This window comes from Cryocola sp. 340MFSha3.1, assembly GCF_000383315.1.
Lineage (GTDB): Bacteria > Actinomycetota > Actinomycetes > Actinomycetales > Microbacteriaceae > Leifsonia.
In genome coordinates, this window is the sequence record NZ_KB911087.1 from 1,718,040 (window position 1) to 1,772,487 (window position 54,448).

Genomic DNA, 54,448 nt, shown 5'->3' on the forward strand with positions numbered 1-54,448 from the left:
CGCCGAGGACGACGATCCGGCGGGGGAGGCTGCGGGGGAGCAGCCCGATAGTGCGATCGCAGCGATGGCTGTCGCGGCTGCTGCCGCGATCACCCGCTTCCTGAAGTTGAACATCGTTGTCTCTTCCGGTGCCGTGCGGTCCACCATGGACCGACCTTCCGGCGAAGCTAACAGGTTTCGAGAAAGGATTCAACAAGTTGAGTAGAAAAGGGTGATTTGTGGAATACTTTTCTTCGGGACGCCGCGTCAGCTCCGCGTTCCGCCCGCACGACCCGAAGGAACCACGATGAAGTTGGAACACCTCCTCCTCGGCGTCCTCCTGGTGCGCCCGCGCACGGGCTACGAGCTCTCCCGGTACATGGAGATGGAGGGCGTCTTCATGCGCCCGCGCACGCAGATGAGCCAGGTCTACCGATCGCTCTCGCAGATGGCCGAACGCGGATGGGTCACGTATACGGTGAGCACCCGTCCCGGTGCGCACGACGCGAAGATCTACGCGGCGACGCCGCTCGGACGCACCGTGTTCATGGACTGGCTGACGACGCCGTTCCGGCCGAACGTCGAGGCCGTCAACTACGAGTTCCGCGCTCGGCTCTTCTTCTCCGGATTCCTCGACGAGGATGCGGTCATCGACCTCCTGACGATCGAGATCGAGTCGCGCAGACGCCAGATCGCGAAGTATCGCTTCCGTGACCGCACGATCGACGCGGACCCCGACTCCGGTTTCGACGTCGACCTGGCGACCACCGTCGAGGACTTCCAGCACGAGTCCGGAGCGGCCGCCATGGATACGATGGTCGCCCGCCTCATCGAGATGCGGGAGATGATCCGCGAGCGCAAGCGCGCGATGCAGCCGGTCGGCAGCGCGGTAGGAGACTGACATGGACCACGACGCTCACCGCATCCCCCAGGCCTCGCTCCCCGGAGACGTCTTCACCATGGGCGACCGGACGGGCGACGGGCGGACCGCGGACGGCGAGCGGCCCCTCCACGAGGTGTCGCTCCCCGGGTTCTTGATCGACATCCACACGGTGACGAACGACGACTTCGCCCGATTCGTCGACGACACCGGGTACCGCACCGAGTCTGAGGTGTTCGGATACTCCGCGGTGTTCCACCTCGCCTTCGCGGGCGACGACGCCGATGTCCTCGGCCGTCCTCCGCAGACGCCGTGGTGGCTCGGCGTCGCCGCGGCCGACTGGCGCCATCCGGGCGGCCGGCACTCCGACCTCGACGGGATCGGCGACCATCCGGTCGTGCAGGTGACCTGGAACGACGCCCAGGCCTACTGCGCGTGGGCCGGACGCCGGCTCCCGACCGAGGCCGAGTGGGAGTACGCCTCCCGCGGCGGACTGGACGGTGCACGCTATCCGTGGGGCGACGAGCTGATGGTCGACGGAACCTGGAACTGCAACATCTGGCAGGGCGACTTCCCGACCGTCAACACGCTGGAGGACGGCTTCCTGACGACGGCCCCCGCCCGGCACTACGAGCCGAATGCCTACGGGCTCTACCAGACGGTCGGAAACGTGTGGGAGTGGTGCCAGGACTGGCACGACCCGGGCTACTACGACCGCTCCCCCGGATCCTCTCCTGCCGGACCCGAGGCCGGGAATCAACGCGTGCTGCGCGGCGGTTCCTTCCTCTGCCACGATTCGTACTGCAACCGCTACCGCAACTCGGCCCGGTCGCAGAACACCCCCGATTCGGCGATGTCCAACGCCGGGTTCCGCACCGTCGCCCTTCGCGACGCCGAGTGACGAGGAGAATCCCATGACCTCAGACAGCGAACAGCAGACCTCAGCCGACTCCGTTCCGGACTGCTGCGCTCCGGGCCGGGGCGCCTTCCTCGTCCCGTCCCCTGCCGTTGCCGGAAGCGACGTCCCCGCGGACGACGACCGCGGATGACGGACGACACACGCTTCCCGCGGTCCGTCTTCTCCAGTGGCGACGAGCCGGATGCGCGCTTCTCCCTCGCCAACGAACGGACATTCCTCGCCTGGCTCCGCACCGGCCTCGCCCTCCTCGCCGGCGGTGTCGCGCTCGAGGCCCTCGGTTTGGGCATCCACCCCGGGTTCCGCCTCGCCGCGTCCCTCCTGCTGCTGATCTCCGGCGCAGCCGTGCCCGTCCAGGCCTGGTACGGCTGGAAGCGCACCGAGTCCGCCCTGCGACACGGGACCCCGCTGCCGTCGGCACCATTGACCGTCGTCCTGAGCGTCGTCGTCACCGCGGTCGGTGTGCTGGTCCTGGTGGGCGTCCTGCTGCGATGAACGCCCCGTTCGACCCGGGCCTGCAACCCGAACGCACAGCTCTCGCGTGGCGGCGGACGGGGCTCGCCCTTCTCGTCGGATCGTTCGTCGCCGCGCGCATCCTGCCCGAGCTGCTCGGCGCCTGGTCGGCGCTCCTCGGGCTGACCGGCGTGGTGATCGCCGGCATCCTGCTCGCCATGATCCATCGCCGCTATCGCGGGCACCACGGGCAGCTCACCACCGACGGCGATCGTGCGCCGATCGCCGAGGGTCGCCTCATCGCGGCCACGGCGGCTTTCGTCTTCGGCGGCGCCCTCGTCAGCATCATCGTCGTGATCGTGCTCGCAGTGAGCGGTGCCCTCGGCGCCTCGCTCCCGCGATGAGGTCGGACGCACCCGCGGAATAGGGTGGTCGGCATGAGCGCAGTCCATCCGCGAGGCGGCACCTCGTCGGCGCCGGAGACGATCGCCCTGATCGGCCCCGGCGCGATCGGCACCACCGTTGCCGCGGCGCTGCAGGAGGCGGGCACCCCCGTTCAGCTCTACGGACGCACGGCTCGAGACCAGCTCGTCCTTCATCGCGGAGATCACGACATCGTGGTCCCTGGACCCGTCATCACTGATGTGTCGCAGGTCGCCGATCCGGCAGATCTCGTCTTCCTCGCGGTGAAGACCCCCCAGCTCGAGGCCGCGTCACCGTGGCTGGCGGCACTGGTCGGGCCGGAGACCGTCGTCTGCGTGCTGCAGAACGGCGTCGAACAGGAGGCGGCGCTGGCGCCGCTCCTCCCGGAAGGACGTGTCGTCCCCGCCGTCGTGTGGTTCCCCGCCGAGACGCAGCCCGACGGCTCCGTACTGCTGCGCGGCGACGCGCGCCTCACCCTGCCGCACTCCCCGGCAGCGTCGGCCGCGGCCCAGGCGCTGAGCACCACGTGGTGCGAGGTCGAGCTGTCCACGGATTTCGCGTCGGTCGCATGGCGCAAGCTGCTCCAGAACGCCGTCGCCGGTCTCATGGTGCTGACGGGCCGCAGGGCGGGGATGTTCCGGCGAGACGACATCGCCGGACTGGCGCTGGACTACCTCCACGAGTGTCTCGCCGTCGCGCGGGCCGAAGGGGCTGCGCTGGACGACGATGTCCCGGCCCAGCTGCTCGCGCGGTTCCAGTCGTTCCCCGCCGACCTGGGCACCTCCATCCTCGCCGACCGCGAAGCGGGTCGCCCTCTGGAGTGGGACGCACGGAACGGTGTCGTGCAGCGCCTCGGCCGCGCTCATGGCATCCCGACGCCGATCAGCGATGTGGTCGTGCCCCTTCTCGCCGCAGCGAGCGATGGAACGGGAAGCGTCTCCGGGCCGGCGGCGGTCACGCCCGGCTGATCGAGGTGAGCCCCGAGAGCATGACGTCGATCGCGAAGTCGCGCCGTCGGCGCTCGTCCGCTCCGGTCAGCGCCGGGGCCAGCCGCCGGACGCGCGGGAACAGCTCGGGGTCCGCGGTCGAGTAGACGGCGAGAGCATCCGAATCGGGGATGCCGGCGACGGCCGAGCGATCACGCACGGTGCGTTCGACGGCGGTCGACGCCGCGAACTGCGCGATGAGATCGACGGCGAGCGCGGCATCCGCATCGGGGATGCCGCCGGCCTCCATGAGCGCGAGCTCGTGCTCTGCGAGACGCAGTGCCCCCGGAAGCGTCGGGATGGTGCCGAGCGCGACCGCGCCGAGGCCCGGGAACGACTCGAGCGCGTCGACCGTGTTGACGACCGTGGCCGCCAACGCCGCCCGCCAGTCCCCGTCGACCGGAGCGACGAGCTCGATGCCCGCGTAGACGTCGTCGAGCGCGTGCTCGAGCAGCACATCCCGACCCCCGAAGTACGCGTACAACGACGCCGGGCCCGTGTTCACCGCCGCGGCGACGTCGCGGAGCGTCACGGCCTCGACTCCGCGTTCGCGGATCAGCCCGAGGGTGGCGTCGAGGATCGAGCGCCGCGACAACGGCGGCTTCGCCGGGCGGTCACGGCGCGAAACGGGCTCAGCGGGCAGCGGCATCCCCCCAGTGTAGCTAATTGACACGATCGTCATTCTCTACGAACATTGTTCGCGAACGCTGTTCGTCAAGCTCTATGAGAAGGAGAACCCATGTCGGTGCTGGTAGTCGGCGCAAGCGGTGCGGTCGGCGGCCTGGTGGTCGCCGGGCTGCTGGAGCGCGGAGAGCGGGTGCGGGCGACGAGCCGGCGACCGGAGAACCTGACGCTGCCGGAGCGGGTCCAGGTGCTGGCCGCGGACCTGAACGACCCACCGACGCTCGGTCCGGCGCTGGCGGGCGTTGATCGCGTGTTCCTGTACGCGGATCTCGACGACCCGGAAGCCGTGGTCGCGCAGCTGGCGGGCTCGGAAGTTCGGCACGTGGTGCTGTTGTCGTCCTCCGCCGTGACGTTCCCCGGGGCCGAAGAGGACTTCAACGGTGCGAGGTTCCTGCGCGTCGAGCGGGCGATCGAATCATCCGGCCTGAGCTACACGTTCCTGCGGCCGGGCGGCTTCGCCAGCAACGCGGCGCGCTGGAGCTGGAGTGTGAAAGGCGAGAGCGCGGTGTCGCTGCCCTACCCGGACGCCGTGCAGGTCCCCATCCACGAGGCAGACATCGCGGAGGTGGCCGTGATCGCCCTCACCGGGAACGCCCTGCTGAACGCGACACCCGTGCTCACCGGTCCGGAGCGGCTGACCCTGCGCCAGCAGGTCGAGACGATCGGCTCCGTGATCGGCCGACCCGTCGCCGTGGTCGAGCAGACGGAGGCGGAGTCGGTCGCGATGTTGTCGCAGTACGTGCCGGAGGTCTGGGTGACGCAGATCGTCACGGACTGGCGGGAGGCCGTCGGAACCCGCCCGGACGTGTCACGCGAGTACACCCGCATCACCGGACGCCCATCCCGCACGTTCCGCACCTGGGTCAGCGACCACGTCGAGCTGTTCCGCTAGAGCCCGCCCCACGGAGGCGGCGCGCTCCCTACTCGAAGACCGGCGTGAGGAAGCGGCGCTCGTACCGTCGGATGCACCCGGTGTCGCGGGCGAACTGGAAGGCCTCCTGGCACTCGGGGTCCGATGCGGACGCCTCGCGGTAGCGTTCGTAATCCGCCAGAGACGGGAAGGTGAATAGGGCGAAGGCTTCGTCGCTGTCGCCTTCGCTGGGCATGAAGTACCCGTGGTGGGTCCCGCCGAGCTTATTGACGAGGCGGATCCAGCGCTGCCCGTACTCGGTGAAGTCCGCCAGCTTGCTGTCGTCGATCTGGTACCGCAGGTGAACGGTGATCACGGATGCTCTCTCTCGTCGGTCAAAGGGGCGAGCCCATCCTGGCAGAGGGTGCGGCCGGCGCGGGTCGGCGGAGCTAAGGTGGCTCGCGTGAGCGCCCACGCCCTCCCCGCTCGTGTTCCGGCGGTGGTGATCGGAGCCGGCCCCGCCGGTCTCGCCGCTGCCGCCGAACTGAAGCGCGCGGGCGTCGACGCTGTCGTCATCGACCGGGCCGACCGGGTCGGTGCGAGCTGGGCCGGACATTACGACCGCCTCCATCTGCACACCGCGCGCAGGCTCTCCGGACTGCCCGGCCTCCGCATCCCGCGCCGCTACGGTCGCTGGGTCGCGCGCGACGACGTGCTGCGCTACCTCGCCCAGTACGCCGCTGTGCACGATCTCGACCTCCGACTGGGAGTCGCCGCTCTGTCTGTCGAGCGGCCGGAGGACCAATGGCGGGTGGCGTGGAGTAGAGGGGACGAACGCGGCGTGATCGCGGCCGACACCGTCGTCGTTGCGACCGGCTACAACCACAGCCCGAAGATGTCCGACTGGCCCGGGCTGGGCGATTACTCCGGCACGGTCCTGCATTCGAGCGCGTACCGGAATCCCGCATCGCTCGGAGCTCGCGACGTGCTCGTCGTCGGGCCGGGAAACAGTGGAGCGGAGATCGCCGCCGACCTCGCAGAGGCAGCTGTCACGGTCTCCCTGGCGGTTCGTACGCCGCCCAACATCGTGCGACGCGCCGTGCTGGGCATCCCCAGCCAGGCACTCATCCTGTCGATGGCGCCGCTCCCCCTGAAGGCGCAGGATGCGCTCGCCGGCGCGCTTCAACGAGTGGCGGTCGGCGACCTGCGCGCGTACGGCATCCCGAGGGCGCCACGCGGGATCGCCACCCAGCAGGCCCGCGACGATGTCACGCCGACGCTCGATGTGGGTCTCCTGCGGGCCCTCAAGGCCGGTCGCGTCACAGTAGTGGCGGCCGTCTCGAGGTTCACCCCGGATGCCGTGGTTCTCGCCGACGGCACCGAACTGCATCCCGACGCCGTCGTCCTCGCGACCGGGTTCCGCCGCGGCCTCGAGTCGCTGGTCGGCGGTCTCGGCGTCCTCTCCCCCAACGGTCGTCCGCTGATCAACGCGGACGCTCAACTGCCCGCCCACCCGGGCCTGTTCTTCCTCGGGTACTCGAATCCGCTGACGGGCAACCTCCGCCAGCTCGGGATCGACGCCAGAAAGATCGCCGCTGCGACGGCGAGCACCATCGAGTCGGACCGGTGAGCAGCCTCGGGATACTGTACCGTTCTGGTCATTGCACGTCGCCTCGGGGGGAGCGCTGTTTCATGTCATCGTCACGTCATGGTCCGACGTCTGTGAGTCCACGCAGCCGAGCCGAGTCACTCGTCATGGGAGGGGCGCTGGGCTTCGCATCCGGAGTCGTCGGCCTCCTGCCCTGGCTCGTGACGGGCGGCCGCCTTCCGCTGCAGAACCTCTGGCAGACCGACACGCCGCCGGACGAGATGCCGTTCGCACTGCTGCCGGTGAGCCAGTACTCCGCCACGACGCTCCTGGTCCTGCTCCTGGTGGGCGGGGTGCTCGCGGGCGTCGCGACCCGGCTGCTGCATCGGACCGGACAGGTGGAGGCGTGGAGCGTCTCCATCGGACTGCTGCTCCTCCAGCTCGCCGCCCTCCTGCAGGCGTTCGTGGTGATCGCCGACGGGTTGGGCATCGGGCGGCCCGGCGTCGATAGCCGTGCCTCGCTCTACTTCGCCGGGATGCTCGGGGGCGCGATCGTCTCCGTGCTGTTGGCTCAGGGACTGTTCTGGCTGGTCTCCCGGCGCGCCGTCGGTCCCGCGTCGCTGGGCCTGGTGCTGGCGGCGGTCCCTGTCACCTCCTGGATCGTCGGCGCCGTCACGGCGTTGGTCGACCCGTACAGCGTCGCGCTCGCACTCGGGTCGATCTTCCGCTGGCTGCCCGCCGTCATCGTCGGTGCCGTGCTCGGGTGGTGCGGCGTGGTCCCGCTGCGCCGCCTCGGCGTGTGGGTGGTGGGGCTGATCGCGCTCTGGGTGACGCCCGCCGTCTTCACGGCCGTCTCGAACGCGCTCGGCATGCGGGTGCTCGACGGCGACCTCCGAGAGATGGCGCAGATCGCCGTCAAGATCTTCCCCGCCGCCCTCGACATCGGCGTCGGCCCGGTCATTCTGGCGGCGCTTCTGGGGGCGGCTATCGTCGTCGTCCGCTGGGCCATCGCCCGCGGTGGACGCAGACGCGAGACGCTCGCCGAGCCCGAGGCGTGAGAACGCCGGTCACGAATCGAACGAGTAGCCCAAAGCGTCCGCCACCTTCAGGATGAGGCCGTCGCGGCCGCCGTTCCGGTCGGAACGGACGATCTCCCGCTTGATCACCGCGACTGCCGCCGACGCGATCGGCTCCGGCGGGATGGGGAGCGGCTTGGTCCGGACCAGCCGCGTCCGGGTGATCTCCGTGTCCGCGCCGTCGAGCAGTTCGAGCATGACCTTCGCCGCAAAGCGGGTGGCCGCGACGCCGAGGCCGGTGAAGCCGCTGCTGTAGGCGACTTTGTCTCCCATCGCCGTGCCGTGGAATGCCACCAGCCGACTGGACATGTCGATCATGCCGCCCCACGCGTGCGTGAACGTAACGTCGCCGAGCTGCGGGAACGTCCGCAGGAAGTGGTCGGCGAGGCGCCGGAACGTCTCGTCCCGCACGTCGTACGACGGCTTGATCCGGCCGCCGGGATGGTACACGGCGTCGTAGCCGCCCCAGAGGATCCGGTTGTCGGCCGACTTCCGGTAGTAGTGGAACTGGCGGGACGAATCGGTCATCCCGAAGCGCTCCGTCCAGCCGATCGCCTCCAGCTGCTGCTCGCTCAGCGGCTCCGTCATCAGCGCATAGTCGTAGACGGGGATGGTGCGGAACCGGTTCCGGCGCAGAAGCGACGGGAAGCCGTTGGTGGCCAGCACGACGCGTCGCGCCGACACGACACCCCCGGTGGCCGTCGCACGCACGCGATCGCGCTCGTCCGACAGCCCGCGCACCGGAGTGCGCTCGTAGATCTTCACGCCAAGGCTCAGGCACGCCTGCTTGAGACCCCACGCCAGGAGCGCGGGATTGACGAGGGCGCCGCCCTCGCGCTCGAACAGTCCCGCGCGGAATAGCGGCGACTTCACGTATCCACGGAGGGCTTCCTCGTCGAGGAACCCGCCGTGCTCTCCGGCCGCCTGCCGGAGCGCGGGGACCTGATGCGGCTCGGTCGCGACGGTGAGGACCCCGGTCGCTTCGTACTCCGCCTGGATGCCGTGCCGCTCAAGGTCGGCGGCGAATTCGACCCAGTTCTCCATCCCGAGTCGATCGAGCGTCTCGAGCTCGGCCGGGAAGTACCGCTCGCCGTTCTCGGAGCCGTGTGTCAGGCTCGCCTCGACGAAACCACCGTTGCGTCCGCTCGCGGCCCAGCCCACCTCCTTGCCCTCCACGAGGACCACCTCGAGGCCCGGATCGCGCTCCTTCGCCAGGAGAGCGGTCCACAGGCCGCAATAGCCGCCGCCCACGACCAGGAGGTCGGCGCTGATGTCACCCGACAGGGCCGGTTGCGGGGCCGGCCGGCGCGGGTCGTCGAGCCAGAACGAGACGTTCTCGGCACCGCGGAGCGCGCGGTCGATGACGGCGGGGTCGCTGCGGAGGTCGAGGTCGTAGGCGGGGATCGGTGCGGACACGGGGTCTCCTGTGGGAAGCGGTGGCGGGGCTCGGGCGGTCGTGGCGGGAAGGCATCGTCCCGGGACCGTCGCGCTGGACGCACGCCCACCTTTCACACTACGAGAAGGAGCCCCGCGGAGGCTCAGACAGTGCGTCGGCATTCTGCCTCGGCCGCGACAGGTTGTCGCAACCGACGCAGGGGCGGCTCCTCAGCTCAGCGAGAGCTGCATCGCCCAGCCGACCTCGCCGCCCGGGCGGATGCGCCACCACTGGTCATCGGGCACGGCGTCGGCCGAACGCGCCGACGTGGAGCGCGGTTCGATCGCCAGCACCTCCGATCCCCTTCTCCACGTCAGCACGGCAGGCAGGACCGCGGAGTCCCACTCCAGGGTCACCGTCTTTCCGATGGCGCGGGCTTCGAAAGAGGCGCGACCGTCGGCCTCGTACATACGATGCTCGATCGCCTGATCCGGCGGCACCGGCACGGTCTCCTGACCCAGCGTGACCGCGGAGATGCCGAGCGCCCCCTGGTCGAAGCAGGGATGCTCCCCCGCGGTCACCGCTACGACCTCATCTCCATCGTTGCGTGCGAGCGTCCGAATTCGGACGCTGGCGCCCTCGAGGGTGACCGTCCGGCCGACCGACAGCGGGACGGTGCGCAGCTCCACCCGGGCCGTGACGCTCCCCTGCCCGGAAGCGGTAAGCGACCACCGGCGACGCGGGGCCTCTCCATGCAGCCAGACGTCGTCGCGGGAGCCAGGATCACCGACCGTCGGGAACATCGCGAACCAGCCGCCCACGAAGACCGTGTCCTCGAACACGGCCCGCGAGGCGGGGCCGGGGGCGCCCAGGTGATCAGGCAGCGCGCGCACGCGATTGCGAGGATGCTGCCACAGCAGGTCCGCCCCGGAGTCTCTGTCGACGATCGAGACGACGGTCATCCCGTGCTCGGGAGCCACAGCGACGTCCAGCCGGTCGTCGCGCAAACGGATCATCGGATCATCGCGCGGGCGCGTCCGTCACCGAGTCGCCGCGCGGAGCTCGGACTGCACCCACGATGGCTCGTCGACCGGGGGAAGCGGATCACTCGTCCGCGAACGGGGTGGCGCGGGCGCGAGCGGTGTCGTCTCGATGGGGTCGTGGATCTCGGACAGGAACTCGTGGAGAAGGTCGGCGTAGGTGGCCTTGATCTCCTCGTACTCGGGCCGGTCCGCCACATTGTCGAGCTCATCCGGGTCCGTGCGGCGGTCGTAGAACTCCTCCGCCGGGCGCGGAGCGAGATGGTCGTCTCCCATCCCGCGGCGCGTGCTGCTCTTCTCGAGGTCGATGGCGAGCTTCAGCTTGGGTCCCTCCGCATAGTTGCGGATGTACGCATAGTCAACGGAACGCGCCGCCCGCTTGGGGTCGTAGGTGTCGTGGTAGCTCTTCGCCGTGAAGATCACCCTGTCGTCGTCGCCCGAGGCGGGTGCAGACAGGAGCGAGCGGAACGACTGACCCTCCAGTTCGGCAACAGCGTCTCCTCCCGCGACGTCGATCAGCGTCGGGAGGATGTCCATGTGGGTGGCGATGCTCCGCACCCGCGCGGGCTCGAGGCCCCACGATGCCGGCGGGCGCACGATGAGCGTGACCCCGGTGCCCGCGTCGTACAGCGTGCTCTTCGCCCGCGGGAAGGCACTGCCGTGGTCGGTGGTCAGGATGACCATCGTGTTGTCCGGGTCCAGATGGGCGTCGATCTGGGCCATCAGCGCGCCGAACCCTGCGTCGAACTGCGCGATCGATCCGTAGAAGTCGGCGATGTCGGCACGCGTGTCGTCGTTGTCCGGGAGGAAGCCGGGGACCTCGACCGTCGCCGGATCGGCGGCGACGTAATCCTCGTGCGGCCAGGGGCGGTGCACCTCCCAGGTGCCGACGGTGAGGAAGATCGGCTGTCGTTCGCCGGCCGGAGCGACGGCCTGCAGCCAATCCGCTGTCGCCTCGACGACCTGGTTCACACGCGGAAGGAACCCGAGACCGGCGCACTCGTCGAACCCGAGGACGGTCGGGTCGACGTTCTCATGTTGGAGGCCGATCAGGGTCGAGCGGTACCCGAGGGGGCGCAACCGTTCGGGGGCGGTCAGCACCTGGTCGCGGTATCGCCAGGCGTCGTGGGTGAGTCCCTGCACGCCGTTGCGGTGGGGAGAGATGCCGGTGAACAGAGCCGCCCTCGCGGGCGAGCACAGCGGCGCGGCGGAGTGCGCGTTCTCGAAGACGACTGCATCGGCAGCGAACCGGTCGATGTTCTCGCTCGGGACCGAAGCCATGCCGTACGTCCCCAGCCAGCGGCCGAGATCGTGGCAATGGATGAGAACGATGTCTGGTTGCGTGTTACCCACCGGTGAACCCTTCGTAGAACGGCCGACACTCGATGGACGTCGGCGGCCTTCGCTAGATCGATCTAGCACCCTTGCAAATTAGCGCCTTCTCGTCACGACTGCAACTGGCGCTAACCTATGCCAATGGCTCGTGTCACTCTTCAAGACGTCGCGCAGCATGCGGGCGTCTCGCGCGCCACCGCCTCCATGGTCGTTCGAGGGACCGGGCGATTGAGCCCCGAGACCCGGCTGCGCGTACGGCAGTCCATGGACTCGCTGGGGTACGTCTACCACCGAGGAGCGGCATCGCTGAGAACGCGCCGCAGCGGCGTGATCGGGCTCCTGACCACGGATGTCTCCAACCCGTTCTTCGCGGCGATGACCCGCGGCTTCGAGGAGGAGGCCGCGCTCGGCGGCTTCCTCACGATGATGACCAATACGCTCGACGACCCCGAGCGCCAGGCGCGCCTCGCGCAGTCGATGCTCGAGTACCCCGTGGACGCCCTGGCCTACACGCCCGCCGTTCGCGACGGGGAGCCGCACGCCATCACGGACACGTCGGTGCCGATGCTCGCCGTCACGCGCGGGTCCCTCTCCGACGAACCGTACCTCGGCCCCGACGACGTGGCCGGAGGCCTCCTGGCGGCGGAACACCTCATCGAGTTCCACGGCTACCGGCGGATCGTCTACCTGGGCGGCCCGCGCGGCGCCGGCCCCCGCGAAGACAGGCTGAGCAGTGTCCGGGCGGTCGCCGCTCGCCATCCCGATGTCGAAGTGGTGGCGGACTTCCCCGGAGTGACGAACGTCGCCGGCGGCGTGGAGCTGGCCGAGCGCCTGCTCGCCTCCGGGCTCGAGTTCGACGCAGTGGTGTGTCATAGCGATGTCGTCGCCTTCGCCCTCTTCGCCGCGCTCCGGCAGGTGGGACGTGAGCACGATGTGGCCGCCGTCGGTTTCGACGGCCTGCCCGAGTCCGCCCTGTTCTGGCCTCCGATCACCTCGGTCGGGGTCGGTCCGGAGACGCTGGGCTCCGCGGCCGCCCGGTGGCTGATGAACGCGCTCGACGGCGCGCCAGGGCCGATGCGCACCCTGCTGGAGCCGCGGCTGGAGATCCGCTCGTCCTGCGGATGCCATCCCGACGCTTGAACTTCCTGCGCCTCGACGCTATTCTCGTCAGCACGTGGTAGATCGATCTACTAGTCGAGTGTTTCTGAGGCTAGATCGATCTACCACATCGCCAGCGTGGTCGAAAGGAAATCATGCAAGTCACACAATCGGTCGAGCCGGTGGTGCAGGCCACCCGCGCACCGGTGGTGCGCCCTCGCCCCCGCCGTCGCGGGGCGCCGCGCAAGGCGGGTTTCGCCATCCTCGCCCTCACACCCTTCCTGTTGTTCTGCATCGTCCTCGCCGCAGTTCCCTTCGCACAGGTGGTGCGGATGAGCTTCTCGGCGATCGATCTCAAGGCCAGCGGCTTCATCTACAGCTGGAACGGCATCCAGAACTTCGTGGAGGTCCTCTCCACGCCGGACACCTGGGAAGCCATCCTCAATACCCTCGTCTTCGTCGTCGCCACCGTGGTCGGCAGCATCGTGACAGGTCTGATCGCCGCCCTCCTCGTCAACCGGGCGGTCTGGATGCTGCCGATCGCCCGCAACGTGCTGATCTGGCCCGCGGTGATCGCACCCGTGGTCATCAGCCTCATGTGGCTGCTCATCCTCAGCCCGACAGCGGGTGGTCTCAACAAGCTCCTGGAGACCTTCGGCCTGCCGGCCCAGCAGTGGCTCAACAGCGGGCCCGGCGCCATGCTGAGCCTGATCGTCGTCGACATCTGGCACTGGACGCCGGTGGTCTTCCTGTTCCTCTACACCGCCCTCCAATCCATCTCCGACGAGGTGCTGGAAGCAGGCCGGATGGACGGCGCGAGCGAGGGGAAGCTGCTGCGGCACATCACTCTGCCGATGATCGCGCCGGCGATCGGAGCCGTCGCGGTGGTCCGCATCATCATGGGCGTCAAGGTATTCGATGAGATGTACCTGCTGACCGCCGGCGGACCCGATGGCGCCACCACGCTGGTCTCCCAGCGGGTCCAGCTGTGGTTCTTCCAGGACCTCAAGTTCGGCGAGGCATCCGCGTTCAGCCTCGTGGTCGTCCTCCTGACCGGGCTGGTGCTCGGCGCCTTCCTCTTCATCCGTTCACGACTCGGGAGACGAGCATGAGAACCGACACCCGACGCCGCTCGATCCTCGTCGAGGTCCTGCTCATCCTGGGCGTGCTCATCGTCATCCTCCCCATCGCCTGGACGATGCTTCTCGCCTTCCTCCCCAACCGGGCGATCGTCAGCTCGAAGTGGGAGTTCCCGTTCTGGATCGGCAACTACACCCAGGTGTTCGAGGGCGGCACGTTCTTCATCCAGATCCTCAACAGCGTCGGCATCGTGATCGGCACCGTGGTCCTGTGCTTGGCGATCGGGTCGATCAGCGGATACGCGCTCGCCAAGCTCAACCCCCCGCGCTGGCTCACGATCCCCGCCCTCGCCCTCGCCGCCATCATCCCGCTGATCCCGCCGGCGACGCTCGTCCCGGGCCTCTACGTGCTCCTCAACGGCTTCGGCCTCCTCGGGACGGTCTGGGGGCTGATCCTGGTCAACACCGTGTTCAACCTCCCGTTCGCGACTCTGCTGATGAGTTCGTACTTCGGCGGCATTCCCGACGAGCTCCGCGAGGCGGCTCTCATGGACGGGGCGAAGGAATCGCGCGTCTTCTTCACCGTGTTCCTGCCCCTCGTCCGGCCGGGACTCGCCGCGACCGGCGTGTTCGTCGGGATCATGGCCTGGAACGAATTCCTCATGGGCCTCACCATGACCTCCGGCGGCACCACAGCACCGGTCACCGTCGGCATCGCCGGCTTCCTTCAGCAGTACTCCGTCACGTGGGGACAGCTGGCGGCCGCCGGCACGGTCGCCGCGATCCCGATGGTCGTCCTGGCCATCTTCGCCAACCGCCACATCGTCGCGGGGCTCACCTCCGGATCCGTCAAGGGGTAGCCCGGTACGGGGTCGGTGAACCCGCACCGGCTCATGCAATCACATCGCAATCAAAGGAGATCAGGATGCGAAAGCGCATTCACAAGCCCAGCACCACCAGGTGGCTGGCCGTCGCCGCAGCCACCGTCGCCGGCGCCGTCGCCCTCAGCGGCTGCACCGGCGGCGGAGGCGGCAGCCTCAGCGGGGGCGGCTCCGGCTCCGGGGACGGCAAGAAGGTGACCTTGGTGGTCCCGACCAGCCAGGCCCCGTGGAACCCAGCCTACGCCAAGCTCGTCCAGGAGTACCAGAAGGAGACCGGCAACACGGTCGACCTCCGGGCGTTCCCGAACCCCGACGTCAAGACCCAGGAGGTCAACGACGTCCAGAGCCAGCGCCACTCTTTCGACGTCTACCAGATCAACGAGAGCGACCTGGTGCAGTTCAACGAGAACGGCTGGATCCAGGATCTGTCGAAGATCGACTCGGGCTACAAGCCGGACTCCGAGATCTTCAGCTACTCGAACATCGCCAACTGGAACGCCGACACGAAGGTGTTCGACGGCGAAGGAACCACCACCAGCCAGCCGCTGCTCGGAAACCTTGACATCTTCATCTACCGCAAGGACATCTACAAGCAGCTCGGTCTGAAGGTGCCCACCACCTGGGACCAGGTGATCGAGAACGGCAAGAAGATCCAGGAGGCGAAGGCGGCCAAGTACGGCGGCGTCTTCCGCACTCAGGGCGTTGCCGGCACGTACGCAGCGACCTTCGAGTTCCAGTCGCTCATGAACAGCGCAGGTGCTTCCTGGTTCACGCAGCCCGGAACGGATTACACCCCTACGGCCGACAGCTCTGCCGCTGTCAAGGCCGCCAGCTGGTACCACGAGCTCGCTCAGCTCGGCCCATCGGCCACGGGCACCATCGGCCAGGCCCAGGTGATCGCCGCCATGCAGTCCGGTGACGCCGCGCAGACCTACGCGGTCGCGGCGGCCGCTGCGCCATTGGAGGACGAGTCGAACTCCGCTGTCGCCGGCAAGCTCGGGTATGCACCGCTGCCCAAGGCAGCCGACGGTTCCTCGTCGACAGCGACCGGACTGTGGGTGCTCGGGGTCCCGCAGGGCCTGTCCAAGGAGCGCTCGAAGGCCGCGCTCGAGTACATCAAGTGGATGACCTCGAAGAAGGCCATGACGCTGTTCGCGCAGTACGGCGGCATCCCGGTGCGCTCTGACGCCTACAACCCCTCGGGCGTCTCCGCCGCCGCCAAGGCCACGCTCACCGCTGTCAAGGAGTCCGCCGACAAGCTGCCCAAGAACCCGACCTCCCTGCGGTTCGGATTCTCAACCGACATCCTGAACGTCACCGAGCCCGAGCTGCAGAACATCGCCGCAGGGTCGACGTCTCCGGAGGCCGGGATGAAGGCCATCCAGTCCGGGCTGGAAGGCGTCGTTCAGAAGCAGAAGCTCCCCACCAAGTAGCACCGGAACACAAGGGGCCCGAGCTGCCGGTCGATCGGCGGCTCGGGCCCTTTCGTCGTGCGAAGGAGGGGTCACACCGCCACGACGTTCACCCCGTCCGGCACCGGCTGGCTCGGGTGGGGTTCGTCGCGCAGTCGCTGCTGCTCCCGCCACATGCTTCGCTTCAGGTCTTCCCGGACCTCGGCGTATTCGGGATCGTCGTACACGTTGCGCAGCTCGTGCGGGTCGTTGTGGAGGTCGTAGAGCTCCCACTCGGGCGGGTAGGTGAACGGTCCGGTGCCGGGCAGCCCGAGTCCGTCGTTGTAGTAGTAGATCAGCTTGTACCGATCGCTGCGGTAGCCGTAGTGCGCCGGCGCCTTATGGAACTTGTCGTCGTGCTCCCAGTAGCGGTAGTACATCCCCTCGGCGGGCGGGGTGCTGGGCGCTCCGGTCAGGTCTCCCCAGAAGCTCCTCCCCTGCATGCGCGGGTGGGTTGCGACATCGGCCGCGTCGAGGATGGTCTGGGCCCAGTCGACGTTGGTCACGATGCCGTCGTGCACCTGGCCGGCGGGGACGCGGGCGGGGTAGCTGAGCAGGAACGGCATGCGGAGCGACTCCTCGTACATGAGGCGCTTGTCGAACCAGCCGTGGTCGCCGAGGAAGAAGCCCTGGTCGGACGCGTACATGAGCATGGTGTCATCGAGGTCGCCGCGCTCCTCCAGCCAGTCGATGACGCGGCCGACGTTCTCGTCGACGCTGTCCACGCAGGCGAGGTAGTCCTCCATGAAGCGCTGGTACTTCCAGATCGCTGCTTCCTCGTAGTCGAGCCCGGCGGGCGGATCTGCCTTGAGATCCTCCCTGTTCAGGTTCTCGGCCAGCCGGATCGCCGCCCGGCGAGCGGACGACGACCGCGTGGCGTAGTCGTCGTCGAAGGTCTCCGGCAGCGGGATGGGCTCGGTGTAGCGGTGGGCGTGCTCAGGCTTGGGGTGCCACGGGCGGTGCGGCGCCTTGTGGTAGATCAGCACGCACCAGGGGTCGTCGCCCTCGAGGCCTTCGACCCAGTCGAGCGCCAGGTCCGTGATGATGTCGGTCGCGTAGCCCTCCACGATGCGCTCCCCCTCCGCCGACAGGAAGAGAGGGTTCCAGTACTCGCCCTGGCCGTCCGACCCGTTGAGCACGTCCCAGTAGTCGAATCCTTCGGGGTCGTGGCCAGCACCGTGTCCCATGTGCCACTTCCCGATCATCGCCGTGCGGTACCCGGCGGCCTTGAGTTGAGAGACGAAGGTGGGCTGCGACGCGTCGATCGGTGTGACCAGCGTTGTGACGCCGTTCACGTGGCTGTAGGTGCCGGTGAGGATGCTGGCGCGGCTCGGCGAGCAGAGCGCATTGGTGGCGAAGCAGTTCTCGAACAGGACTCCCCGCTGGGCGATCTCATCGATCCGGGGCGTCGTATTGACCGCCGAGCCGTAGGCTCCGATCGAATGGGAGGCGTGGTCGTCGGTCAGGATCATGACGATGTTGGGGCGTCGTGCTCCGGTCATCTGGGTGTTCTCTTTCTGTGTCACGATTACGGCTTCACCGGCCGCGGAAGGACGCCGACGGAATCGGCCCACTGCTGCCAGAGCTCCTGGAGTTCGTCGACGAGGTCGGGGAAGAGCTCGGCCCGGTCGTGGAGTTCGGAGCGGTCCGCGTCGATGTCGTACAGCTCCCACGGCCGGCCCGCCTCGCGGACGAGCTTCCACCGGCCGCGCCGGACGGCGGCATTCCCGATGTGCTCCCAGAAGAGGGGATGCTCGTCGGACGGCGATTCGCCTCGCGCGGTCGGGAGCATGCTGATTCCGGGACCGTCGGACGGTTCCAGACCGCACGCGTCGAGCAGTGTCGGAGTGATGTCGGTCAGCTGGTAGGGGTCGCGAACGATCCGGGGTTCGGCCAGCCCCTCGGGCCAGCGGGCGAGCAGAGGTGTTGCGATGCCGCCTTCGTGCACCCAGCGCTTGTACAACCGGAACGGCGTGTTGCTCAGGTTCGCCCACGCCCGTCCGTAGCTGGCGAACGTGTCGTCGGCTCCTGGGCGGATCGCCGGCTCGTTTCCGATGCGCAGCGGGACCCCGCCGGGAGTGTGCGAGGGCTGGCGCTCCCGGAAGTGCGTCGCATCCTCCGGAGGCATCTGCTCCGCACACGCGCCGTTGTCCGAAAGGAACAGCACGATCGTGTTCTCCGCCTCGCCGGTCGCGGCGAGCGCGTCCAGCACCCGGCCGACGCCTCGGTCCATTGCCGCGACCTGGGCGGCGTACACGGCCATCCGGCGTGCCTCCCATTCGGGGTCGGACACCTCCGCGAACGCCGGCTGCGAGGGATCGCGCTCGGACAGCTCGGAATCCGGCGGGAGGATTCCCTCCTCGACCAGTCGCGCGAGACGTCGCGGACGCAACGCATCCCAGCCGTCTTCGAACGTGTGCGCATACTCCCGGATGTCCTCCTCGGGCGCGTGCAGGGGCCAGTGCGGCGCCGTGTAGGCGAGGTAGAGGAAGAAGGGCGTCTCGCCCGCGCGATCGGTCACGAACTGCGCAGCATGCTCGGAGATGGCGTCGGTGAAGTAGTACCCGGGTTCGGTCGGAACCGGCTGCCGCTCCTCGTTGTGCCAGAGCGCGCGCGGGTGGAAGTAGTCGTCCGCTCCCGGCATGATGCCGTAGAACTCGCCGAAGCCGCGTCGTGTCGGCCAGCTGCCGTCAGGCTCCCTGACGTTGCTCGACAGGTGCCACTTGCCCGAGAGGCAGGTGGCGTAGCCTGCGTCGCCCAGCCGCTCGGCCAGCGTCGGGAACCGCGGATCCAGCGAGCCCGGATAGCCGTGCGGGCGTTCGTCGTCGGTCAGGACTCCGATGCCGACCTCGTGAGGGTGCCGCCCGGTCAGGAGGCTGGCCCGGGAGGGGCTGCAGCGTGCCGTGTTGTAGAACTGCGTGAAGCGGATCCCCTCCCGCCCGATCCTGTCGATGTTCGGGGTGGAGATCTCGCCGCCGAAGCAGCCGAGGTCGGAGTACCCCATGTCGTCGGCGAGGATCACGATGACATTCGGCCGACGCTCGTCCGCGCCCTCTCCCGTGCTCATGCGAATGCCTTTCCGAGGTCGGGCGTCGCGCTCAGCAATGTCTTGGTGTATGCGTGCCGGGGTCGGTCGAAGATCTCCTCGGTCGTCCCCTGTTCGACGATCTCGCCCTTGTACATGACCGCGACGCGATGGCTGATCTCGCGGACGACGGCCAGGTCGTGCGAGATGAAGAGGTAGGCGACCCCGAAATCCTCCTGGAGCTGGGTGAGCAGCTCCAGGATCTCGGCCTGGATCGACACGTCGAGTGCCGAGACGGGTTCGTCGAGGATGATCAGCCTCGGGTCCGTCGCCAGCGCTCGGGCGATTCCGATGCGCTGCCGCTGGCCGCCGGAGAAGGCGTAGGGGTACCGGTCGAGGTACTCGGGCCCGAGGCGGACACGGCCGAGGAGCTCGAGGCTGCGTGCGCGCGCATCCTTCTTCGGGACGCCCGCGACGGAGAGCGCCTCTTCCAGAGACTGGCCGGCCGTCCGGCGCGGGTTCAGAGAGGAGTACGGGTCCTGGAAGACGTACTGCACCATCCGCGTGAGCCGCTTGGGGCGGCCGCTCGCCGGCCCGGAGACCGGCTCGCCGTCGAGCAGGATCTCCCCGGCCGCCGGATCGTTGATGCCGACGATGGTGCGCGAGAGAGTGGACTTGCCGCAGCCGGACTCGCCGACGAGCGCGAGGGTCTCGCCGGGCTCGACCCGGAGCGAGACGCCGTTGACCGCGAAGAAGGGGACGGGTCGCCCGATCAGCCCGCGGCGGCGGGTGTTCACATTCGTCTTGAGGTCGCGCACTTCGAGCACCGGCCGGGTCCGGTCGTCCGGGGCATCGTCGCGCAGCGCCGAGTCCATCTTCGGGATGGCGTTCATGAGGGCGATCGTGTAGGGGTGCTGCGGTCTCGCCAGGATGGAGCGGACGTCACCGCGCTCGACGATCTCACCGTGGCGCATCACGATCACGTCGTCGCACAGCTCGGCGACCACCGCCATGTCGTGCGTGATGAAGAGCACTGCGATGCCGAGTTGCTCCTGCAGGTCCTTCAGCAGCGCGAGGATCTGCGCCTGGATGGTGACGTCGAGCGCCGTGGTCGGCTCGTCGGCGATGAGCAGCTTGGGTCGGTTGGCGAGCGCGATCGCGATGACCACGCGCTGACGCATCCCGCCGGAGAACTCGTGCGGGTACAGGGCGATCGTCCTGTCGACGTCGGGGATGCCGACCTGCCGGAACAGCTCCCTCGCCCGTTCCCGCGCCTCGGCCTTGCCCACGCCGTGCGTCTCGAGCGCTTCGGCGACCTGCTCGCCCACCCGCATCGAGGGGTTCAGCGCCGCCTGCGGGTCCTGGAACACCATCGCGATGTCCCGCCCCCGCACGGAGCGCATCTCGCGCTCGGGGAGCGAGAGGATGTCCCGCCCGTCGAACTCGACGCTGCCGTTGGTGACCTTGCCGGGCTCCCGGAGCATCCGCATCACCGCACGCGATGTGACGGACTTCCCGGACCCGGACTCGCCGACGATTCCGAGGATCCGGCCGGGCTGGACCTGGAAGGAGACGTTCTTGACGGCCTCGACGCGGCCGGTGGGGAGGTCGAACGCGACGGCGAGCTCGCGGACGTCGAGCAGCGGCCCGGCCGCGGAGCGCGACGATGGGGTGCTTTCTGGCACTGTGGCGGTCACTTTCGGTTCACCGTTTCGTTGAGCGCGTCGGTCAGCAACGTGAACGCGAACGCGATGAGCAGGAGGATGATGATCGGCCCGAGAATGTAGGTCGGCGACTGGTTGATGTAACGCATCCCGGTGTCGAGCAGAGCGCCGAGGGAGGGCTCCGGGGGCTGGATGCCCAGCCCGACGATGCTGAGGGCGGCCTCGAGGAAGACAGCGTGCACCAGGAACACCACGCCCTGCACGATGACAGGGTCGACGGTGTTCGGCACGATGTGGCGGCCCATGATGCGCCAGCGGCCGATGCCGAGCGTGCTCGCCGCGGTCACGTATTCGCGCTGCTGCTGGGCCAGCATCGTCTGACGCGCGAGGCGCCCGAACTGCGGAAGCCCGATGATGATGATGGAGACGAGGAGCCCGACGAAGCCGGAGCCGAGGACGAGCACGACGGAGATTCCGAGGATCAGGCTGGGGAAGCCCAGGATGATGTCCAGCACCCGCTGCGTCGCCGTGCCCAGCCACTTCCAGACGAAGCCCAGCAGGCCGATGAATGTGCCGAGCACCATCGTGATGGGAACGGCGATGTATACGAGGGCCAGATCGGTGCGGAGGCCGTAGATGCTGCGGACGAAGATGTCGCGGCCCAGCTCATCTGTGCCGAACGGGTGCTGGAGCGAGATGCCCTGGAGGGTCTGGTCGCTCTGTGCGTCATACCCTCCGGGGAACAGAACCGGAGCGAGGAACGCGATCACCGTCATGACGACGATCAGGACGAGGGCGATGAGTCCTCGGGCGGTCTTGAAGGCGCTCAGGTAGCGACGGGCCGTTGGGCCGAGCCGTCGAGCCCTTTCCGGGCGCGCCACGGCGGCGGCCGGAGTGGTGGTTGCGGTACTCATGTCAGTCTCCCAGTCGGACGCGGGGGTCGAGGGCAGCCAGGACGACCTCGGACAGCAGCTGGATGATCACCGCGATCATCACGGCGCCGAGGACGAGGGCCTGGACCACCAGGTAGTCGCGGCTCTGCACGGACGAGACCGCCAGGCTGCCGAGACCGTTCCGGGCGAAGATCGACTCCACCACGATCGCTCCGGCGAGGAGTTCGCCGATGCGCAGGCCGATGACGACCACGACCGAGCCGAAGCTGTTGCGCAGGACGTGCCGGCGGGTGATGAGGGTGGGCGGAACGCCCTTCGCCTTCGCCAGGTCGACGAAGTCTTCTCCGCGCGTGGTCAGCATCGATGTCTGCAGCATGCGGGCGATCACGGCGGCCTGCGGCAGCGCCAGCGCGATCGCGGGCAGGATCAGGAATTGGATGCCGATCCCCGGGTCGGTCAGCAGCGAGGTCTCTCCGCTGATCGGCAGGATCGGGATCGCGAATCCGAGGAGCAGGATCAGCAGGAGGCCCGTAAGGAACGGCGGGGTCGCGAGGAAGATGGTGCTGAAGGTGTCCACCAGGCCGCGGATGGCCGGCGAGCGCTTCGCGCCGCCGAGGACCCCGAGCCCCACCCCGACGGCGATCATGATGATCGCCGCCAGGATGGCGAGCTCGAGGGTGCTGTCGATCCGGCTGGAGATGAGCTCGCCTACCGGACGCTTCAGCACGTACGACTGGCCGAGGTCCCCGTGCAGCACGCCGCCGATCCACTTGATGTACTGGGTCCAGATCGGCTGATCCAGTCCCAGGTCGTCGCGGATCTTGGAGATCACCTCCGGGGATGCGTCCGGTCCGGCGAGAACCACGGCCGGGTCGCCCGGGGCGAGTCGCGGCAGAAGGAACGCGATCACCGAGCTGACGACCACGACCAGGATGAACGACGGGAGTTTGCTGAGCAGGAACCTGGCCATCACTTGCTCACATATGCGCTCTTGAACAGCAACAGCCCACGGATCGAGACGTCGATGTTCTTGACGGACGAGGATGCGACAACCGCACCGGGCGACTGGATCATCGTGTTCAGGAACGCCTGGTCGAGGAGGTAGTCGGAAAGCTCGCCGAGCGCCTTCTCGCTCTCCTTGGCGCTCGTGGCATTGGCCAGCGCCGCGCTCAGCTGCAGGTACTCGGGCGTGTCCATGTGCGAGGTGTTGCCCTTGCGCAGGGTCGGGAGGGCCTGGGCGATGGTCGAAGCGGAGAGTCCGACCTGACCGTGGAGGGTGAGGAAGGCGCCAGGGATGGTGCCCTGGCTCTGCGCCGCCTGGTAGTTCGGCTGGTCGCGGCCGTCGGCTACGGGCTTCAGGCCGATCGCGGTGAGGTTGTTGGCGATGATCTGGTATTCGGCGTTGACCGTGGCGTTGGAGCGGTTGTACGTGATCGTGACCTCCGCCCCTTCTGCGCCTGCCTCCTTCACCAGCTTCTTGGCCTTGTCCGGGTCGTACGTGTAGTGCTGCTCACGCGACTTCCCGACGCCGGCGGCCCCGGGCGCCCACGGGAGGTCCGTGACGGTGCCGAGACCGGCGAAGACCTGGGAGTTCAGACGCTTGCGGTCGATGGCGTAGGCGATCGCCTGCCGAACCTCCTTGGTGTTCAGCGGCGCGTTCTGGACGTTGAGGCCGATCGGGTAGATCGAGCCGCCGCCCTTGACGAAGTTGTACTGCTTGTTGTTCTGGAAAGTGGCCGCGTTCACGGGTGCCATTCCGTAGGCGACCTGGGCGCGTCCACTCTTGACGGCGTTGATCTCAGCGGTCGGGTCGGTGGTGACGACGTACTCGATCTTGTCGAGATGGACCTGCTTGGCATCCCAGTAGTCCTTGTACTTGCTGAGGGTGAACCCGGCGCCCGGGCGCCAGTCGCCGAAGCTGAACGGGCCGGTTCCCACGACCGCCGACCCGTCGGCCAGTCCCGCGAAAGAGGACGGGTCGACGATCTCGGTCTGGTTCAGGTAGTCGAGGAACGAGTCCCCCAGAACCTTGCCGAAGGTGATCGTCAGGCTGGTGGGGCTGTCGACCGCGACGTTCGTGAACTGCTTGGCGACGAAGGCCAGGTTGTCTCCACTGGCCGGGTCGATCGACTTCTCGATCGTGAACTTGACGGCGTCGGCGGTGAACGGCTGACCGTTCTGGAAGGTCACGCCTTTGCGCAGGCTGACCTTCGCGCTCTTGCCGTCGGACGCAACGTCCACGCTGGTGGCCAGCACCGGTTCGATCTTGCGCGTGCCGGGCTCGAGGCGGATGAGGGGCTCGAAGACGTTGTCCGCCCACGGCCAGTTGCGGTCGAGGGTTCCGAACAGGCCGCTGGGCAGTGCATCCAGGGCCATGGCGACGGTGAGCGTCCCACCGTCGACGGGTTTGCCGTCGCCGGTGCTCTGTCCGACGCTGCGCGCCGAGGTGCAGCCGGTGAGTGCGAGCGCGATGACCACGCCTGCTACGAGGGCCTTGCGTGGCGTGAGCCACTTTCGTCGGGTTGATGGATCCTTGCTGGGCATCGTTGCTCCTCTTCATTGAGTGGGACGTCCTGGTGCGGCACGTCGCGAAAGGATCAGGGAGACGGGGCGAGCCGAAGCTACATTTTTTCTCCAATGGAGAAAGTAATGCGATAGGCTGCGGGTGTCAACCCGAGGAATGGAAATGTGTACGCGATGACGCTGCTCGAGCCCACCCGGCACCGGGGCCCTTACGAAGGGATGGTGCTGAAGATCCTGCGCGACGAGGGACCGACGTCGCGCACGCGGCTGTCCGCGATCACCGGACTGTCGCCGACCACCATCACGAAGACGGTCGCTCCGCTGATCGAGCTCGGCCTGCTCACCGAGAGGGCGGACGAGTACGGCGGATTGGGCCGGCCGGCGATCTCTCTGGTCCCCGTCCCCGAGGCGCTGACGGTCTGCGGTGTCCAGCTCGGCGTCGGCAAGTACCGGGTCGGCCTGACCGATGCCCGATCGCACGTGCGGAGCCGCACCGTCTCGACCTTCGATCCGACGTTGCCGCCCGAGGACGTGATGAGCCTCATCGCCGCTGACGTCCGTTCCCTGCTCGCCGCCGACGCGGGACCGACCTGCACCGGCGTGGGTGTCGGCGCACCGGGTCCTGTCGATCTCGCCAGGCGCACCAACATCCGTTCCGTCAACCTGGGGTGGAGCGACGTCCCGATCTCAGATCTCCTGGAGGACCGCCTCGGGATCCCTGTCGTCGTCGACCACAATGTCCGGTCGCTGGCGCTCGGCGAGGCCCGATACGGCGGTCACGGCGCAGACAGCCTCGCGTACCTCTACGTCCGCAACGGCGTCGGCCTCGGCGTCGCCGTCAAGGGCGAGCCGTTCTACGGCGGCCACGGAACCGGCGGCGAAAGCTACATCGGTCACACCCGGGTCGTCGAGGACGGCCTGCCGTGCTCGTGCGGAGGGCGCGGCTGCCTGGACACCGTCGTCGCCGAACCCTACGTCGCCGCACGCCTGGCAGAACTGGGCGGCCCCGTCCTGCCCGACACGAACGTCATGTCGGAACTGCATCGTCGGGCGCGCCAGGATCCCGCCGTCGCCGCACTCGAGGACCAGGTCATCGACCACCTCGTCCGCTCGATGGCCATCATCGTGAATCTCTTCACTCCCGAACTGCTTCTCGTGGGCGGCTCGCTGTCATCCGCCCCACCCGAGGTGATCGCCCGTCTGCGCGAGGGCACCCGCGACCGGATCTTCCCCCTGCTCCGCGACTCTCTCCGCGTCGAGCCCGCGGACGGCGACGACGACGCTCTCATCCGCGGCGCGGCCGCGATCGCCCTGGAGGTTCTGCACTACTCATGACCGACGCCGCTCGACCGAACATCCTGCTTATCACCGCCGACGATATGGACGCCGGTTCGCCCTCGTCATTCGGCGGCCCCTCCGGGATCACTCCGAACCTCGATCGCCTCGCCGGGGAAGGCATCCGGTTCACCCGCGCGCACGTGATCGCAGCCGTCTGCCAGCCCAGCCGTTCCGCGATCATGACCGGCCTCGTCCCGCACCGCAACGGGGCCGAGGGCTTCGAGCCCATCAACGACGGCGTCACGCTTCTCACCGAGCTGCTGTCCGGCGAGGGATACGAACTCGGCATCCTCGGCAAGGTGGGTCACATCGCTCCCGTCGAGCGCTTCGGCTGGGACTTCATCCGCCAGATGGAGCAGCTCGGGCTCGGGCGGGACCCCGCCAGGTACGGGTCCGCCACCACGGACTTCCTCGCGCAGGCCGACGGCAAGCCGTGGTTCCTCATGGCGAACGCGCACGATCCGCACCGGCCGTTCCACGGGAGTGCGGATGAAGCGGCCAAGTGGTCGGAGGAGGAGCGGAGTCGCATTCCCGCTCCATCGCAGACCTACGATGCGAGCCAGGCCGAACCGCCCGGGTTCCTCCCCGACCTGGAGGGCGTGCGCACCGAATACGCCCAGTACCTGGCGTCGGTTCGACGCTGCGACGATGTCGTCGGCGCCGTCCTCGGCGCGTTGGACGCCTCGGGGCAACGCGAGCGGACGCTCGTCATCTTCCTCTCGGACAACGGGATGGCGTTCCCGTTCGCCAAGGCGAACTGCTACCTGCGCAGCACGCTCACACCTCTGATCATGCGCTGGCCCGGCCACATCGCCGCCGGAGGGGTCGATGACCGGTCGCTCGTGTCATCGCTGGATTTCTTCCCCACGATCACCGGCATCCTCGGTCTCCCGAACGACGACGACCTCGACGGTCTCCCGCTGCAGGCGCTCCTCGAAGAAGGCGCGGACCTCGGACGCGACACGATGTTCACCGTGTTCCACGAGACATCGGGCAAGCGGCGCTTCGAGATGCGCTGCGCACAGGATCGCCGCTTCGGCTACATCTGGAACCAATGGGCCGGCTCCGGCCGAACGTACAAGGCCGAGAACATGGACGGGCTCACCTGGGGGGCGATGACCACGGCGGCGGAGACCTCGGCCGAGGTGGCCGAGCGATCCGAGTTCTACCTCCACCGCGCTCCGGAGGAACTCTACGATCTCACCGTCGACCCGTACGGTCTGCACAATCTCGCGGCTGATCCGGCTCACGCAGACGTGCTCGACGACTTCCGGCAGCGCATCGCCGAGTGGATGAGCGAGCACGGCGACCCGCAGACGAAGACCTTCGCCACCCGCGTGCTCACACAGCGCCAACTGTCCTTGCCTCATGTAAACAACATGTGACTTTTCCGCCCGCGAAGAAGCTCGCCGGATCGGATCTTCCTATGCTGCCTCCATGATCACTTCCCCCACGGCAGGGATAGCGCCCGCCGACGCGCAGCACGTCAGCGTCACCAGCGTCGAGTCGGGCGGCATCGAAGCCATTCCGCCGGAGCGCCGGCACGGTTCTCCATGGCAGCTTTTCGCCACCTGGACCGCCCCGAATCTCGAGTTCGCGACGATCTTCGTCGGCGTGATAGGGGTGGCGTTCTTCGGGCTGGGCTTCTGGCAGTCGATGACCGCGCTCGTCTTCGGCACGGCGCTCGGCGCCCTCACGCAGGGCATCCTGTCCACCTGGGGTCCCCGCGAGGGGCTCGCCCAGATGGTGATCGGCCGCACGGCATTCGGCAGCCGCGGCAACATCCTGCCGTCGGCCCTGAACACGGTGATGGCCGGGCTCGGTTGGTTCGCGGTCAACTCCGTCAGCGGCGCGTTTGCGCTCACCACGCTGACCGGGATGCCCGCCGTGCTGTCGCTGCTGATCGTCGTCGTCGTCGAGGTGGTCGTCGCCTTCATCGGCCACGACCTGGTGCAGCTCTTCGAGCGGTACGCGACCTACATCCTGGGAGCGATCTTCCTGGTCGCGACGATCACCGTGTTCGCGCATGCGAACCTCGGCGCTCCGGTCAAGGGCGGCGGCTTCAGCTTCGCCGGCTGGACTCTGACCGCCGCTGCCGCGTTCGGCTACGCCGCGGGGTGGAACCCCTACGCGTCCGACTACAGCCGGTACCTTCCCGCGAACTCCAGCCGCCGGGCGATCGGCTGGGCGGCCGGTCTCGGCAACTTCATCAGCTGCGTCGTGCTCATGGCCGCGGGCGCGGCGGCGGCGACGATCGCGGGATTCAACCCCGACGACCCGACGGCCTCATTCACCGCCCACATGCCGGTCGTCATCCGCGACCTCACCCTGCTGGCCATCGCCGTCGGAGCGATCGCGGCGAACGCGCTCAACATCTACTCCGGGGCGATGTCGTTCCTTGCCGCCGGCATCAAGATACCGTTCGCCTGGCGCCGTGCGATCGTCGCGCTCGGCTTCGGCGTCATCGGGTTCTTCATCGCGTGGAGCGCTCTGCCGGACGCGGGAGCGAAGTACGAGAACTTCCTCCTCGTCATCGCCTACTGGATCGCGCCGTGGCTCGGCGTCGTCCTCACCGACCGACTCCTGCGCCGTGGCACCGAGATAGCGAGCCTGGTCACGAGCCACGCGAATTACCGCAACCCGGCGGGTTGGATCTCGCTCCTGGTCGCGGGCGCGGTGTCGATCTGGCTGTTCTCGGCTCAGACGTTCTACACGGGCCCGATCGCAGCGGCAGCGCCGATCGGCGACCTGACGCCGCTCGTCGGGTTCGTGCTCGCGGCCGCGCTCTACTGGATCCTGTTCCGCGCCTTCAAGGTCCAGCTTGGCGCCTCTCTCGCGACGGAACCGTCGGTGATCGTCGGGGTGGACGCCGCGGACACGGTCGCGTGAGCGCCGCCGACGCGGATGACCGCGTCTACGCGACGGACGCTGAGAAGCTCGCCGTCGCAGCGGAGGAGGCACGTCGCGGTGCGGAGGCCGGCGGCATCCCGATCGGCGCCGCGCTGTTCGACGGCGAAGGCAGACTGCTCGGCAGCGGTCACAACCGCCGGGTGCAGGACGGCGACGCCTCCATGCACGCCGAGACGAACGCCTTCCGCAACGCCGGACGCCAGCGCAGCTACCGCGACACGGTCATGGTCACCACCCTGTCGCCGTGCTGGTACTGCTCCGGCCTGGTCAGACAGTTCGGCATCGGCCGTGTGATCGTGGGCGACGACCGGAACTTCCTCGGCGGCCAGGACTGGCTGGCAGAGCACGGCGTGGAGGTCACGGTCGTCAACGACCCGGAGCTGATCGCCATGATGGGGACATTCATCGAGTCCAACCCCGAGCTCTGGAACGAGGACATCGGGGAGGAGTGACTGAGGCGGGTCGCACCTCCTCCCCCGAGAACGAAGAAACGGCGGCTGATGATCAGCCGCCGTCTCCGGTGTTTCGAGCCTCTTGACATTCGTATGGTACCGAACGACAATCGTTCGGTACCGAATCGATAGGAGTAGAACATGACCGGAGAACGCATCGCCCTGATCACCGGGGCGAATCAGGGAGTCGGGTTCCAGGTCGCGAAGGAACTCGTGGCGAACGGCGTCACGGTGCTGCTCGGCTCTCGCGACCCTGCGCGCGGACAGGCCGCAGCTGAGCAGATCGGGGAGGGAGCCCACCCGATCCAGATCGACGTGACGGACGCCGCCTCGATCGCCACCGCCGCCCAGCGCATCACGGACGAGTTCGGGCGGCTGGACCTTCTCGTCAACAACGCCGGCATCTCCCGCGCCCGAAGCAGCGATGGGGACTTCCTCGGCGACTACGCCGCGGCGAACAAGGCCAGCACCGCGTCCCTGGACGAGATCCGAACAGTGTGGGAGACCAACGTCTTCGGCACTCTCGCGGTGTACCAGGCGATGCTGCCGCTCCTGCGGAAGTCGGCCGATGCCCGGATCGTCAACGTGTCGAGCGGGGTCGGGTCGCTGACAGCCAACGCGGACCCCGACTACCCGTACCATTCGATGTTCGGACCGGTTTATCCGGCGTCCAAAGCGGCCCAGAACGCGATCACCCTGGCCATGATGGTCGAGTTGGAGGCGACGGACATCAAAGTCAACCTGGTCTCGCCTGCCTTCACCGCCACGAACCTGAACAACTTCGCGGGGACCGAGTCTGTCGAGGACGGCTCCCGCGAGGTGGTGCGGGTGTGCCTGTTGGGACCGGAGGGTCCGAGCGGAACGTTCACGCGTTGGGAGAACACACCTATCCCCTGGTGAATACTGAACGCATGACCGAGCCCGTTTCCGAGCCAGAGACCGTCGGCACCTGGGCCAAACGGTATTACTACGCCAACCGCGGCGCCGTCGATCGCGTTCTTCGACCGAGAGGCATCGGCTCGACACAGTGGGCGGTGCTCTACCAGCTCGCCACCTCCGGACCGACCTCACAGCGCGACCTCGGCCGCGCACTGCACATCGAACGGGCGAGTCTCAGCGGCATCATCGCGACGCTCGTACGCAAAGGCCTTGTCGAGCAGGCGCCCTCTGCGACGGATCAGCGGCAGCGGCTCGTCACCCTGACCACCGACGGTCGCGCCCTGTGGAGCACCCTCCCCGACCCGTTCGATGAAGTACGCTCCGTCGCGCTCGTCGGCATCGACCCCGACGACCTCGCAACGGCCATTCGCGTGCTGCGCACAGCGACCGAACAGGTCGAGGCCCACACCTTCGGAGGCTCATGAGCCAGCACGACGTTGGAGTGCGTCCACGTTGCGCGCGAAACCCTCCGCAAACCACGAAACGGCGGCTGTCTGACAGCCGCCGTTTCCGTGTTTCAAGAACCTGTAGCGAGGGCGGGACTCGAACCCGCGACACCACGATTATGAGCCGTGTGCTCTAACCACCTGAGCTACCCCGCCGTGGCATCCCCACGTCGAGCGAGCCAGTCGCAGGACGGGAGACGGAGCCCCCTGTGGGAATCGGACCCACTACCTCTTCCTTACCAAGGAAGTGCTCTACCAATGAGCTAAGGGGGCGGAGCCGTGACGGCCGGAGGCACGTCGTTTTCGGCAACCGTTCGAGGATACCACCCACGACAGGGTGCTCCGTACCATTGCGGACGCCCGGCAGCGGCGGCCCCGCCCCCTGCCAGGCTCAGGCCGCCTTGGCCGCCTCCGAGGCTCCGGCGAGCGCCTCCAGCTCGTCGCCCGTGAGTTCGAGGTCGACGGATGCGAGGAGGTCAGGCAGCTGCTCCGTGGTGCGGGCGCTGGCGATCGGGGCGGTGATGGTCGGCTGCGCGGCCAGCCAGGCGAGGGCGACCGATGCGACGGAGGCGCCGTGGGCGGCGGCCACCTCGTCCAGGGCCGAGAGGACGGTGCGGCCGGTGTCGTCGAGGTACTTCGCGGCACCGCCGGCGCGAGCGCTGTCGACCGTGACGCCGTCGCGGTACTTGCCCGTCAGGAAGCCGGCGGCGAGAGCGAAGTACGGCATCACACCGAGGCCCTCGCGCTCGGCGATCGGGCGGTACGTCGTCTCGTACCCGCGCTCGACGAGGTTGTAGTGCGGCTGGAGGGCGACGGCGCGGTGGAGCCCCTCGCGCTCGGTGATCCGGAACCACTCCTCGATGCGCTCGGGCGAGTAGTTCGAGATGCCGATGTAGCGGACCTTGCCCGCATCCACCAGGCCGGAGAGCGCCGCCACGGTCTCCTCCAACGGCACCGTCTCGTCGTCGAAGTGGGCGTAGTAGAGGTCGATGTAGTCCGACTTCAGCCGCTCCAGCGAGGCGTCGGCCGCCCGACGGATGTTGTCGGCGGCGAGTCCCTTGAAGTCGGGGTGCTGGCTCACCTTCGTGGCGAGCACCACCTGGTCGCGGTTGCCGCGTGCTTCGAACCACTCGCCGAGGATGCGCTCGGAGTCGCCGCCCGTGTTGCCAGGGACCCACGCCGAGTAGCCGTCGGCGGTGTCGACGAAGTTGCCGCCCGCCGCGGTGTACCCGTCGAGGACGTCGAACGATGTCTCGCGGTCGGCCGTCCAGCCGAAGACGTTACCCCCCAGAGAGAGCGGGAAGACCTCGAGGTCGGACGAACCGATCGTGCGGCGCGGTGCAGTCATGCTGTTCTCCTTCGTTGTGTCGTTCTTCCACGCTAACGCGGTCGGCCCAGGGCTATTCCGGCTCTTCCTGAGGGTGTGGAAAGGTTGCAGCGGACCCGTACTGTGGACGGGTGCGCACCGCTGAAGACCCCCGCCGCGAGCTAAGAGCCGACTGCTCCCGGTGCGTCGGACTCTGCTGCGTCGCCCTCGCCTTCGCACGCTCCGCCGACTTCGCGTTCGACAAGCCCGCCGGCGACCCCTGCGTCAACCTCGACCACGACGACCTCTGCACCATCCACCCGAGGCTCCGCGAGAGCGGCTTCCGGGGCTGCACGGTCTTCGACTGCTTCGGAGCCGGCCAGCAGGTGACGCAGCACACCTTCGACGGGATGGGGTGGCGCGACGACGCCGACCGCCGTCGCGAGATGTTCGCCGTCTTCCCGCTCATGCGCCAGCTGCACGAGCTTCTCTGGTACCTCGAGGAGGCGCTCGCACTGCCCGCGGCAGCCGGGATCCATCCCGCGCTCCGCCGTGCGCGTGCGGAGGTGCTGGAGCTGACAGACGCGCCGAGCGCGGTCATCGTCGACTCCGACATCGACGACCTGCGCGCACCGGCCGCCGAGCTCCTCCGCGAGGCCGCTCGGCTCACCCGCGAGGCCGGACCCGTCGGCACCGGGCCCCTCGGTGCCGGCAGGAAGCGGACCGCGCGTTCGCGCATCCAACCGGGCGCAGACCTCCTGGGCGCCGACCTCCGCGGGGCCGACCTCCGGGGGGCCGAACTCCGCGGCGCTCTCCTGATCGCCGCCGACCTCCGCGACGCCGACCTGTCCCGTGCCGAACTGATCGGAGCCGACCTCCGCGACGCGCGCCTCGACGGCGCCGACCTCCGCGAGGCGATCTATCTGACGCAGGTGCAGGTCAACGCGGCGACGGGCGACAGCCGCACCCTCCTGCCGCCGACGCTCGACCGCCCCGGCCACTGGGCGTGACCGCATCGCGTCACAGAGTGCAAACGCTTCCACCCCACTCGCTATACTGCCGCTGTGCGCGGCCGACCGCGGGACACCGGCGGACGCAAACGCTTCCACCGCATCAGACACGACGCGAGACGCAGGAGGTGGGATGCCCGGGATCGACGATGTCGCGCGTCTCGCCGGCGTCTCCACGGCCACCGTCTCCCGCGCCCTGAGCGGCAACGGCCCGGTCTCCGACCGCACACGGGCACGCGTCGTCCAGGCGGCGTCGGAGCTCGGGTACGTCGTCTCCTCCGACGCGTCGAGCCTCGCCTCCGGCCGCACGCGCAACATCGGCGCCGTCGTGCCGCACCTCAACCGCTGGTTCTTCACCTCCGTCATCGAGGGCGCCGAGCGCGTCCTGCTCGGGCAGGGCTACGACCTCACGCTCTACAACCTCAGCGGGGACGGCGGCGAGCGCCGTCGCGTCTTCGACCACCACCTCCTGCGCAACCGGGTGGATGCGGTCTTCACCGTCTCGCTGGAGCTCGCGGAGGAGGAGGTCGGCCGGCTCCTCGCACTCGGAAAGCCCGTCGTCGGCGTGGGCGGCCCCCTCCCCGGCGTCAGCACCCTGACCATCGACGACCTGGCCGTCGCCCGCCTCGCGACCGATCACCTGATCTCGCTTGGGCACACCCGCATCGCCCACATCGGCGGCTCGCAGGAGTTCGACCTCGACTTCCACATCCCGACCAGCCGGCGCCTCGGCTACGAGCAGGCGCTGCGGGATGCGGGCCTCCCCGTCGACGAGCAGCTGCACCGCGCCTCCGACTTCACGCTCCCCGGCGGATACGACGCGGCGAAGCAGCTGCTCGGGTCGCCGCACGAGCGCCCGACGGCGATCTTCGCGGCCTCGGACGAGATGGCCATCGGCGCCATCCTCGCCGCACGCGACCTCGGGCTCTCCGTCCCCCGCGACGTCTCCATCATCGGCATCGACGACCATCCGCTCGCCGACTTCTTCGGACTGAGCACGGTCGCGCAGCATCCCGACCGGCAGGGCGAACAGGCCGCCGCCCTGCTGCTCGACGCCCTCCAGGCCGCGCGGGCCGCTCCGACCCGGGCACGCCCCGAACCCCTCAGCCACACCGCTCCGGCGGATCTGATCGTGCGGTCCAGCACCGCCGTCCACCCCTGACCATCACAACCGACACGAACACGAGGTGACCACCATCGCCGCTCCGACCCCCCTCCCCCACACCGAGCTCACGCCGTCGGCCCCCGGCCGCGAATGGTGGCGCTCCGCCGTCATCTACCAGGTGTATCCGCGCTCCTTCGCCGACTCGGACGGCGACGGGATGGGCGACCTGCCCGGCATCACCCACCGCCTCCCCGCTCTCCGCGAGCTGGGTGTGGATGCCGTCTGGCTGTCTCCGTTCCAGAGCTCGCCGCAGCGCGACGCCGGGTACGACGTCTCCGACTACTGCGACGTCGACGTCCGCTTCGGCACCCTCGCCGACTTCGACACGATGCTGGCGACCGCGCACGACCTCGGTCTGCGCGTGATCATCGACATCGTCCCGAACCACTCGTCGAGCGATCACCGCTGGTTCCAGGAGGCGCTCGCGGCCGGTCCGGGAAGCCCCGAGCGGGCGCGGTACATCTTCCGTGACGGGAAGGGCGAGAACGGCGAACTGCCGCCGAACAACTGGGAGTCCATCTTCGGCGGCGCTGCGTGGACGCGCATCACCGAGGCCGACGGTCGTCTCGGCCAGTGGTACCTGCACCTGTTCGACAAGTCGCAGCCGGACTTCGACTGGGAGAACCCGTGGGTCTGGGAGCAGTTCCGTGACATCCTGCGCTTCTGGCTGGACCGCGGTGTCGACGGCTTCCGTGTGGATGTCGCCCACGGCATGGTCAAGGAGGCCGGCCTTCCCGACTACACCCCGCCCGCGCACATGGGCAGCATGGGCGGCACTGCGTCGACGCAGGAGACCGGCGGCATCCCGCTGGAGCCGGAGATCGCGGCGCACGCCGACGGCGAGCCGCCGACGCCTCCCTACTTCGCTCAGGACGGCGTGCACGCCATCTACCGCGACTGGCACAAGGTCCTGGATGAGTACACCGGCGACCGCGTGCTGTGCGGCGAGGCCTGGGTGGAGCCGCTCGACAAGCTGGCCCGCTGGGTCCGGCCGGACGAGATGCAGCAGACCTTCAACTTCGCGTACCTGGAGACCCCGTGGAACGCGTCCGCCCTCCGAAGCGTGATCGACCGCTCGATCGCCGCGTTCAGCAGCGTCGGCGCCCCGAGCACCTGGGTGCTGTCGAACCACGACGTCGTCCGCCACGCGACGCGCCTCGCGCTGCACGGCGAGAACCTGCAGGGGCACGGCATCGGCCCGAAGACCACAGGACTGCCCGATCCGGTCTTCGCGCTGCACCGCGCACGGGCGGCGACGGCGCTCATGCTGGCCCTGCCCGGTTCCGCCTACCTCTACCAGGGCGAGGAGCTCGGGCTGCCCGAGGCGATCGACCTGCCGGACGACGCGCGCCAGGACCCGACGTGGTTCCGCACCAACGGCGAGCGGTACGGCCGGGACGGCTGCCGCGTCCCCATCCCGTGGGAGGGCGCCGAGGCGTCATACGGTTTCGGGCCGACCGCCGCGAGCTGGCTGCCCCAGCCTGCGACCTGGGCGGCATACACCCGGTCGTCGCAGGCGGGCGTTCCGGGTTCGACGCTGACGATGTACCAGGACGCCCTGGAGGCCCGCCGTCGCTACGACCTGGCGTTCGGCTCCCCCGAATGGATGGACCTGGGCGGCGACACGCTCGCCTTCCGCTCCGGCGAGGTCACCGTGGTGGTCAACTTCGGGGAGGAGCCGGTGGAGCTGCCCGAGGGCGAGGTCGTCCTGGCGAGCGGGGCGCTCGACGGAGGCACGCTTCCCCGCGACACGACCGCCTGGCTGGTCTGAGCCGCGCTCGGCGTCACTCCCAGTCGGCGTAGAAGCGCTCGACGCGGGGGTGCAGCTGCTCGAAGAGGTCCGGCGCGGCCGCCACCGTGAGGCGGCGGTCGGCCGGGCCTCCGCCGATTCCGGCGACGCGCGCTCCGGCCTCCTGGGCGATCAGGGCGCCGGCGGCGTGATCCCACGGGTTCAGTCCCCGCTCGTAGTACCCGTCGAGCCGGCCGGCGGCGACGGAGCACAGGTCGAGCGACGCGGCGCCGATGCGGCGGATGTCGCGCACGTCGCCGATCAGCTCGGCGACGAATCCCGCCTGCCGGCGCCGCACCTCGGCGTCGTAGCCGAAGCCGGTGCCGATGAGGGCGAGCGGCAGCTCCACCCCTTCGGTGACGTGGATGGGCTCCCCGTTCAGCCGCGCCCCTCCCCCGGTGTGCGCGGTGAAGACCTCTCCGGAGATGGGGTTCACCACAGCGCCGGCGAGAGCCTTCCAGGTCGCGGGCTCCGGATCGCCCTCGACGACGGCGATGCTGACGGCCCAGGCCGGGATGCCGTAGAAGTAGTTGACCGTCCCGTCGATCGGGTCGACCACCCACGTCAGTCCGCTCTGGCTGCTGCCGCCGCCGGACTCCTCCCCGAGGAACCCGTCGCGCGGGCGTGCGGCCGAGAGCGCGTCGCGGATCAGCTGCTCCGTCTCGCGGTCGGCGCGCGTGACGATGTCGCTGAGCGACGACTTGGACGCGGCGATCTCCACCCCGTCCTGACGGCGCTGCAGCGCGAAGGCGGCGGCGCGGCGGGCGACGGTGGCGGCGATCTCGAGCAGCTCGGCGTTGGAGGTCATGCCTCCAGCCTGTCAGACCTGTGTGGCATGCGTCTCATGACGACAGCCCCCGGCCGGTGGCCGAGGGCTTGTCGCGAAGCGTTCTGAACGCGGTGGCGAGTGAGGGATTCGAACCCCCGAAGTCGTAGACAGCTGATTTACAGTCAGATCCCTTTGGCCGCTTGGGTAACTCGCCATTGGCGCTTTCGACCACCAGTTCACTCGTGACCGAAGGCGCCACACAAGAATACTCGGCGGGCGGCTGCAGACGAAATCAGCGCCCGCTCAGCGGCCACACGGCCGGCGTCAGGCGGCGAGCGCGACGACGCCGGAGGTCTGCGCGGTGCCGCCGACCGCAGCGGACTGCAGCTCGAGAGTGGATGCGGGCTCGCGCTCGATCTCCCGCTCCGGCACCAGGGTAAGCACCTGCGCACCCGCGAACTCGGCCGCGACGCGGGTCAGGAGCTCGCCCTCGCTGATCCCGAGCACGCGGCACAGCGCGGCGAGAATCTCGGACGACGCCTCTTTGCGGCCCCGCTCGATCTCGGAGAGGTACGGGACCGACACCCTGGAGGTCTCGGAGAGCTCGCGCAGCGTCGTCCCGCGCTCCGTCCTGATCCGGCGGAGCACCGATCCGATCGCATGCCGTACGAGCATGCCGCCAGCCTATGTCGGCTCGGCCGCATCCGCGCCCGTCGATTTCGGCGGTTCTGCTCTGGGCAGAATCACCGATAGACAGGTATCGGGCCCAGCCGCCCGCGCATCCACTCAGGAGGACCCGACCCATGACCGCAGCAGCAGCGACCGAAGACCACGTGCGACGCGCGATCCAGGTGTCCCTCGACGCCCGCGCCCACGGCAACCACCCGTTCGGCGCGATCCTCGTCGCTCCCGACGGCACGATCTCCCTCGAAGCGGAGAACACCGTGGTCACCGAGAACGACATCACCGGCCACGCGGAGACCAATCTGGTGCGGAAGGCGTGGGAGGCCATCCCGCACGCCGAGCTCCCCGGATACACCCTCGTCACCTCGTGCGAGCCGTGCGCCATGTGCAGCGGCGCGATCTACTGGGCCGGGATCGGCACGGTGGTCTACGGCCTCTCCGAGCAGGGGCTGCGCGCCCTCACGGGCGACCACCCCGAGAATCCGACGCTGGACCACCCGTGCCGCCTCATCTTCGCCGACGGGAGCCGCGAGGTCACCGTCCTCGGCCCGGTCCTCGAAGACGAAGCGGCCGATCCGCACCGCGGCTTCTGGCACGACTGAAGGCCGCGATCGCGACACCCCGACGGGCCTGCGGCCGATGTCGGTGGTCGGGCGCACAATCGGGGGCATGAGAACGTTGGAGATTTGCGAACGGTGCGACGGGACCGGGGCCGACCCCGCCCAGCGCAGTGAGGAGATCACCCTCTGCGTCGAGTGCAACGGTGACGGCTGCCACGTCACCTACTACGCCGAGCTCGCGCAGACGGCCTGATCCCGGTCAGCGTCAGGCGGCGGCCTTCGCCGTCGCCAGGTCGTCGAACAGTTCCGTGTTGAAGCGGAAGGCCAGCGACACCTCCCCGATGACGCGGTCGCGCTCCTCCTCGGTCCACTCGACCGCATCCAGCTGCGACCGATAGGTGTCCTTGAACAGCTTCGGCTTGGCGATGTCGGCGAACAGGTAGAACCCGACGCCGTTGGTCTCGAACCCGTACTGCCGCTGAAGCAGGGTGCGGATGATCTGGCCGCCGGACAGATCGCCGAGGTACCGCGTGTAGTGGTGCGCGATGAAGCCGCCCGGCCAGGTGCGCCCGACCTCGCGGATGCGGGCCGTGTACCGCGCTGTCGAGGGCAGGGGCGCGATCCGCTCGCGCCAGTCGTCGCCGAGCAGGAAGGCGAGGTCGGCCTCGATCGCCGGCAGGCGGGTCAGCTTGGGGCTGATGAACAGGGCGGCGACCGGGTCTTCGCGCATCCACACGGCCGCCTCTTCGAGGGCCTCGTAGATGAAGTAGTGCTGCGAGAGCAGCTGGATGTAGTCGTCGCGGCAGCCCCGCCCGCTCATCAGGTCTTGCATGAACCCGGCGCCCTCGCTCTCCTGATGGACACCCCGCGTGCGTTCGCGGAGGGCTTCGGAGAAGGGGATCAGATCAGCCATCGGGTCTCCTGACTTAGGGAAGGCTTGCCTAAGCCTCTCCTACCCGCGCGACTCCCGTCAAGACGGCTGGCCGCTGCTCCGGCGACACACCCGGCGAGCGAAGTAGACCGAGGCACGCGAGGATCAGCACGGCGCCCACGATCCATCCCGCCAGCGCCGACCCGGAGACCAGAATGAGCAGTACACCGCCGGCTCCCGCGGCCGCGGCGCACACCGCACGAACCGGCCCCGCGACGCGCCATCCCATCCCAGCGCCCGCGTCGGACGGCCGGGCCTCGAGCCGCCCGGCGACCGCCGCAATCCCGGCCACCGCCACCCCGGCGGCGGCCAGCCACAGCGGCCGCGTCAGCCACCACCCGGCCGACAGCGGCTGAGGCAGCGACTCGCCGCCCACCACGAGCAGCACACCCGCCAGAAGGACCAGAACGAGCATGTGCCACGAGTACACGGTCATCGCGCGTCGATTCACGGCGGCCACGTACCGGCCGAGGATGCGACCCTCCGCGAGACGCGCGAGACGGGTGCGAAGGAGGGAGAACACGGCGAGCTGACCGACGCCGAGGAGCACGAGGGCTCCCGTCGGCGGGTTCAGGTTGAGGTAGAGGTCGGGAGAGTAGACGCCGACGGCGCACAGCACGGCCAGAGTCCCGAGACCGGCGACCGCCAGCCAGCTCGCTCGACGTGCTGACCAGCCGTCCCGGGGAGCCGTTGCGAGAACGAATCCCAGCTGCTGCACGAGCAGCCATACGAAGAGCAGATTGATCAGGCCAACGGCCGCCACGCCCGTGGATGCGCGCACCACATCCACGGCGACGACCGCGGCACCGAGACCCGCGAGCGCGATCGCGGGCCGACGCCGATGCAGGGCGGCAAGCAAAGGCAGCGCCGCCGTGCACACGACGTAGACGCCGAGGAACCACAGCGGCTGACTGAGCCGGAAACCCGCGGTCGCCACGATGTCCTCCGGCACGCCGGCCAACTGCAACAGGGCCAGCACCACCACGATCGCGAGTACCGCCGCGACCGCCGGCACGAACAGGCGCCGCAGGCGACCGGCAAGCTGGGCGCCGTACCCGACACCGCGCAGGCGCGCGCGCTCCCACTGTAGGAACCCGGAGAACCCGCCGAGCACGAAGAAGAGCGGCATGACCTGGCCGAACCAGGTCAGGATGCCGAACCCGCTCCAGTGCTCCATCGCGTTCTGGAGCAGCGGCCCGTCCGCCGTGACGGAGACGCCGACCATCAGAGCGTGAAGGGCGACGACGACGGTGAGGCACCAGGCGCGGGCCACATCCACTGCGGCGTCACGCCGAGAGGACGGAGCGCGGTCGGGATGCGGACCCGTAGCGGCTCTCGCCCGAGTCGGCAGGGAGTCGGGCGCGAGCGTGGCGGCTGCGAGAGACATCGGACGTTCCTTCCGTCCGGTCGGGGTGACCGGTCGGTACGAGCGTCTCGATGCGGTGTCGGCCGCCGCGTCCCTCCGCGGAGCCAACCCCGGGCACTACCGCGGTAGGGGTGGCGTCAGCGGCCCAGCGCTGCCAGCGCTGCCAGCGCTGTCGCCGCTGTATGTGGCGTTACGGCGCCGGTTCGACGAGCCCGGCATCGAAGGCCAGGATCACGGCCTGCACCCGGTCGCGTAGACCCAGCTTGGTGAAGATGCGGCTCACGTGCGTCTTCACAGTCTGCTCCGCGATGAAGAGCTGCGCCGCGATCTCGGCGTTCGACATCCCCCGCCCGATGAGCACGAGGATCTCGCGCTCGCGCTCGGTCAGGTCGGCGAGCAGGAGAGCGCGGCTGGAGGTGGCCGGCCGCTGGGTCGCGAACCGCTCCAGCAGTCGTTTGGTCACGCGCGGAGCGAGCAACGCCTCCCCGGCCGCGACGACACGGACGGCGTGGACGAGGTCGTCCGGCGGCGCGTCCTTGAGCAGGAACCCGCTCGCACCGGCGGCGAGCGCGTCGTAGACGTACTCGTCCGCGTCGAACGTGGTCAGCACGAGAACGAGCGGTCGATGCGGCTCACCGCGCGACGGATGGACGAGCTCGCGCGTCGCGTCGATGCCGTTCATCCCCGGCATTCGGACGTCCATGAGCACGACGTCCGGTCGCAGCCGGCGCGCCAGTTCGACGCCCTCAGCGCCGTCCGACGCCTGGCCGAGCACGTCGATCCCGTCCTGGGCCGCGAGGATGGCGGCGAAGCCGGCGCGGACCATCGCCTGGTCGTCGACCACGAGCACAGAGATCGTCACGGCGTCCCATTCTTCCCGGCGAGCGGGAGGACCGCACGCACGAGGTACCCGCCGTCGGGTTGGGCGGCGGCGTTCAGCGTGCCACCGAGCAGCTCCGCCCGCTCCCGCATCCCGCGGATGCCGTGCCCTCCGCCGTCGGGAGCAGGCGGCGAGGCGGGGCGACCGGGGGCCGGAGCATTGCGGACCTCGATCGCGAGCGAGTCGTCCACCCGGTCCAGGCGGACCACGGTGGCGGCGTCGGTCGCGTGCCGCGCGACGTTGCTGAGCGACTCCTGCACGATCCGGTAGGCGGCGAGAGAGGTGATGGCGTCCATGCCGCCGGTGTCGACGTCGGTGCCGACGAGCTCCACCCGTCCGCGCCGCGCCGCGTCGGCGACCAGCGCCGGGATGTCCGTCACGCCGGGCTGCGGCGCCGTTTCCACCCCGGCGTCGTCGCTGCGGAGCACCCCGAGCAGTCGCCGCATCTCCCCCATCGCGGTGCGCGCTGTGGCGGCGAGGTCGTCGAACTCGGCGACCGCCTCGTCCGGGAGCGACGGGATGCGGTACTTCGCGCTCGACGCCTGCACCTGGATCGCCGACATCCCGTGCGCCACGATGTCGTGCAGTTCGCGCGCGATGCGCGTCCGCTCCTCCGCGACCTCACGCCGTGCGAGCTCCCCCGCGGAGGTCTGCCGTTCGCGCACCAACTGGCGGCGAACATCCTGCCAGCGTGAGACGAGCAACGCCCCGAGGAGCACAGCTCCGCTGACGGACGCGAACACGATCAGGTCGGCCGTCGCGGCGCCGTCGACTCCGCTCGCCGTGCCGGCAGCAGCGCCGCCCACCACTCCGATGGTCACCGCTCCCGCGACCGCGACGGCCCACGCCACCAGTCCGGGACGCCAGGCGCCCCGCACGACGACGAGGGCGATCGTGGCCGAGAACGCGACGATGGATGGGGCCGACACCGGCCACGGAGCGGACGCCGTCGCGGGTGAGACGACGGCGAAGCCCAGCAGCGAGGCCGCGGCGGCAGCGGCCGCGACGCGCGGCCAGAGCAATGCGCCAACGATGGACGCGCCCTGGAGGAGCGCTAGAAGCAGGGCGAGAGCGACGGGCACGCCGTAGACGGCCGGTCCGATGGAGGCGGCGACCGCGACGATGGCGACGGACGCTGCGGACGCTGCGATCCACAGCACGAGGAGCCACCGGTCGACCCGGGCGGTAGTGGGGAGGCTGTTCGCGGTCATCGGCGTCCTCCCTCCAGTGCGGCGCGTCGCGCTCCGGTCTGCGCAGGTCGGGATGCGACGGCGGCAGGCGACTCGACGCCCGCCCGCGACGCGCGCCGGCGAGCGGAACGCCGTAGGAGCGCATCCACCACGACCCCCGTGCCGACCCCGAGTGCGATGCCGACGACCATCGCGAGGAACGCATTGCCGTGCAGCCACTGGGCCGCGACCACCCCCACTGTAACGGAGTAGAGCGCCCACGAGACGCCCGCGATGACCGACAGCCCGACGAACCGGCGCCACGCCAGGCCGGACGCCCCGGCCACCAGATTGACGGCTACCCGACCGACCGGAACGTATCGCGCCGACAGCACCAGGACCCCGGCGCGGGCGTGGATGCCGCGCCGTGCGCGCTCGACGGCGGCGGCCATGCGTGGCCTCCGCAGCACCCGGAACCGGTCGAGCCCCAACGTCCTCCCGAGCGCGAAGGTGAGGTTGTCGCCCACGATCGCCCCCGCGGCGGCGCATGCCAGCACCAGGGGCAGGTTCGGGACGCCGACGGCGACCGCCGCAGCAGAGGCGCCGATCACGACCGACTCGCTCGGAACGGGTGGGAAGAAGGCGTCCACCAGCACGACCGCGAAGACGACGAGATAGACCCACGGGGATGCGGCCGCTGCCGCGATGAAGTCGTTGATGGCGTCCATGGTCCCGACGATAGGAATCGGAGCGCCCTCCGCGCGTCCCCCGGGAGTACCGGTCCGACCCCTACCGCGGAGGGACTTGTCCCGCCTCGTAGACTGGGAGCAGCTCACTACGGGAAGGACGGACACCATGGCAGACTCCTCGTTCGACGTCGTCAGCAAGGTCGACAAGATGGAGGCGGACAACGCCGTCAACCAGGCCCGCAAAGAGGTGGACCAGCGCTACGACTTCAAGAACGTCGGCGCATCCGTCGAGTGGAGCGGCGAGAAGGTCCTCCTGAAGGCGAACACCGAAGAACGCGTGAAGGCCGTGCTCGAGGTCCTCGAGTCGAAGTTCGTCAAGCGGGGCATCACCCTCAAGTCGCTCGACACCGGCGCGCCGTACGCGTCCGGCAAGGAGTTCCGCATCGAGGTCGGACTCAAGAACGGCATCGAGCAGGATGCGGCCAAGAAGATCAACAAGCTGATCCGCGATGAGGCGCCCAAGAGCGTGAAGTCGCAGATCCAGGGCGACGAGCTGCGGGTCAGCTCCAAGAGCCGCGACGATCTGCAGGCCACCATGGCGCTGCTCAAGAACGCGGACCTCGACGTCGCCCTGCAGTTCGTCAACCTGCGCTGAGGTACCCGCGCATCCACTGCGTGATGGATGCGTATGCCGCCTGGCGCACAGGCGGTCGCGACAGGAACACGTCGTGGAGGGCGTCCTCCAGCCACGACACGGTGACGGTCGGCCCGAGTTGCAGCGCGCGCTGAGCGATGTCGCGGACGACGAGCACCACGTCCGAGGTCAGCATGTCCGGCGTCCAGTGCGGCAGCAGCGTCGACCGTTCGGACAACAGGGTGAGCACGGGTGCGTCGATGTGCAGGCCCGCAGCGACGCGCGCGTGCCCGGCCAGCACGGCCACCAGCCAGGCGGGGTGGACCGGGAAGCCGCGGATGGGGCGCCAGGCCAGGTCGTAGTCCCACTCGCCGTCCATGGTGCGTGACACCGTCCGGCTGTAGAAGCCCAGGTCGACGTTGGGCATCGCCGCTTTCGGGTCGATGCGCGCGTGCAGGTCGATGAGCGGTGTCAGGGCGGCGCGACCCGCCGACCGGGCTTGGAACTCGAGCCAGGGGCTGTTCAGGATGAGCGCATCCGCTCGGCCGGGGTGGCGGTCGGCCCACAGGCTGAGGGTGAGACCGCCGGTCGAGTGGCCCAGCAGGATGAGGCGGCGCGACCGCGGGCGCTGTGGGGCGTCCGCGCCCGGGGTCTCGCCATGACCGATCGCGTCCAGCGCTGCCGCGATGTCCTCGTCGTAGACGGCCAGGTCGTCCACGAACCCCGGGGTCTGCCCCTCGCGGAGACTGCGGCCGTACTTGCGCAGATCGAGCGCGTGGAACCGAGCGCCCTGGCTGTGCCAGAACTCGGCGAGCTCGGTCTGGAAGAAGTAATCCGACCAGCCGTGCACGTACAGGACGTCGGTGTCGGCGGCGGGCCGACGGTGCAGGTGGAGGCGCGGCGGCGGCGAGTATCGCACGAGCGTGGCGACGACGTCGCCCTCCGCGTCCGGTCGCAGCGGAAGCGTCAGCTGCTCGAACGGCTCCCCGAGGATGTCGGGGACCCACTCGCGCGCGTTCGCCATGCCGCCGGGGCGCCTACTCGGCGGCCTGCCCGCTCGCCGGCCCGCTGCCGACAGGCTCCCCGTTGGAGGCCCGCACCATCTCGTCGCGCGGGACGACCTTCACCCGCACCCGGCCGCGCTCGGCGCCGAGAGACTGCTCGTACGCGTCGAGGTTGTGCCAGCCGTCGAGCGTCGTGTACTCCACACCTCGCTCGTGGAGGAGGTTTTCCACAGATTGCTCGTCAGGGTCGGACGGCGACCACCAGTTCCCCTGATCGTTGATGACATGTTTGATCGTCTCCATGGCATCCGATTTGGTGTGACCGATGAGCCCGACGGGCCCGCGTTTGATCCACCCGGTCGCGTAGACCCCGTACATGCGCTCGTTGTCGCCCTTGCGCAGCACCTGGCCCTCGTGGTTCGGGATGACGCCGTGCTTGCGGTCGAACGGGATGCCGGGCAGCGGCGAGCCGAAGTAGCCGACGGCCCGGTAGATCGCGTCGATCTCGAGCTCGCGGATCTCGCCCGTGCCGCGCACGCCGCCCTCGCCGTCGGGCTCGGTCCGCTCCCAACGGAAGGCCCGCACCTGGCCGTTCTCGTCGCCCACCACCTCGAGCGGCTTCGCGTAGAAGTGCAGGTGGAGCCGGCGCGACGCACTGCCGACCTCGCGCTGCCGCCACTGCTGCAGCACGCGGTCGATGACCATCACCTGCTTGTTGCTCGCGATCGCCGCTTTCGACTGCTCGTCGTAGTCGAAATCCTCGTCGTAGAGGATCATGTCCACATCGCGAAGCTCGCCGAGCTCGCGCAGCTCCAGTGGAGTGAACTTCACCTGCGCGGGGCCACGACGGCCGAAGACGTGAACGTCGGTGACGGGCGAGTTCTTGAGCCCCTCGTAGACGTTGTCCGGGATCTCGGTCGGCAGCAGGTCGTCGGCGTGCTTGGCGAGCATGCGGGAGATGTCGAGTGCGACGTTGCCGTTGCCGATGACGGCGACCGACTTCGCGTCGAGCGGCCACGTGCGCGGGACGTCGGGGTGCCCGTCGAACCAGCTGACGAAGTCGGCCGCTCCATACGAACCCCGAAGCTCGATGCCCGGGATCTCGAGGTCGGCGTCGCGCACGGCGCCGGTGGCGAAGATGACGGCGTTGTAGTGGCGCTTGAGGTCGTCGAGCGTGATGTCGCGGCCGTACTGGACGTTGCCGAAGATCCGGATGTCACCGCTGTCGAGCACCTCGCGCAGCGCGGTGATTATGCCCTTGATGCGCGGGTGGTCGGGGGCCACGCCGTAGCGGACGAGGCCGTACGGCGCGGGAAGCTGCTCGAACAGGTCGATCGACACGTCGAAGCCCCGCTCCGCTTTCAGCAGGATGTCGGCGGCGTAGATGCCCGCCGGTCCGGCGCCGACGATGGCCAGTCGCAGTTTGGTCATTCGTTGATTCCTTCTGGGGTTGCTGGTCGCTCAGCTGGAGCGTTCGACGATCGTGTCCGCGAACCGGATCAGAGCCTTCTTCACCGGGCCGTCCGGAAGGGGCTCGAGGGCCTCGACCGCCTCGCGCGCCCAGCGGTGCGCCTCCTCCAGCGTCTGGCGGGTCACCTCGTGCTCACGGAGCGCGGCGATCGCCTCCATCGCGGCGGGCGTGACCTCGCCGTCCTCGGCCGAGCCGATGACGTCGCGCTCCAAACGCTCGAGCAGGGCTGCGGCCTCCGGGTCGGTGGAGGCGCGCTCGCGGAGGCGCAGGACGGGGAGGGTCGCGACGCCGGCACGCAGATCGTTGCCGGGGGTCTTGCCGGTCTCGGCCACCCCCTCCGACGACAGGTCGATGACGTCGTCGATGAGCTGGAAGGCCACGCCGATCTTCTCGCCGAACACCACGACGGGCTGCTCGTACTCCTTCGGAGCGTTCGAGAACAGCACTCCCATCTGGGCGGCGACCGCGATCAGGGAGCCGGTCTTGTCCTCGAGCACTCCGATGTAGTGCTCGATCGGGTCCTCACCCTCCTGGGGTCCGATGGTCTCGTGCAGCTGGCCGAGACACAGCCGCTCGAACGTGTCGGCCTGCAGCTGGATGGCGCGCTCGCCGAGCGCGGAGACCAGCTTGCTGGCGCGGGCGAACAGCAGGTCGCCGGTCAGCACGGCGACGGAGTTGCCCCAGACGAACTGCGCGCTCGGCACGCCGCGGCGCATCTGGGAGTCGTCCATGACGTCGTCGTGGTACAGCGAGGCGAGGTGGGTGATCTCGACGGCCTCGGCCGCCTGGATGACGTCGGCGTTCGTGCCGTCGCCGAGCTGGGCGGCCAGCAGCGTCAGCATGGGGCGGACCCGCTTGCCGCCGGCCTCGAGGAGGTACCGGGCGGTCACGTCGGCGAGGTTGTCCGCGAAGTGCATCTCGCGGTGGAGGCTCTCCTCGACCTGCGCGAGACCGGCGTCGACGGCGTTCGCGAGTTGGCGGTCGTCACCGCGGAGGAAGATCCGCTCGGTGAAGCCGAGCTGGCTGGTCAGCGACGGGCGCCGCACAGCCGGGACACTTCGTGGCACTACTCCCCCTCGGACGGGATGGTGGACGCAGACTCTTCGGAGCCGGCGGTTCCGGCGGATGCCGGACGCGACTCGGAGCCGGCGGAGGTCGAGCGCTTCGGCTTGGGTGCCGCGGGCTTCGGCGTCGTGGGCTTGGCGGCGGCAGACTTCGGAGCAGCAGGCTTCGCGGTTGCGGGCTTCGGAGCGGCGGGCTTCGCGGTTGCGGGCTTCGCAGCAGCGGGCTTCGCAGCAGCGGGCTTCGCAGCAGCGGGCTTCGCAGCAGCGGGCTTCGCCTTCGTCGCAGCGGCCTTCGGCTTCGGAGCGGCCTTGGGCTTCGTCGCGGCAGCCGGCTTCTCGGCCGGCGCCTCGGGCTGCGCATTCACGGCGGGCGTCGCCGCGACCGGCTCCACCGGCGCTGCCTGGCGCTCGGGCTTGAAACCGCGGTGCAGGGCGACGATGCCGGCCGTCAGATTGCGGTACGCGACACGCTCGAAACCGGCCTCGCGCATCCACCCGGCGAGCGCGCGCTGGTCCGGCCACGCCTGGATGGACTCCATGAGGTACTCGTAGGCTGCCGGGTTGGAACTGGCGACGCGCGCCAGCACGGGCATCCCGAACTTGAGATACGCCGAGTAGCCGGCGCGGACGGGAGCGAGCGGCGGCTGGGAGAACTCGCACACCACCACGCGGCCCCCGGGCTTGACCACCCGGAAGAACTCGGCGAGCGCCTTCTTCGGGTCGACGATGTTGCGCAGACCGAACGAGATCGTCACCGCGTCGAAGGTGTCGTCGTCGAACGGGAGGTCCATGGCGTCGGCCTGGACGAAACGGATGAAGGGGTTTCCGGCCTGGCGCTGCCGGCCGACGTCGATCATCCCGGCCGAGAAGTCGGCGGCGACGACGGACGCCCCGTTACGGGCGAGGGAGGCGCTCGACGTCCCCGTCCCGGCCGCGACGTCGAGGATCGTCTCGCCGGCGCGCGGCGCGACCGCACGCGTCGTCGCGACGCGCCACAGGGCCGCATTGCCGACCGACAGGACGTTGTTGGTCCGGTCGTAGCGCGTCGACACCTGGTCGAACATGGCGGCGACCTGGGCGGGCTGCTTGCTGAGGTCGGCCTTACTCACCCCACCAGCTTAGGCTGCGGCGTCAGCGGGTGCATGCCGACGACAGGATGCACGCCGAACGGTCAGCCAGGCGAGGCGCTCCGGCACGACGGCTTGCGACCATCAGAACCGCTGCCCCAGCGCCTTCGCCCGCAGAGCATCGAACTCGCCGCGCGAGATGACGCCCTGGTCGAGAAGCGCTTGCGCCTGCTGGATGTCGGCCGCCGGTGTCGCCGACGCCGTCGGCTTCGACCCCCAGTCGTCGTCCTCCGGCACCTGGGCACGGCGGGCCATGCTCCGCTCCGCCATCCCCCGTCCGCGGGCGATCAGATACACGAGCACCGAGATCAGCGGGAAGAAGATGAAGAAGATCACCCACAGGGCCTTCCACCATCCATTGAGCCCGCTGTCGCGGAATAGGTCGACCAGCACGGTGAACAGGATCATCACGAACGCCACGAACGCGAAGATCCAGAAGACGTACAAGAACGCATTCCAGAAGGTGCCCATCTCAGTCCCCTCTCATCGCGCACAACGTAATGCTGCGTGCCGACCCACGGCTAGACCACATCTGAACGGGCGGGACTACCATGGCGATCCCAGAGATCGCGGAGCGGACGGCCGCCCCACGGGTGAGGAGCGACGGTGTCCCACGACACGTTTTGGATGACGGATCCCTCCGAGCTGCTCCGGGTGCGACCCGGCTTCCGCCTCGCAGACCATCCCACCGACGGCGCCCCCGGCTTCGAGGGCGGCAAGGACGAGGGGAAGGATGCCCTCTCAGCGGGGAAGGACATCCTCGCCGAGCTCCAGGAGAAGCTGTTCGCGTGCGGCAGGGAAGGTGCCCCGCGATCCGTCCTCCTCGTGCTCCAGGCGATGGACACCGCAGGCAAGGGCGGCATCGTCTCGCACGTCATCGGCGCGATGAACCCCGGCGGCGTCCACTACGCGGGCTTCGGCAAGCCGACCCCGGAGGAGCTCTCGCACGACTTCCTCTGGCGCGTCTGGCGCGAGGTGCCGGCCGCCGGCCAGGTCGGCGTCTTCGATCGCTCCCACTACGAGGACGTGCTGATCGGCCGTGTGCGCCAGCTCGCGCCGCCGGAGGAGCTGGAGCGCCGCTACGGCGCGATCACCGGATTCGAGCACGAGCTGGCGGAGTCCGGCACCACCATCGTGAAGGTGATGCTGCACCTCGGGAAGGCCGAGCAGAAGAAGCGCCTGGCCGCCCGGCTCGAGAACCGCGCCAAGCTCTGGAAGTTCAACCCCGCCGACGTCGACGAGCGGCTCCGCTGGGACGACTACCAGGAGGCGTACCAGATCGCTCTGGAGCGCACGAGCACGGCGGAGGCGCCGTGGTTCGTCGTCCCCGCCGACCACAAGTGGTACGCGCGGGTCGCCGTGCAGCAGCTGCTGATCCGCGCGCTCGAGGGGCTGGACCTGGAGTGGCCGATGCCCGACTACGACGTGGAGGAGCAGAAGCGCCGCCTGGCCGACTCCTGATCGCGGGCCGGCCGGTCAGCAGACCTCGCTCAGCCGAACGCCTCCACGATCGGCCGGAACTTCATCGTCGTCTCGGCGAGCTCCCGCTCGGGGTCGGAGTCCGCGACGATGCCCGCCCCCGCATATGCGGTGAGGTCGCCGTCCGGAGTCACCTGTGCGCACCGGAGCGCGATCGCCCACTCGCCGTCGCCGTCCCCGCCGACCCAGCCGACCGGGCCCGCGTAGCGTCCGCGGTCGAACGGCTCCAGTTCGCGGATCAGCTCCAGCGCCTCGCGTCGCGGCGTCCCCGCGACCGCTGCCGTAGGGTGCAGCGCGGCGGCGAGGTCGAGCGAGCTGGATCCGTCGCTCAGCATCCCGGCGATGTCCGTCGCGAGGTGCCACAGGTTGGGGAGCTTGAGCGTGAAGGGCTCGTCGCTCGCTGCCAGGTCTGCACTGTGCGGGCGGAGCGCATCCATCACGCTCGTCACAGCGAAGCGGTGCTCGCCCTGATCTTTGGCGCTGGCCACCAGCTCGGCGGCAGCGGCAGCGTCGAGGGAGGCGTCCGAGCCGCGCGAGATCGTCCCAGCCAGCACGCGTGCCGTCACCGTTCCGTGGTGGACGCGCACCAGCGTCTCCGGGGACGAGCCGACCAGGCCGTCCACCGCGAAGGTCCAGCAGTCCGGATAGCCGAGCGCGAGCTCCACCAGCGCGCGGCGGAGGTCCGACTCGATCGGCAGGTGCCCGCGGAGGTCCCGCGCCAGCACGACCTTCGACAAATCCTGCTCGCGGATGTGCTCGACCGCGGCCGCGACGGCCGAACGGTACCCATCGCCACCCAGTTCGCCGGGGAGGAGGGCCAGCCGGTACTCGTCACCGAACGGGGTCGGGCGCGGCAGCGGAGCCGCCGCCTGAGCGTCGGCGCGACGGATGCGGGTGATCCAGCTGCGGCTGCCGCGGCGGCCGATGATCACCTCGGGCACGATCAGCGTGCTCGTCGCCGTGCTCTCGTCATCGAACGCGAACGTGCCGAACGCCACGAGTCCCGTTCCCGGCGTGCGGACGGCGTCGTCGACCTCCGCGGCGGCCGCGGTGGCCCGCCAGGCGGCAGACGCCTCCTGAATGCGGCCCGGGCCGGTGAAGTCGAGCCGGAGCACCTCCCCGATCGCCGCCATCCCTTCGCCTTTGCGCAACCAGAGCAGGGGTGCGCGGGAGTCGAGGAACGGGATGAGCTGGCGGACGTCGTCGAGCGGTGCGGTCTCGGCCACGAGCACCGTAACGCCCGTATCCCGCCGAGCGGTCGGGGCTGATCTCACCATGCCAGCCTACGCCCGCGATGCTGTGCGCCCGTTGGGGAGCGGATGGGGAGTCGATGGATGCGGCGCGCGGCGCGTCCGGGCGCTCCCCCAGACAAATAGAGCAGGCAATGCGCGCGTTCGACACTCAGTACATCAGCCCGAAGACCGATCCACCTGGATGTAACATCCAACTATGCCCGTGCCCGTGACCGGAGCCGCCAGCCCCCGGCGGCTGATCCGAGACGAAGTCTTCCTGCGCCTGCTCGACGCCATCGTCGACGGCGACCTGCTCCCCGGCGAGCAGCTCTACGACGCCGAGATCGAACGCTGGGTCGGGGTGTCCCGCACCCCCGTCCGTGAGGCGCTCAATCAGCTGGCGGCCATGGGCCTCGTCGAGATCCTGCCCCAGCGACGTACGCGCGTCACGCCGATCGAGTCGCGCCGGCTCCGCGAGCTGCTCACCACCGTCGGTGTGCTCGTCGCCGGCGTCGTGCGCGACGCGACGCCCCTCCTCACCGAGGGCGACCGCGAGACGCTGCGCTCCTTCGCATCCGCCGACGCGTCCGAGGCCGTCCGCACAGGGCTCTCCGCCGACGGCTTCCTCGGCGTCTTCGTCCGCCGCCTCGACAACGCGACCGTCGCGCGCCTGCTCAAGCGACACCTTCCCGAGGTGCAGCGGGCGCTCAACGCCGCTCCCTCCTCCGCACCGCTCGACAAGGCGCTCCCCTCGATCAAGGCCCTGATCGACGCCGCCGTCGCCGGCAAGGCGGACAAAGCAGCACGGGCCGCCGGCGACCTGTTCGACAAGTCGATCGTCTCGATCGCCGACGAGTTCGGCACGCCATCGAAGGAGGCCCGCTGATGCCGCTGCCCGTGAGCGACACCGCACCGGTCGAGCGCCGGCTGCTGCGCGATGTGGTCTACAACCGCTTGTACGAGGGCATCCTCGACGGCACCCTCGAGCCCGGTGAGACCCTCCTCGACGAGAAGCTCACCGCCTGGCTCGGCGTCTCACGCACCCCGATCCGCGAAGCGTTGATGAAGCTCGCCGACATCGGCCTCGTCGAGATGGCCCCCAACCGGTACACCCGTGTCGCCCCGATCGACCTCAAGGCGATCGACGAGGCCATCTACACGACCGGGCTCCTCCACGAGCACGCAGCCCGCGCGAACGTCCCCGAGCTCGAGAACGCCGTCGTCACCCGTCTCGACAAGGCGCAGAAGGAGGTCAAGAAGGCCGCGAAGGCCGGCGACCTCCCCGCTCTCGGCCGCGCCTTCAACGACTTCTTCCTCGAGCTGACGCGCGCGGGCGGAAATGACGTACTGGCCTCGGTCAGCGAGGGCCTCAGCCCGCAGCTGCTCCGTTATATCTCGGTCTGGGAGACGCCGTTCGGGATCGACGACCTCCCGGGTGCGCTGGCCGGCATCCTCGCCGCCGCGAAGGATCGCGACGGCGCGAAGGCCGGGGACCTCGTCAAGGAGCTCTACGCCGGGACCCTCACGCAGTTCCTCGAGGACTACCGCCGCCGCGACGCCGACATCACCAAAACGCCGGTCTTCTGACCCGCGGGCGTCGCCCTGCGGCGTCAGACCTCGAAGTCGACCGCGGCCCGAGAGCCCACGACGGAGCGGATGTACCCCGCCACCTCGAGGTGGGCGGGGTGGTCGAGGTACGCCTGGATGCCGTCCAGGTCGTCGAAGTCGCTGATCAGCACGACGTCGAAGTTGTCGCCCGGCACCACGTTGACGCCGACCTGGAGCGAACGCAGCTGCGGGATGACGGCGGGAAGCGACTCCAGGCCGCGCTTGATCTCCGCGGCCTGCTCGGCGCGCTCCGTCTCGTCGCTGGTCGCGAGCTTCCACGAGACGACGTGGCGGATGGTCATTCGGCCTCCAGGAGTGCGGTGCGCAGGCGCGTCGGGTCGACCCGCCAGTAGGTGTGGACGCGTCCATCGACGAGCACGACGGGGATCTCCTCCACGTACTTCTCGTGGAGGTCGGCGTCCTGCAGGATGTCCCACTCCTCCACGGTCACCGCGGGTGATCCGGCCGGCAGCTGGTCGATGACCGAGTGGATGACCTCCCGCGCGTCATCGCACAGGTGGCAGCCGGGCTTGCCGATGAGAGTCAGGGAGACGGTGGACACGAATCCACTCTAGACGCAGCAAAAAGCGCCGGACCGGATGGACCGACGCTTGGAGCCGCAGACTCGAGGTCTACTTCTTGTTGCGACGCTGGTGGCGCGTCTTGCGAAGAAGCTTGCGGTGCTTCTTCTTCGCCATACGCTTGCGACGCTTCTTGATAACGGAACCCACGTGGACCTCACAAAGAATCGGGGGCATGCCGCGGGGCGCGCGGCGACACGAGCAGCCAGTCTACCTGACGTCACGCAGAGTCCGCGACGCCGCCCTCTCGGAACGTCGCGGCTTGCAGCAACTGGTCGACCGCGGACTCCGGAACACGGAACGATCGACCGAAGCGGATGGCGGGCAGCTCTCCCGAATGGACGAGCCGGTACACGGTCATACGGGAGACGCGCATCATGTCGGCCACCTCGGCGACCGTCAGGAAGCGCACGTCCCTCAGATCGTGTGCCATTCGTCCGTCCTCCTCTTTCCGGTCATCGTACTCGCGGAGGGTCAGTCCTTGCGCCACTTCTTCGGCGTCACGCGCTCGGTCGCCGACGACACCCGGTGACGCGTGTCGGCGAGCACCTTGCCGACGGTGCTCGCGAACTCGCGCGTCTCCTCCGCCAGCCGGACGCTCAGCTCCATGTCCTCGTCGGATGCCGTGAACGGAATGATCCAGTCCTCGACCGCCACCAGAGGGCCGGCATCCAGGCTGTAATAGCGGTGCTGACCCTCCTCGCGCACAGACACGAGGCCCGCCTCGCGCAGCACTTTCAGGTGCTTTGACACCGTCGGCTGGCTCAGCTCGAGCGTCGCGACGATCTCGGAAACGGATATCTCGCCCACGGAATGCGCCGCGTCCGTATTGCGATCGAGCAGCACGCGCAGAATGTCGCGCCGCGTCGGATCGGCGATCACGTCGAAGATGTCGGCCATGTCCCCAGGCTAGCCATTCCCCCGACGCAGTACCATGTCCGAAGCCCGCCCGACAGCCGAAGACGACGGGAAGGACGAGACATGAGCGCCACCACCCGGGCGGTCCCCGGACGGCCCGCGTCGGCCGTCGGGCGCCTCCGTGCGGCACTCAACGGGTTCGCGGCCCGCAGCCCGTCCCGGTTCGCGATCCTCGTCTTCGCCCTTCTGATCCTCGTCTTCACGCTGCTGTTCTCGCTGCCGATCTCCTCGTCGAACGGACGGTGGACGCCGCTGGCGGACTCCCTGTTCACCGCGGTCTCGGTCATTTGCGTGACCGGGCTCGCGACCGTCGACATGGCGACCCACTGGTCCGTGTTCGGGCATCTGCTCGTCTACATCGGCGTGCAGGTCGGCGCCGTCGGCGTGCTGACCATGGCATCCATCCTCGGGCTGGTCATCTCGCGGAAGCTCGGGCTGCGCGCCAAGCTGATGGCGGCGAGCGACAGCAACCCGCTCCGCGTGCACGGGGGCCCGGTCGCCGAAGGACAGGCGGTCCGGCTGGGCGAGGTCGGCAAGCTGCTCACCACCGTCGCGATCAGCATGGTCGTCATCGAGGGCGCCGTGGCCCTGCTGCTGTTCCCGCGGATGCTCATCGCGGGCATCGACGTCGGCACGGCCGCGTGGGAGTCGATCTACTACTCGGCCATGGCGTTCACCAACACCGGGTTCACGCCCAACCGCGAAGGCATCGACGCGTTCGCGACCGA

At 69.2% G+C, this 54,448-nt stretch carries 60 protein-coding genes and 3 tRNA genes (2 of these 63 only partly in view); 29 read left to right on the forward strand and 34 right to left on the reverse strand.

Translation table 11 applies throughout. The features are described 5' to 3' along the window. Window positions 1-114: the 5' end (the start) of an ABC transporter substrate-binding protein gene (locus H284_RS0108130; protein ID WP_029042864.1), read on the reverse strand. Its footprint begins 1,437 nt before the window's first position; the window shows 114 of its 1,551 coding nt (coding positions 1-114); the start codon lies at window positions 112-114; the stop codon falls past the left edge of the window. 172 nt (window positions 115-286) lie between these two features. On the opposite strand from H284_RS0108130, the gene H284_RS20015 reads away from it, so the two are divergent. From H284_RS20015 to H284_RS0108155, 6 genes are read left to right on the forward strand one after another with little or no spacing between them, the layout of a single operon-like run. Next, the gene (locus H284_RS20015; protein WP_020075851.1) at window positions 287-880 is read left to right on the forward strand and encodes a PadR family transcriptional regulator; all 594 of its coding nucleotides are present in this window, start codon (window positions 287-289) and stop codon (window positions 878-880) included. A 1-nt stretch (window position 881) separates the two neighbouring features. Continuing rightward, window positions 882-1,760, forward strand: a complete 879-nt coding sequence (locus tag H284_RS0108140) for a formylglycine-generating enzyme family protein (protein ID WP_020075852.1) — start codon at window positions 882-884, stop codon at window positions 1,758-1,760. Window positions 1,761-1,773: 13 nt separating this feature from the next. Then, on the forward strand, window positions 1,774-1,908 hold the full coding sequence (locus tag H284_RS21250) for a hypothetical protein (RefSeq protein ID WP_286132271.1): 135 nt from the start codon (window positions 1,774-1,776) through the stop codon (window positions 1,906-1,908). Next, complete coding sequence (locus H284_RS0108145; protein WP_020075853.1) at window positions 1,905-2,270, forward strand: YidH family protein; 366 nt, start codon at window positions 1,905-1,907, stop codon at window positions 2,268-2,270. The genes H284_RS21250 and H284_RS0108145 overlap by 4 nt, the downstream gene beginning before the upstream one ends. Continuing rightward, window positions 2,267-2,632: a DUF202 domain-containing protein gene (locus tag H284_RS20020; RefSeq protein ID WP_020075854.1), complete on the forward strand. Its 366-nt coding sequence runs from the start codon at window positions 2,267-2,269 to the stop codon at window positions 2,630-2,632. The genes H284_RS0108145 and H284_RS20020 overlap by 4 nt, the downstream gene beginning before the upstream one ends. A 33-nt stretch (window positions 2,633-2,665) precedes the next feature. Beyond that, the gene (locus H284_RS0108155) at window positions 2,666-3,619 is read left to right on the forward strand and encodes an oxidoreductase (RefSeq protein WP_231371122.1); all 954 of its coding nucleotides are present in this window, start codon (window positions 2,666-2,668) and stop codon (window positions 3,617-3,619) included. Here the strand turns inward: H284_RS0108155 and H284_RS0108160 are convergent. Continuing rightward, window positions 3,606-4,286 carry a TetR/AcrR family transcriptional regulator gene (locus H284_RS0108160; protein WP_020075856.1) on the reverse strand — a complete coding sequence of 227 codons (681 nt, stop codon included), beginning with the start codon at window positions 4,284-4,286 and terminating at the stop codon, window positions 3,606-3,608. The genes H284_RS0108155 and H284_RS0108160 overlap by 14 nt on opposite strands. 90 nt (window positions 4,287-4,376) lie before the next feature. Between H284_RS0108160 and H284_RS0108165 the strand changes: the two genes are divergently transcribed. Next, on the forward strand, window positions 4,377-5,213 hold the full coding sequence (locus tag H284_RS0108165) for an SDR family oxidoreductase (protein ID WP_020075857.1): 837 nt from the start codon (window positions 4,377-4,379) through the stop codon (window positions 5,211-5,213). Window positions 5,214-5,241: 28 nt separating this feature from the next. Here the strand turns inward: H284_RS0108165 and H284_RS0108170 are convergent, their stop codons facing one another. After that, on the reverse strand, window positions 5,242-5,547 hold the full coding sequence (locus H284_RS0108170; protein ID WP_020075858.1) for an NIPSNAP family protein: 306 nt from the start codon (window positions 5,545-5,547) through the stop codon (window positions 5,242-5,244). A gap of 87 nt (window positions 5,548-5,634) precedes the next feature. On the opposite strand from H284_RS0108170, the gene H284_RS0108175 reads away from it, so the two are divergent. Next, window positions 5,635-6,801, forward strand: coding sequence for a flavin-containing monooxygenase (locus tag H284_RS0108175; RefSeq protein ID WP_020075859.1), 1,167 nt, complete (start codon window positions 5,635-5,637; stop codon window positions 6,799-6,801). Between the two features lie 125 nt (window positions 6,802-6,926). Further along, entirely contained in the window at window positions 6,927-7,817 is an 891-nt protein-coding gene (locus tag H284_RS0108180) for a hypothetical protein (RefSeq protein WP_020075860.1), read from the forward strand. A 9-nt stretch (window positions 7,818-7,826) separates the two neighbouring features. Here the strand turns inward: H284_RS0108180 and H284_RS0108185 are convergent, their stop codons facing one another. The 3 genes from H284_RS0108185 to H284_RS20025 all read right to left on the reverse strand — a co-directional run bounded on the left by H284_RS0108185 (window position 7,827) and on the right by H284_RS20025 (window position 11,672). Continuing rightward, a complete protein-coding gene (locus H284_RS0108185) occupies window positions 7,827-9,251 on the reverse strand; it encodes an NAD(P)/FAD-dependent oxidoreductase (RefSeq protein ID WP_020075861.1) in 1,425 nt (474 codons plus the stop codon). A gap of 189 nt (window positions 9,252-9,440) precedes the next feature. Next, window positions 9,441-10,226 carry an aldose epimerase family protein gene (locus H284_RS0108190; protein ID WP_020075862.1) on the reverse strand — a complete coding sequence of 262 codons (786 nt, stop codon included), beginning with the start codon at window positions 10,224-10,226 and terminating at the stop codon, window positions 9,441-9,443. A 24-nt stretch (window positions 10,227-10,250) separates the two neighbouring features. Then, window positions 10,251-11,672, reverse strand: coding sequence for a sulfatase family protein (locus H284_RS20025; RefSeq protein ID WP_081630381.1), 1,422 nt, complete (start codon window positions 11,670-11,672; stop codon window positions 10,251-10,253). A 54-nt stretch (window positions 11,673-11,726) separates the two neighbouring features. Here H284_RS20025 and H284_RS0108200 point away from each other — a divergent pair, with 54 nt between their 5' ends. The 4 genes from H284_RS0108200 (at window position 11,727) to H284_RS0108215 (ending at window position 16,076) form a co-directional block, all read left to right on the forward strand. Continuing rightward, entirely contained in the window at window positions 11,727-12,725 is a 999-nt protein-coding gene (locus tag H284_RS0108200; protein ID WP_196802826.1) for a LacI family DNA-binding transcriptional regulator, read from the forward strand. Window positions 12,726-12,838: 113 nt separating this feature from the next. Beyond that, the gene (locus H284_RS20030; protein WP_081630382.1) at window positions 12,839-13,795 is read left to right on the forward strand and encodes a carbohydrate ABC transporter permease; all 957 of its coding nucleotides are present in this window, start codon (window positions 12,839-12,841) and stop codon (window positions 13,793-13,795) included. Continuing rightward, window positions 13,792-14,622, forward strand: coding sequence for a carbohydrate ABC transporter permease (locus H284_RS0108210; RefSeq protein WP_020075865.1), 831 nt, complete (start codon window positions 13,792-13,794; stop codon window positions 14,620-14,622). Before H284_RS20030 ends, H284_RS0108210 begins: the two co-directional genes overlap by 4 nt. A 65-nt stretch (window positions 14,623-14,687) precedes the next feature. Further along, complete coding sequence (locus H284_RS0108215; RefSeq protein WP_020075866.1) at window positions 14,688-16,076, forward strand: extracellular solute-binding protein; 1,389 nt, start codon at window positions 14,688-14,690, stop codon at window positions 16,074-16,076. A gap of 71 nt (window positions 16,077-16,147) precedes the next feature. Here the strand turns inward: H284_RS0108215 and H284_RS0108220 are convergent, their stop codons facing one another. Genes H284_RS0108220 through H284_RS20035 form a run of 6 tightly spaced genes read right to left on the reverse strand, consistent with a single transcriptional unit; the run spans window position 16,148 to window position 24,154 of the window. Then, the gene (locus tag H284_RS0108220) at window positions 16,148-17,596 is read right to left on the reverse strand and encodes a sulfatase family protein (protein ID WP_020075867.1); all 1,449 of its coding nucleotides are present in this window, start codon (window positions 17,594-17,596) and stop codon (window positions 16,148-16,150) included. Between the two features lie 26 nt (window positions 17,597-17,622). Continuing rightward, a complete protein-coding gene (locus tag H284_RS0108225; protein WP_020075868.1) occupies window positions 17,623-19,161 on the reverse strand; it encodes an arylsulfatase in 1,539 nt (512 codons plus the stop codon). Beyond that, a complete protein-coding gene (locus H284_RS0108230; protein WP_020075869.1) occupies window positions 19,158-20,816 on the reverse strand; it encodes an ABC transporter ATP-binding protein in 1,659 nt (552 codons plus the stop codon). The genes H284_RS0108225 and H284_RS0108230 overlap by 4 nt, the downstream gene beginning before the upstream one ends. Continuing rightward, window positions 20,813-21,697, reverse strand: coding sequence for an ABC transporter permease (locus H284_RS0108235; protein WP_020075870.1), 885 nt, complete (start codon window positions 21,695-21,697; stop codon window positions 20,813-20,815). The genes H284_RS0108230 and H284_RS0108235 overlap by 4 nt, the downstream gene beginning before the upstream one ends. 1 nt (window position 21,698) lies before the next feature. Then, window positions 21,699-22,646 (reverse strand): ABC transporter permease, encoded by a 948-nt coding sequence (locus H284_RS0108240; protein WP_020075871.1) that lies wholly within the window; start codon window positions 22,644-22,646, stop codon window positions 21,699-21,701. Beyond that, window positions 22,646-24,154, reverse strand: a complete 1,509-nt coding sequence (locus H284_RS20035; RefSeq protein WP_020075872.1) for an ABC transporter substrate-binding protein — start codon at window positions 24,152-24,154, stop codon at window positions 22,646-22,648. Before H284_RS20035 ends, H284_RS0108240 begins: the two co-directional genes overlap by 1 nt. Window positions 24,155-24,373: 219 nt before the next feature. Here H284_RS20035 and H284_RS0108250 point away from each other — a divergent pair, with 219 nt between their 5' ends. The 6 genes from H284_RS0108250 (at window position 24,374) to H284_RS0108275 (ending at window position 30,263) form a co-directional block, all read left to right on the forward strand. Then, window positions 24,374-25,534 (forward strand): ROK family transcriptional regulator, encoded by a 1,161-nt coding sequence (locus tag H284_RS0108250; protein WP_029042870.1) that lies wholly within the window; start codon window positions 24,374-24,376, stop codon window positions 25,532-25,534. Beyond that, entirely contained in the window at window positions 25,531-26,922 is a 1,392-nt protein-coding gene (locus tag H284_RS20040; RefSeq protein ID WP_020075874.1) for a sulfatase family protein, read from the forward strand. Before H284_RS0108250 ends, H284_RS20040 begins: the two co-directional genes overlap by 4 nt. Window positions 26,923-26,974: 52 nt before the next feature. Further along, window positions 26,975-28,426, forward strand: a complete 1,452-nt coding sequence (locus H284_RS20045; RefSeq protein WP_020075875.1) for a purine-cytosine permease family protein — start codon at window positions 26,975-26,977, stop codon at window positions 28,424-28,426. After that, on the forward strand, window positions 28,423-28,899 hold the full coding sequence (locus H284_RS0108265; protein WP_020075876.1) for a nucleoside deaminase: 477 nt from the start codon (window positions 28,423-28,425) through the stop codon (window positions 28,897-28,899). The genes H284_RS20045 and H284_RS0108265 overlap by 4 nt, the downstream gene beginning before the upstream one ends. 141 nt (window positions 28,900-29,040) lie before the next feature. After that, on the forward strand, window positions 29,041-29,799 hold the full coding sequence (locus H284_RS0108270) for an SDR family NAD(P)-dependent oxidoreductase (protein ID WP_020075877.1): 759 nt from the start codon (window positions 29,041-29,043) through the stop codon (window positions 29,797-29,799). An 11-nt stretch (window positions 29,800-29,810) separates the two neighbouring features. Then, entirely contained in the window at window positions 29,811-30,263 is a 453-nt protein-coding gene (locus H284_RS0108275; RefSeq protein WP_020075878.1) for a MarR family winged helix-turn-helix transcriptional regulator, read from the forward strand. A 103-nt stretch (window positions 30,264-30,366) separates the two neighbouring features. Here the strand turns inward: H284_RS0108275 and H284_RS0108280 are convergent. The 3 genes from H284_RS0108280 to H284_RS0108290 all read right to left on the reverse strand — a co-directional run bounded on the left by H284_RS0108280 (window position 30,367) and on the right by H284_RS0108290 (window position 31,632). Then, a tRNA-Met gene (locus H284_RS0108280) sits at window positions 30,367-30,440 on the reverse strand. A 45-nt stretch (window positions 30,441-30,485) separates the two neighbouring features. Further along, window positions 30,486-30,557 (reverse strand) — tRNA-Thr (locus H284_RS0108285). 118 nt (window positions 30,558-30,675) lie between these two features. Beyond that, window positions 30,676-31,632, reverse strand: a complete 957-nt coding sequence (locus H284_RS0108290; protein ID WP_020075879.1) for an aldo/keto reductase — start codon at window positions 31,630-31,632, stop codon at window positions 30,676-30,678. Window positions 31,633-31,742: 110 nt separating this feature from the next. On the opposite strand from H284_RS0108290, the gene H284_RS0108295 reads away from it, so the two are divergent. The 3 genes from H284_RS0108295 (at window position 31,743) to H284_RS0108305 (ending at window position 35,536) form a co-directional block, all read left to right on the forward strand. Further along, window positions 31,743-32,600, forward strand: a complete 858-nt coding sequence (locus H284_RS0108295; protein WP_020075880.1) for a pentapeptide repeat-containing protein — start codon at window positions 31,743-31,745, stop codon at window positions 32,598-32,600. 133 nt (window positions 32,601-32,733) lie between these two features. Beyond that, complete coding sequence (locus H284_RS0108300; protein WP_020075881.1) at window positions 32,734-33,762, forward strand: LacI family DNA-binding transcriptional regulator; 1,029 nt, start codon at window positions 32,734-32,736, stop codon at window positions 33,760-33,762. Window positions 33,763-33,787: 25 nt separating this feature from the next. Beyond that, the gene (locus H284_RS0108305; protein ID WP_020075882.1) at window positions 33,788-35,536 is read left to right on the forward strand and encodes a glycoside hydrolase family 13 protein; all 1,749 of its coding nucleotides are present in this window, start codon (window positions 33,788-33,790) and stop codon (window positions 35,534-35,536) included. Between the two features lie 13 nt (window positions 35,537-35,549). Here the strand turns inward: H284_RS0108305 and H284_RS0108310 are convergent, their stop codons facing one another. The 3 genes from H284_RS0108310 to H284_RS0108320 form a co-directional block, all read right to left on the reverse strand. After that, window positions 35,550-36,362, reverse strand: a complete 813-nt coding sequence (locus H284_RS0108310; protein WP_020075883.1) for an inositol monophosphatase family protein — start codon at window positions 36,360-36,362, stop codon at window positions 35,550-35,552. A gap of 93 nt (window positions 36,363-36,455) precedes the next feature. Further along, a tRNA-Tyr gene (locus tag H284_RS0108315) sits at window positions 36,456-36,537 on the reverse strand. 110 nt (window positions 36,538-36,647) lie between these two features. After that, complete coding sequence (locus tag H284_RS0108320) at window positions 36,648-36,998, reverse strand: helix-turn-helix domain-containing protein (RefSeq protein WP_018189435.1); 351 nt, start codon at window positions 36,996-36,998, stop codon at window positions 36,648-36,650. Window positions 36,999-37,126: 128 nt separating this feature from the next. Here H284_RS0108320 and H284_RS0108325 point away from each other — a divergent pair, with 128 nt between their 5' ends. Both H284_RS0108325 and H284_RS21025 read left to right on the forward strand, forming a co-directional pair. Beyond that, complete coding sequence (locus H284_RS0108325) at window positions 37,127-37,609, forward strand: nucleoside deaminase (RefSeq protein ID WP_018189434.1); 483 nt, start codon at window positions 37,127-37,129, stop codon at window positions 37,607-37,609. A gap of 67 nt (window positions 37,610-37,676) precedes the next feature. Beyond that, the gene (locus H284_RS21025) at window positions 37,677-37,820 is read left to right on the forward strand and encodes a hypothetical protein (protein WP_166645306.1); all 144 of its coding nucleotides are present in this window, start codon (window positions 37,677-37,679) and stop codon (window positions 37,818-37,820) included. Window positions 37,821-37,832: 12 nt separating this feature from the next. Here the strand turns inward: H284_RS21025 and H284_RS0108335 are convergent, their stop codons facing one another. The 5 genes from H284_RS0108335 to H284_RS0108355 all read right to left on the reverse strand — a co-directional run bounded on the left by H284_RS0108335 (window position 37,833) and on the right by H284_RS0108355 (window position 42,641). Then, window positions 37,833-38,480 carry a biliverdin-producing heme oxygenase gene (locus tag H284_RS0108335; protein ID WP_018189432.1) on the reverse strand — a complete coding sequence of 216 codons (648 nt, stop codon included), beginning with the start codon at window positions 38,478-38,480 and terminating at the stop codon, window positions 37,833-37,835. Between the two features lie 28 nt (window positions 38,481-38,508). Next, entirely contained in the window at window positions 38,509-39,885 is a 1,377-nt protein-coding gene (locus tag H284_RS0108340) for an acyltransferase family protein (RefSeq protein ID WP_231371123.1), read from the reverse strand. A 169-nt stretch (window positions 39,886-40,054) separates the two neighbouring features. Next, on the reverse strand, window positions 40,055-40,726 hold the full coding sequence (locus H284_RS0108345; RefSeq protein ID WP_020075885.1) for a response regulator: 672 nt from the start codon (window positions 40,724-40,726) through the stop codon (window positions 40,055-40,057). Continuing rightward, window positions 40,723-41,955 carry a sensor histidine kinase gene (locus H284_RS0108350; protein WP_020075886.1) on the reverse strand — a complete coding sequence of 411 codons (1,233 nt, stop codon included), beginning with the start codon at window positions 41,953-41,955 and terminating at the stop codon, window positions 40,723-40,725. The genes H284_RS0108345 and H284_RS0108350 overlap by 4 nt, the downstream gene beginning before the upstream one ends. Next, window positions 41,952-42,641: a DedA family protein gene (locus tag H284_RS0108355; RefSeq protein WP_020075887.1), complete on the reverse strand. Its 690-nt coding sequence runs from the start codon at window positions 42,639-42,641 to the stop codon at window positions 41,952-41,954. The genes H284_RS0108350 and H284_RS0108355 overlap by 4 nt, the downstream gene beginning before the upstream one ends. Before the next feature lie 127 nt (window positions 42,642-42,768). Between H284_RS0108355 and H284_RS0108360 the strand changes: the two genes are divergently transcribed. After that, window positions 42,769-43,257 carry a YajQ family cyclic di-GMP-binding protein gene (locus tag H284_RS0108360; protein ID WP_018189427.1) on the forward strand — a complete coding sequence of 163 codons (489 nt, stop codon included), beginning with the start codon at window positions 42,769-42,771 and terminating at the stop codon, window positions 43,255-43,257. Here H284_RS0108360 and H284_RS0108365 read toward each other — a convergent pair. The 5 genes from H284_RS0108365 to H284_RS0108385 form a co-directional block, all read right to left on the reverse strand. Beyond that, entirely contained in the window at window positions 43,244-44,260 is a 1,017-nt protein-coding gene (locus tag H284_RS0108365) for an alpha/beta hydrolase (protein WP_018189426.1), read from the reverse strand. The two genes, H284_RS0108360 and H284_RS0108365, sit on opposite strands and share 14 nt — an antisense overlap. A 13-nt stretch (window positions 44,261-44,273) precedes the next feature. Beyond that, window positions 44,274-45,671 carry an FAD-dependent oxidoreductase gene (locus H284_RS0108370; protein WP_020075888.1) on the reverse strand — a complete coding sequence of 466 codons (1,398 nt, stop codon included), beginning with the start codon at window positions 45,669-45,671 and terminating at the stop codon, window positions 44,274-44,276. 30 nt (window positions 45,672-45,701) lie between these two features. Continuing rightward, window positions 45,702-46,757 carry a polyprenyl synthetase family protein gene (locus H284_RS0108375; protein ID WP_020075889.1) on the reverse strand — a complete coding sequence of 352 codons (1,056 nt, stop codon included), beginning with the start codon at window positions 46,755-46,757 and terminating at the stop codon, window positions 45,702-45,704. A gap of 20 nt (window positions 46,758-46,777) precedes the next feature. Beyond that, the gene (gene ubiE / locus H284_RS0108380; RefSeq protein ID WP_020075890.1) at window positions 46,778-47,884 is read right to left on the reverse strand and encodes a bifunctional demethylmenaquinone methyltransferase/2-methoxy-6-polyprenyl-1,4-benzoquinol methylase UbiE; all 1,107 of its coding nucleotides are present in this window, start codon (window positions 47,882-47,884) and stop codon (window positions 46,778-46,780) included. A 102-nt stretch (window positions 47,885-47,986) separates the two neighbouring features. Then, window positions 47,987-48,373 (reverse strand): hypothetical protein, encoded by a 387-nt coding sequence (locus H284_RS0108385; RefSeq protein WP_020075891.1) that lies wholly within the window; start codon window positions 48,371-48,373, stop codon window positions 47,987-47,989. Between the two features lie 156 nt (window positions 48,374-48,529). Between H284_RS0108385 and H284_RS0108390 the strand changes: the two genes are divergently transcribed. Next, the gene (locus H284_RS0108390; protein WP_020075892.1) at window positions 48,530-49,363 is read left to right on the forward strand and encodes a polyphosphate kinase 2 family protein; all 834 of its coding nucleotides are present in this window, start codon (window positions 48,530-48,532) and stop codon (window positions 49,361-49,363) included. A gap of 29 nt (window positions 49,364-49,392) precedes the next feature. Here H284_RS0108390 and H284_RS0108395 read toward each other — a convergent pair whose 3' ends face one another. Further along, on the reverse strand, window positions 49,393-50,613 hold the full coding sequence (locus H284_RS0108395) for an isochorismate synthase (RefSeq protein ID WP_020075893.1): 1,221 nt from the start codon (window positions 50,611-50,613) through the stop codon (window positions 49,393-49,395). 217 nt (window positions 50,614-50,830) lie between these two features. On the opposite strand from H284_RS0108395, the gene H284_RS0108400 reads away from it, so the two are divergent. Continuing rightward, the gene (locus tag H284_RS0108400) at window positions 50,831-51,499 is read left to right on the forward strand and encodes a GntR family transcriptional regulator (protein WP_020075894.1); all 669 of its coding nucleotides are present in this window, start codon (window positions 50,831-50,833) and stop codon (window positions 51,497-51,499) included. Beyond that, window positions 51,499-52,200 (forward strand): GntR family transcriptional regulator, encoded by a 702-nt coding sequence (locus tag H284_RS0108405; RefSeq protein ID WP_020075895.1) that lies wholly within the window; start codon window positions 51,499-51,501, stop codon window positions 52,198-52,200. Before H284_RS0108400 ends, H284_RS0108405 begins: the two co-directional genes overlap by 1 nt. Before the next feature lie 23 nt (window positions 52,201-52,223). Here H284_RS0108405 and H284_RS0108410 read toward each other — a convergent pair whose 3' ends face one another. The 5 genes from H284_RS0108410 to H284_RS0108425 all read right to left on the reverse strand — a co-directional run bounded on the left by H284_RS0108410 (window position 52,224) and on the right by H284_RS0108425 (window position 53,702). Next, entirely contained in the window at window positions 52,224-52,523 is a 300-nt protein-coding gene (locus H284_RS0108410; protein ID WP_020075896.1) for a Dabb family protein, read from the reverse strand. Then, complete coding sequence (locus tag H284_RS0108415) at window positions 52,520-52,783, reverse strand: glutaredoxin family protein (protein WP_020075897.1); 264 nt, start codon at window positions 52,781-52,783, stop codon at window positions 52,520-52,522. Before H284_RS0108415 ends, H284_RS0108410 begins: the two co-directional genes overlap by 4 nt. 70 nt (window positions 52,784-52,853) lie before the next feature. After that, window positions 52,854-52,952, reverse strand: a complete 99-nt coding sequence (locus tag H284_RS20695; RefSeq protein ID WP_003792170.1) for a 30S ribosomal protein bS22 — start codon at window positions 52,950-52,952, stop codon at window positions 52,854-52,856. 70 nt (window positions 52,953-53,022) lie between these two features. Then, window positions 53,023-53,235, reverse strand: a complete 213-nt coding sequence (locus H284_RS20050; protein ID WP_020075898.1) for a helix-turn-helix domain-containing protein — start codon at window positions 53,233-53,235, stop codon at window positions 53,023-53,025. A gap of 41 nt (window positions 53,236-53,276) precedes the next feature. Continuing rightward, window positions 53,277-53,702, reverse strand: coding sequence for an ArsR/SmtB family transcription factor (locus H284_RS0108425; RefSeq protein WP_020075899.1), 426 nt, complete (start codon window positions 53,700-53,702; stop codon window positions 53,277-53,279). An 81-nt stretch (window positions 53,703-53,783) separates the two neighbouring features. Between H284_RS0108425 and H284_RS0108430 the strand changes: the two genes are divergently transcribed. Then, a protein-coding gene (locus tag H284_RS0108430; protein ID WP_020075900.1) for a TrkH family potassium uptake protein crosses the window boundary here: on the forward strand, window positions 53,784-54,448 show its beginning. The gene runs 775 nt beyond the window's last position; the window shows 665 of its 1,440 coding nt (coding positions 1-665); its start codon is at window positions 53,784-53,786; its stop codon lies beyond the right edge, outside the window.

Excerpts from the sequence above, each read along its gene's own strand:
- H284_RS0108300 (WP_020075881.1), top strand. The coding sequence starts at position 32,734 with ATGCCCGGGATCGACGATGTCGCGCGTCTCGCCGGCGTCTCCACGGCC.
- H284_RS0108385 (WP_020075891.1), bottom strand. The coding sequence starts at position 48,373 with ATGGGCACCTTCTGGAATGCGTTCTTGTACGTCTTCTGGATCTTCGCG.
- H284_RS20045 (WP_020075875.1), top strand. The coding sequence starts at position 26,975 with ATGATCACTTCCCCCACGGCAGGGATAGCGCCCGCCGACGCGCAGCAC.
- H284_RS0108220 (WP_020075867.1), bottom strand. The coding sequence starts at position 17,596 with ATGACCGGAGCACGACGCCCCAACATCGTCATGATCCTGACCGACGAC.
- H284_RS0108410 (WP_020075896.1), bottom strand. The coding sequence starts at position 52,523 with ATGACCATCCGCCACGTCGTCTCGTGGAAGCTCGCGACCAGCGACGAG.
- H284_RS0108355 (WP_020075887.1), bottom strand. The coding sequence starts at position 42,641 with ATGGACGCCATCAACGACTTCATCGCGGCAGCGGCCGCATCCCCGTGG.
- H284_RS20050 (WP_020075898.1), bottom strand. The coding sequence starts at position 53,235 with ATGGCACACGATCTGAGGGACGTGCGCTTCCTGACGGTCGCCGAGGTG.
- H284_RS21025 (WP_166645306.1), top strand. The coding sequence starts at position 37,677 with ATGAGAACGTTGGAGATTTGCGAACGGTGCGACGGGACCGGGGCCGAC.
- H284_RS0108190 (WP_020075862.1), bottom strand. The coding sequence starts at position 10,226 with ATGATCCGTTTGCGCGACGACCGGCTGGACGTCGCTGTGGCTCCCGAG.
- H284_RS0108425 (WP_020075899.1), bottom strand. The coding sequence starts at position 53,702 with ATGGCCGACATCTTCGACGTGATCGCCGATCCGACGCGGCGCGACATT.
- H284_RS0108400 (WP_020075894.1), top strand. The coding sequence starts at position 50,831 with ATGCCCGTGCCCGTGACCGGAGCCGCCAGCCCCCGGCGGCTGATCCGA.
- H284_RS0108240 (WP_020075871.1), bottom strand. The coding sequence starts at position 22,646 with ATGGCCAGGTTCCTGCTCAGCAAACTCCCGTCGTTCATCCTGGTCGTG.
- H284_RS0108370 (WP_020075888.1), bottom strand. The coding sequence starts at position 45,671 with ATGACCAAACTGCGACTGGCCATCGTCGGCGCCGGACCGGCGGGCATC.
- H284_RS0108145 (WP_020075853.1), top strand. The coding sequence starts at position 1,905 with ATGACGGACGACACACGCTTCCCGCGGTCCGTCTTCTCCAGTGGCGAC.
- H284_RS20020 (WP_020075854.1), top strand. The coding sequence starts at position 2,267 with ATGAACGCCCCGTTCGACCCGGGCCTGCAACCCGAACGCACAGCTCTC.
- H284_RS0108210 (WP_020075865.1), top strand. The coding sequence starts at position 13,792 with ATGAGAACCGACACCCGACGCCGCTCGATCCTCGTCGAGGTCCTGCTC.
- H284_RS0108270 (WP_020075877.1), top strand. The coding sequence starts at position 29,041 with ATGACCGGAGAACGCATCGCCCTGATCACCGGGGCGAATCAGGGAGTC.
- H284_RS0108335 (WP_018189432.1), bottom strand. The coding sequence starts at position 38,480 with ATGGCTGATCTGATCCCCTTCTCCGAAGCCCTCCGCGAACGCACGCGG.
- H284_RS0108320 (WP_018189435.1), bottom strand. The coding sequence starts at position 36,998 with ATGCTCGTACGGCATGCGATCGGATCGGTGCTCCGCCGGATCAGGACG.
- H284_RS0108165 (WP_020075857.1), top strand. The coding sequence starts at position 4,377 with ATGTCGGTGCTGGTAGTCGGCGCAAGCGGTGCGGTCGGCGGCCTGGTG.
- H284_RS0108350 (WP_020075886.1), bottom strand. The coding sequence starts at position 41,955 with ATGACCGCGAACAGCCTCCCCACTACCGCCCGGGTCGACCGGTGGCTC.
- H284_RS0108405 (WP_020075895.1), top strand. The coding sequence starts at position 51,499 with ATGCCGCTGCCCGTGAGCGACACCGCACCGGTCGAGCGCCGGCTGCTG.
- H284_RS0108235 (WP_020075870.1), bottom strand. The coding sequence starts at position 21,697 with ATGAGTACCGCAACCACCACTCCGGCCGCCGCCGTGGCGCGCCCGGAA.
- H284_RS0108390 (WP_020075892.1), top strand. The coding sequence starts at position 48,530 with ATGACGGATCCCTCCGAGCTGCTCCGGGTGCGACCCGGCTTCCGCCTC.
- H284_RS0108340 (WP_231371123.1), bottom strand. The coding sequence starts at position 39,885 with ATGTCTCTCGCAGCCGCCACGCTCGCGCCCGACTCCCTGCCGACTCGG.
- H284_RS0108275 (WP_020075878.1), top strand. The coding sequence starts at position 29,811 with ATGACCGAGCCCGTTTCCGAGCCAGAGACCGTCGGCACCTGGGCCAAA.
- H284_RS0108365 (WP_018189426.1), bottom strand. The coding sequence starts at position 44,260 with ATGGCGAACGCGCGCGAGTGGGTCCCCGACATCCTCGGGGAGCCGTTC.
- H284_RS20040 (WP_020075874.1), top strand. The coding sequence starts at position 25,531 with ATGACCGACGCCGCTCGACCGAACATCCTGCTTATCACCGCCGACGAT.
- H284_RS0108155 (WP_231371122.1), top strand. The coding sequence starts at position 2,666 with ATGAGCGCAGTCCATCCGCGAGGCGGCACCTCGTCGGCGCCGGAGACG.
- H284_RS0108200 (WP_196802826.1), top strand. The coding sequence starts at position 11,727 with ATGGCTCGTGTCACTCTTCAAGACGTCGCGCAGCATGCGGGCGTCTCG.
- H284_RS0108360 (WP_018189427.1), top strand. The coding sequence starts at position 42,769 with ATGGCAGACTCCTCGTTCGACGTCGTCAGCAAGGTCGACAAGATGGAG.
- H284_RS0108215 (WP_020075866.1), top strand. The coding sequence starts at position 14,688 with ATGCGAAAGCGCATTCACAAGCCCAGCACCACCAGGTGGCTGGCCGTC.
- H284_RS0108140 (WP_020075852.1), top strand. The coding sequence starts at position 882 with ATGGACCACGACGCTCACCGCATCCCCCAGGCCTCGCTCCCCGGAGAC.
- H284_RS0108160 (WP_020075856.1), bottom strand. The coding sequence starts at position 4,286 with ATGCCGCTGCCCGCTGAGCCCGTTTCGCGCCGTGACCGCCCGGCGAAG.
- H284_RS0108180 (WP_020075860.1), top strand. The coding sequence starts at position 6,927 with ATGGGAGGGGCGCTGGGCTTCGCATCCGGAGTCGTCGGCCTCCTGCCC.
- H284_RS0108250 (WP_029042870.1), top strand. The coding sequence starts at position 24,374 with ATGACGCTGCTCGAGCCCACCCGGCACCGGGGCCCTTACGAAGGGATG.
- H284_RS0108325 (WP_018189434.1), top strand. The coding sequence starts at position 37,127 with ATGACCGCAGCAGCAGCGACCGAAGACCACGTGCGACGCGCGATCCAG.
- H284_RS21250 (WP_286132271.1), top strand. The coding sequence starts at position 1,774 with ATGACCTCAGACAGCGAACAGCAGACCTCAGCCGACTCCGTTCCGGAC.
- H284_RS0108310 (WP_020075883.1), bottom strand. The coding sequence starts at position 36,362 with ATGACCTCCAACGCCGAGCTGCTCGAGATCGCCGCCACCGTCGCCCGC.
- H284_RS0108225 (WP_020075868.1), bottom strand. The coding sequence starts at position 19,161 with ATGAGCACGGGAGAGGGCGCGGACGAGCGTCGGCCGAATGTCATCGTG.
- H284_RS20015 (WP_020075851.1), top strand. The coding sequence starts at position 287 with ATGAAGTTGGAACACCTCCTCCTCGGCGTCCTCCTGGTGCGCCCGCGC.
- H284_RS0108290 (WP_020075879.1), bottom strand. The coding sequence starts at position 31,632 with ATGACTGCACCGCGCCGCACGATCGGTTCGTCCGACCTCGAGGTCTTC.
- H284_RS20030 (WP_081630382.1), top strand. The coding sequence starts at position 12,839 with ATGCAAGTCACACAATCGGTCGAGCCGGTGGTGCAGGCCACCCGCGCA.